41 protein-coding genes, 1 other RNA gene and 1 pseudogene (2 of these 43 cut by a window edge) are annotated in these 57,671 nt (G+C 72.2%); 23 read left to right on the top strand and 20 right to left on the bottom strand.

What is annotated here, in order from left to right:
* Positions 1 to 218, bottom strand: the start of a protein-coding gene (locus tag ACH4D5_RS04460) for a GntR family transcriptional regulator (protein WP_398298548.1). It extends 295 nt beyond the left edge of the window; the window shows 218 of its 513 coding nt (coding positions 1-218); it begins with the start codon at positions 216 to 218; its stop codon lies beyond the left edge, outside the window.
* Between the two features lie 246 nt (positions 219 to 464).
* Between ACH4D5_RS04460 and ACH4D5_RS04455 the strand changes: the two genes are divergently transcribed.
* Positions 465 to 803 carry an ATP-binding protein gene (locus ACH4D5_RS04455; protein ID WP_398298389.1) on the top strand — a complete coding sequence of 113 codons (339 nt, stop codon included), beginning with the start codon at positions 465 to 467 and terminating at the stop codon, positions 801 to 803.
* 272 nt (positions 804 to 1,075) lie between these two features.
* On the opposite strand, the gene ACH4D5_RS04450 is transcribed toward ACH4D5_RS04455, so the two are convergent.
* The 5 genes from ACH4D5_RS04450 to ACH4D5_RS04430 form a co-directional block, all read right to left on the bottom strand.
* Positions 1,076 to 2,779, bottom strand: a complete 1,704-nt coding sequence (locus tag ACH4D5_RS04450; protein ID WP_398298387.1) for a glycosyltransferase family 2 protein — start codon at positions 2,777 to 2,779, stop codon at positions 1,076 to 1,078.
* Positions 2,776 to 5,016, bottom strand: coding sequence for a CDP-glycerol glycerophosphotransferase family protein (locus tag ACH4D5_RS04445; RefSeq protein ID WP_398298385.1), 2,241 nt, complete (start codon positions 5,014 to 5,016; stop codon positions 2,776 to 2,778). The genes ACH4D5_RS04450 and ACH4D5_RS04445 overlap by 4 nt, the downstream gene beginning before the upstream one ends.
* Positions 5,013 to 8,933 carry a CDP-glycerol glycerophosphotransferase family protein gene (locus tag ACH4D5_RS04440; protein ID WP_398298383.1) on the bottom strand — a complete coding sequence of 1,307 codons (3,921 nt, stop codon included), beginning with the start codon at positions 8,931 to 8,933 and terminating at the stop codon, positions 5,013 to 5,015. The genes ACH4D5_RS04445 and ACH4D5_RS04440 overlap by 4 nt, the downstream gene beginning before the upstream one ends.
* A gap of 80 nt (positions 8,934 to 9,013) precedes the next feature.
* Positions 9,014 to 9,802: an ABC transporter ATP-binding protein gene (locus ACH4D5_RS04435; protein ID WP_398298381.1), complete on the bottom strand. Its 789-nt coding sequence runs from the start codon at positions 9,800 to 9,802 to the stop codon at positions 9,014 to 9,016.
* Complete coding sequence (locus ACH4D5_RS04430) at positions 9,795 to 10,706, bottom strand: ABC transporter permease (RefSeq protein WP_398298379.1); 912 nt, start codon at positions 10,704 to 10,706, stop codon at positions 9,795 to 9,797. Before ACH4D5_RS04430 ends, ACH4D5_RS04435 begins: the two co-directional genes overlap by 8 nt.
* A 128-nt stretch (positions 10,707 to 10,834) precedes the next feature.
* Here ACH4D5_RS04430 and ACH4D5_RS04425 point away from each other — a divergent pair, with 128 nt between their 5' ends.
* Positions 10,835 to 11,455 carry a TetR/AcrR family transcriptional regulator gene (locus tag ACH4D5_RS04425; protein ID WP_398298377.1) on the top strand — a complete coding sequence of 207 codons (621 nt, stop codon included), beginning with the start codon at positions 10,835 to 10,837 and terminating at the stop codon, positions 11,453 to 11,455.
* A gap of 49 nt (positions 11,456 to 11,504) precedes the next feature.
* Here the strand turns inward: ACH4D5_RS04425 and galE are convergent, their stop codons facing one another.
* The 4 genes from galE to ACH4D5_RS04405 all read right to left on the bottom strand — a co-directional run bounded on the left by galE (position 11,505) and on the right by ACH4D5_RS04405 (position 19,374).
* Positions 11,505 to 12,488 (bottom strand): UDP-glucose 4-epimerase GalE, encoded by a 984-nt coding sequence (gene galE, locus ACH4D5_RS04420; protein WP_398298375.1) that lies wholly within the window; start codon positions 12,486 to 12,488, stop codon positions 11,505 to 11,507.
* A 74-nt stretch (positions 12,489 to 12,562) separates the two neighbouring features.
* A complete protein-coding gene (locus ACH4D5_RS04415; RefSeq protein WP_398298546.1) occupies positions 12,563 to 14,155 on the bottom strand; it encodes a glycosyltransferase in 1,593 nt (530 codons plus the stop codon).
* Between the two features lie 123 nt (positions 14,156 to 14,278).
* Complete coding sequence (locus ACH4D5_RS04410; protein ID WP_398298373.1) at positions 14,279 to 15,865, bottom strand: hypothetical protein; 1,587 nt, start codon at positions 15,863 to 15,865, stop codon at positions 14,279 to 14,281.
* Positions 15,862 to 19,374 carry a CDP-glycerol glycerophosphotransferase family protein gene (locus tag ACH4D5_RS04405; RefSeq protein ID WP_398298371.1) on the bottom strand — a complete coding sequence of 1,171 codons (3,513 nt, stop codon included), beginning with the start codon at positions 19,372 to 19,374 and terminating at the stop codon, positions 15,862 to 15,864. Before ACH4D5_RS04405 ends, ACH4D5_RS04410 begins: the two co-directional genes overlap by 4 nt.
* A gap of 149 nt (positions 19,375 to 19,523) precedes the next feature.
* Between ACH4D5_RS04405 and ACH4D5_RS04400 the strand changes: the two genes are divergently transcribed.
* A complete protein-coding gene (locus ACH4D5_RS04400; RefSeq protein ID WP_398298369.1) occupies positions 19,524 to 21,623 on the top strand; it encodes a CDP-glycerol glycerophosphotransferase family protein in 2,100 nt (699 codons plus the stop codon).
* Here the strand turns inward: ACH4D5_RS04400 and ACH4D5_RS04395 are convergent.
* From ACH4D5_RS04395 to ACH4D5_RS04370, 6 genes are all read right to left on the bottom strand, one after another.
* Complete coding sequence (locus tag ACH4D5_RS04395; RefSeq protein ID WP_398298367.1) at positions 21,611 to 24,427, bottom strand: stealth conserved region 3 domain-containing protein; 2,817 nt, start codon at positions 24,425 to 24,427, stop codon at positions 21,611 to 21,613. The two genes, ACH4D5_RS04400 and ACH4D5_RS04395, sit on opposite strands and share 13 nt — an antisense overlap.
* Complete coding sequence (locus ACH4D5_RS04390) at positions 24,424 to 25,578, bottom strand: hypothetical protein (RefSeq protein WP_398298365.1); 1,155 nt, start codon at positions 25,576 to 25,578, stop codon at positions 24,424 to 24,426. The genes ACH4D5_RS04395 and ACH4D5_RS04390 overlap by 4 nt, the downstream gene beginning before the upstream one ends.
* Before the next feature lie 103 nt (positions 25,579 to 25,681).
* Positions 25,682 to 26,569, bottom strand: coding sequence for a carbohydrate ABC transporter permease (locus tag ACH4D5_RS04385; RefSeq protein ID WP_398298363.1), 888 nt, complete (start codon positions 26,567 to 26,569; stop codon positions 25,682 to 25,684).
* A complete protein-coding gene (locus ACH4D5_RS04380; RefSeq protein ID WP_398298361.1) occupies positions 26,566 to 27,912 on the bottom strand; it encodes a carbohydrate ABC transporter permease in 1,347 nt (448 codons plus the stop codon). The genes ACH4D5_RS04385 and ACH4D5_RS04380 overlap by 4 nt, the downstream gene beginning before the upstream one ends.
* Before the next feature lie 4 nt (positions 27,913 to 27,916).
* Positions 27,917 to 29,308 (bottom strand): ABC transporter substrate-binding protein, encoded by a 1,392-nt coding sequence (locus ACH4D5_RS04375; protein WP_398298359.1) that lies wholly within the window; start codon positions 29,306 to 29,308, stop codon positions 27,917 to 27,919.
* Positions 29,309 to 29,500: 192 nt separating this feature from the next.
* Positions 29,501 to 32,872, bottom strand: a complete 3,372-nt coding sequence (locus tag ACH4D5_RS04370) for an FHA domain-containing protein (protein ID WP_398298357.1) — start codon at positions 32,870 to 32,872, stop codon at positions 29,501 to 29,503.
* A gap of 464 nt (positions 32,873 to 33,336) precedes the next feature.
* Here ACH4D5_RS04370 and ACH4D5_RS04365 point away from each other — a divergent pair, with 464 nt between their 5' ends.
* The 4 genes from ACH4D5_RS04365 to ACH4D5_RS04350 all read left to right on the top strand — a co-directional run bounded on the left by ACH4D5_RS04365 (position 33,337) and on the right by ACH4D5_RS04350 (position 38,625).
* The gene (locus ACH4D5_RS04365; protein ID WP_398298355.1) at positions 33,337 to 35,037 is read left to right on the top strand and encodes a protein kinase; all 1,701 of its coding nucleotides are present in this window, start codon (positions 33,337 to 33,339) and stop codon (positions 35,035 to 35,037) included.
* Positions 35,038 to 35,157: 120 nt separating this feature from the next.
* Complete coding sequence (locus ACH4D5_RS04360) at positions 35,158 to 36,417, top strand: serine/threonine-protein kinase (protein ID WP_398298353.1); 1,260 nt, start codon at positions 35,158 to 35,160, stop codon at positions 36,415 to 36,417.
* Positions 36,418 to 36,534: 117 nt separating this feature from the next.
* A complete protein-coding gene (gene prfB, locus ACH4D5_RS04355) occupies positions 36,535 to 37,641 on the top strand; it encodes a peptide chain release factor 2 (protein ID WP_398298351.1) in 1,107 nt (368 codons plus the stop codon).
* 300 nt (positions 37,642 to 37,941) lie between these two features.
* Positions 37,942 to 38,625 carry an LPXTG cell wall anchor domain-containing protein gene (locus tag ACH4D5_RS04350; RefSeq protein ID WP_398298349.1) on the top strand — a complete coding sequence of 228 codons (684 nt, stop codon included), beginning with the start codon at positions 37,942 to 37,944 and terminating at the stop codon, positions 38,623 to 38,625.
* 139 nt (positions 38,626 to 38,764) lie between these two features.
* On the opposite strand, the gene ACH4D5_RS04345 is transcribed toward ACH4D5_RS04350, so the two are convergent.
* A complete protein-coding gene (locus tag ACH4D5_RS04345) occupies positions 38,765 to 38,956 on the bottom strand; it encodes a hypothetical protein (protein ID WP_362987089.1) in 192 nt (63 codons plus the stop codon).
* A 228-nt stretch (positions 38,957 to 39,184) separates the two neighbouring features.
* Here ACH4D5_RS04345 and ftsE point away from each other — a divergent pair, with 228 nt between their 5' ends.
* The 6 genes from ftsE (at position 39,185) to dacB (ending at position 44,834) form a co-directional block, all read left to right on the top strand.
* On the top strand, positions 39,185 to 39,874 hold the full coding sequence (ftsE, locus tag ACH4D5_RS04340) for a cell division ATP-binding protein FtsE (RefSeq protein ID WP_055569411.1): 690 nt from the start codon (positions 39,185 to 39,187) through the stop codon (positions 39,872 to 39,874).
* Positions 39,875 to 39,926: 52 nt separating this feature from the next.
* On the top strand, positions 39,927 to 40,844 hold the full coding sequence (gene ftsX / locus ACH4D5_RS04335) for a permease-like cell division protein FtsX (protein ID WP_398298346.1): 918 nt from the start codon (positions 39,927 to 39,929) through the stop codon (positions 40,842 to 40,844).
* A gap of 78 nt (positions 40,845 to 40,922) precedes the next feature.
* Entirely contained in the window at positions 40,923 to 42,119 is a 1,197-nt protein-coding gene (locus ACH4D5_RS04330; RefSeq protein ID WP_398298344.1) for a S41 family peptidase, read from the top strand.
* Positions 42,120 to 42,137: 18 nt separating this feature from the next.
* A complete protein-coding gene (smpB, locus tag ACH4D5_RS04325; protein WP_398298342.1) occupies positions 42,138 to 42,659 on the top strand; it encodes an SsrA-binding protein SmpB in 522 nt (173 codons plus the stop codon).
* A 128-nt stretch (positions 42,660 to 42,787) separates the two neighbouring features.
* Positions 42,788 to 43,157, top strand: a transfer-messenger RNA (tmRNA) gene (ssrA, locus tag ACH4D5_RS04320).
* An 81-nt stretch (positions 43,158 to 43,238) separates the two neighbouring features.
* Positions 43,239 to 44,834 carry a D-alanyl-D-alanine carboxypeptidase/D-alanyl-D-alanine-endopeptidase gene (gene dacB, locus ACH4D5_RS04315; RefSeq protein WP_398298340.1) on the top strand — a complete coding sequence of 532 codons (1,596 nt, stop codon included), beginning with the start codon at positions 43,239 to 43,241 and terminating at the stop codon, positions 44,832 to 44,834.
* Here the strand turns inward: dacB and ACH4D5_RS04310 are convergent.
* The gene (locus ACH4D5_RS04310) at positions 44,755 to 45,999 is read right to left on the bottom strand and encodes an MFS transporter (protein WP_398298338.1); all 1,245 of its coding nucleotides are present in this window, start codon (positions 45,997 to 45,999) and stop codon (positions 44,755 to 44,757) included. The two genes, dacB and ACH4D5_RS04310, sit on opposite strands and share 80 nt — an antisense overlap.
* Positions 46,000 to 46,082: 83 nt before the next feature.
* Between ACH4D5_RS04310 and ACH4D5_RS04305 the strand changes: the two genes are divergently transcribed.
* Both ACH4D5_RS04305 and ACH4D5_RS04300 read left to right on the top strand, forming a co-directional pair.
* Positions 46,083 to 47,093 (top strand): LysR family transcriptional regulator, encoded by a 1,011-nt coding sequence (locus tag ACH4D5_RS04305; RefSeq protein WP_398298336.1) that lies wholly within the window; start codon positions 46,083 to 46,085, stop codon positions 47,091 to 47,093.
* A gap of 376 nt (positions 47,094 to 47,469) precedes the next feature.
* Positions 47,470 to 48,069 (top strand): hypothetical protein, encoded by a 600-nt coding sequence (locus tag ACH4D5_RS04300; protein ID WP_398298334.1) that lies wholly within the window; start codon positions 47,470 to 47,472, stop codon positions 48,067 to 48,069.
* Positions 48,070 to 48,081: 12 nt separating this feature from the next.
* On the opposite strand, the gene ACH4D5_RS04295 is transcribed toward ACH4D5_RS04300, so the two are convergent.
* Both ACH4D5_RS04295 and ACH4D5_RS04290 read right to left on the bottom strand, forming a co-directional pair.
* The gene (locus tag ACH4D5_RS04295; protein WP_398298332.1) at positions 48,082 to 48,729 is read right to left on the bottom strand and encodes an NAD(P)-dependent oxidoreductase; all 648 of its coding nucleotides are present in this window, start codon (positions 48,727 to 48,729) and stop codon (positions 48,082 to 48,084) included.
* 49 nt (positions 48,730 to 48,778) lie between these two features.
* Positions 48,779 to 49,744: an EamA family transporter gene (locus tag ACH4D5_RS04290; RefSeq protein ID WP_398298330.1), complete on the bottom strand. Its 966-nt coding sequence runs from the start codon at positions 49,742 to 49,744 to the stop codon at positions 48,779 to 48,781.
* Positions 49,745 to 49,902: 158 nt separating this feature from the next.
* Here ACH4D5_RS04290 and ACH4D5_RS04285 point away from each other — a divergent pair, with 158 nt between their 5' ends.
* The 8 genes and pseudogenes from ACH4D5_RS04285 to ACH4D5_RS04250 all read left to right on the top strand — a co-directional run.
* On the top strand, positions 49,903 to 50,448 hold the full coding sequence (locus ACH4D5_RS04285) for a MarR family winged helix-turn-helix transcriptional regulator (RefSeq protein WP_398298329.1): 546 nt from the start codon (positions 49,903 to 49,905) through the stop codon (positions 50,446 to 50,448).
* A gap of 46 nt (positions 50,449 to 50,494) precedes the next feature.
* Positions 50,495 to 51,784: a hypothetical protein gene (locus ACH4D5_RS04280; RefSeq protein ID WP_398298327.1), complete on the top strand. Its 1,290-nt coding sequence runs from the start codon at positions 50,495 to 50,497 to the stop codon at positions 51,782 to 51,784.
* Between the two features lie 173 nt (positions 51,785 to 51,957).
* Complete coding sequence (locus tag ACH4D5_RS04275) at positions 51,958 to 53,298, top strand: MFS transporter (protein ID WP_398298325.1); 1,341 nt, start codon at positions 51,958 to 51,960, stop codon at positions 53,296 to 53,298.
* A 374-nt stretch (positions 53,299 to 53,672) separates the two neighbouring features.
* Positions 53,673 to 54,800, top strand: a pseudogene (locus ACH4D5_RS04270) (uroporphyrinogen-III synthase); the annotation flags it as partial.
* Positions 54,801 to 54,956: 156 nt separating this feature from the next.
* Positions 54,957 to 55,559 carry a CGNR zinc finger domain-containing protein gene (locus ACH4D5_RS04265; protein ID WP_398298323.1) on the top strand — a complete coding sequence of 201 codons (603 nt, stop codon included), beginning with the start codon at positions 54,957 to 54,959 and terminating at the stop codon, positions 55,557 to 55,559.
* 159 nt (positions 55,560 to 55,718) lie between these two features.
* Positions 55,719 to 56,294 carry a sigma-70 family RNA polymerase sigma factor gene (locus tag ACH4D5_RS04260; protein ID WP_398298322.1) on the top strand — a complete coding sequence of 192 codons (576 nt, stop codon included), beginning with the start codon at positions 55,719 to 55,721 and terminating at the stop codon, positions 56,292 to 56,294.
* Positions 56,291 to 57,088, top strand: coding sequence for a zf-HC2 domain-containing protein (locus tag ACH4D5_RS04255; protein WP_398298320.1), 798 nt, complete (start codon positions 56,291 to 56,293; stop codon positions 57,086 to 57,088). Before ACH4D5_RS04260 ends, ACH4D5_RS04255 begins: the two co-directional genes overlap by 4 nt.
* Before the next feature lie 99 nt (positions 57,089 to 57,187).
* On the top strand, positions 57,188 to 57,671 hold the 5' portion of the coding sequence (locus ACH4D5_RS04250) for a HelD family protein (protein ID WP_398298318.1). Its footprint extends 1,862 nt past the window's final position; the window shows 484 of its 2,346 coding nt (coding positions 1-484); its start codon is at positions 57,188 to 57,190; its stop codon lies beyond the right edge, outside the window.

Below are 57,671 nucleotides of genomic sequence, written 5' to 3'. Positions count from 1 at the left end.
GTGTCCGTCAGTTCGCAGGGTGCGCCGTCGAGTTCGATGATGCGGCGGCGGACGATGACCGGGTCTCCGGCGGCGATGCGGAGCAGGCCGGCCACGTCGTCCGGCGCCGGGACCTCGCCTGCGTGTGCGATGCGTTGGGTGCCCTTGCCTCCGCGTGCGGCGGCCTCCTCGGCCCAGGCGTCGGACTGCCCCTCCCTGCGGGGCTTCAGATACGGCATCGAGGTGCTGACCCACGTGCTGTCGGAGTCGCTCACGGTGTCCTCCTGCGTGGCCGGTGAGGGGTGGCCCGGGTGGCCTTGCCGCTTTACACGTTAAGCGAACCACACACCGTGGCCGCCATGGCCATACCTTGCTGCTTTTCGCGAATAGCGATACGTTTCGCGCGACTGTACAGCCTAGGAGCAAGGCGGTGGTTCTCCGTGCCCCTGTCACGGCAACGACGATTTCCCCGCGCCCGTGGATCTGTGCGCGCCGCGCGGACCTTCGCCGTCGAGACCCTCACGGAGTGGGGCGTCGCTGATCGACTGGACGACGTGCGGGTCTGTGTTTCCGAACTGGCCACGAATGCTGTGCTGCACGGCGTTCCGTCGGGGCGGGAGTTCTGCCTGCGGCTTGTCGTCGATGGTGCCTTGGTCCGAATCGAGGTGCGTGACAGTGGCGGCGGGTGCCCGGAGGTGACGCACCCTGACGTCGACGACGAGGGCGGTCGAGGGCTTCTCATCGCCAGGGCTTTGGCCGACGACTTCGGTGTCGTTCCACACGTTCCAGGAAAAACCGTGTGGCTGGTCCTCAAGGTGGGTTGAGAGGTGGGCGGGGGGCCTGTGGCTGGAGGGCAGTCCGCCCACGTGGTGGGGGCGAGTGGGTGGGGAGGGGGCCTTTGGGGGTGGGTGGCGTTGCTTTGGGGGTGGGCAGTGCTGGTTGTTGTCGGGGTGGCTGGGATTGGGGTAGAGCCACGGGTAGGTGGGGGCGGGTGGGTGGGGAAGGGGCGGTGGGGGGCGGTGAGGTGGGGGGAGGCGGTTCGTGTGGGGTGGGCCAGCCCGGCCCCCGGGGGCGGGCTGGTGGGCTGGCCCGGGGGTCAGCGGGTCAGGGTGCCGGCCAGGTGTGCCGCCCTGCGGAGCCGTGCGCCGGCCTTCGCGCCTGCCTTGCGGGCCAGCGGGCGTATGACCTTCGACGTGACGCCCACCGGGGTCCAGCGGAGCTGGAGGCGCCCCGAGGCCCGCCCCTCCGGTTCCACCGTGACCTCGTGGGGCAGCGCCCCGCCCCGGTAGTCCACGCGGGCCCTGAGGGTCGGGAAGGTGAGAGGGGCCAGGAGCAGGGACGTGTTGCGGAGTGTGCCGGCCGTCAGCTGGAGGACCGGGTGGCGCGTGCCCTCGAAGCCGTTGAGGGGAAGCGGGGCCGCCGTCAGGTCCAGGCGTACCGTTCCGTCGAAGACACCCGGGCGGACCGGGTCCAGCCGGAAGGGTGTCTTCATGCGGCGGCGGCCGGGGGCGAGCAGGAGCGTGGCCACCTGGGGGCCGACCGGCAGGCGCAGGCCCGGGTCGTACGTGCGGACGGAGAGGTCGACGGAGGCGCCGGGCCCGCGCTCCACGCGCGTGATCTCGTGGCGGAACTGTGCGCTCGGGAAGGGCCGGGAATCCAGGCCCTGGTCCGTCAGGTCGAGTTCGGCGCGGGACCGCTCCGACTCGGGGACGTACGGGCCCCAGTAGACGCGGCCGCAGGAGTCCGCCGCCGTCTCGCGCGGCGCCACCCCGTGGCCCAGGCCGCGCGCCGCGAGCTGCGCCTCCGGCAGCCGGCCGTCGCGGACCAGTCGGAGGACGACCCGTTCGGCGCGGGGGAGGCGGGCGTAAGCGCCCGGAGACAGTTCCGCGAGGTACGGGTTCACGATGGACGCGAAGCCCGCCAGCCACTCCTCGTCCCGGTAGGGGAGGTCACCCGCGTACATCCGGAAGTCGTGCTTGAGGAACTTGTAGTCCTTGGCCTCCCGCAGGGCCGCCGAGTGGCCGCTCGTCTCCATGAACTCGTCTATCAGGCGCTGGACGTGGACACGGTCGCGGACGTTCGACAGCTTGTGGCGCTGGTTCGAGATCGACGCCGACTCCGCCGCCTCGTACGGGGCGATGTACCAGCGGTAGACGGGGTCGGGGATCACCGTGAAGGACTTCGCGAGGCAGTACGCCTGCGCCGAGAACAGCTGGTCCTCGTAGTGGATGCCCTCCGGGAAGCGCAGCCCGTTCCGGTCCAGGAACTCGCGGCGGTACATCTTGCTCGTCGACAAGTGCTCGAAGAACAGGGCGGGTTCCGCCTCGATGCCCTCGACCGTGCGCCGCTCGGCGACCAGGTGCGCCATCCACGTGGACGTGCGGCCCGTGTCGACACGGACCCGCTCCACCGCTCCCATCACGAAGTCCACGTCCCGTTCGCGGTGCGCGGCGAGCAGCAACTCCACCGCCTGCTCAGGGAGTTCGTCGTCGCTGTCCAGGAACATCAGGAACGGGGCGCGCGCGATCTCCAGCGCGCGGTTGCGCGGCGCGCTGCACCCGCCGCTGTTCTCGGGCAGCCGGAGGTAGGTGATGCGGTCGTCCTCCGCCGCGAGGCGCCGTGCGACGGACGGCGTTTCGTCCGTCGAGTGGTCGTCGCTGATGACGATCTCGATGTTCGCGTGCGTCTGGCGGCGCAGCGAGGCGACCGCGCGCGGGAGGCGTTCCGCGTCGTTGTAGACGATCACCGTGACCGTCACGTCAGGAGTCATGGTCGTCGCTGCGTCAGGAGTCGGAGTCATCGCTGAGTCGCCTCCTCGGGCGTCGGTGCCGGGGTGCGCTCGTCGACGGGGGTGACGGGCGGCAGGGAGTCCTCGCTCTCGCCGAGGAAGACGCGGCGTACGACGCGTTCGGCCGCGCGCCCGTCGTCGTACTCGCAGAAGCGCTCACGGAACGCCTTGCGCGCCTTGCCGGCCTCCTCGTCGCGCCAGGCGTCGGAGGTGAGGAGCCCGGTCAGCTCCTCCTGGGTGCGTGCCACCTTGCCGGGGGCCTCCGCGAGGAGGTCGAAGTAGACGCCGCGCGTCGTCGCGTACGTCTCCCAGTCGTCGGCGTAGATGACGATGGGGCGGTCGAGGTTGGCGTAGTCGAACATGATCGACGAGTAGTCCGTGATCAGTGCGTCCGCCGCGAGTGCCAGCTCCTCCACCGGGTCGTACGCCGAGACGTCGATGACCCGGCCGCTCTTGCGCAGGCCCGCCAGCGGGGAGGCGGCGCCGCCGTAGAAGTAGTGGCCGCGGACCAGGAGCACCGTGTCCTCGCCGAGGCGGTCGGCGAGTGTCGCCAGGTCAAGGCGGGGGGTCCAGGCCGCTTCGTAGTCGCGGTGGGTGGGCGCGTAGAGGATCGCCCGCTTGCCGGGAGCGATGCCGAGCTTCTCGCGGATCGCGCGGATGTCGGCGGCCGTCGCGCTGTAGAAGACGTCGTTGCGCGGATAGCCGTAGTCGAGCGACGTATAGGTGGAGGGGTAGGCGCGCTCCCACATCTCGGTGGAGTGGCCGTTCGCGGAGACGCTGTAGTCCCACTTGTCGACGCGGGCGAGCAGGCTGTGGAAGTTGAGGCCCTTGGCCGCCGCCGGGTAGTCGAGCTGGTCGAGGCCCATGCGCTTGAGGGGCGTGCCGTGGTGGGTCTGGAGGTGGATCGCGTCGGGGCGCTTCACGATCGCGTTGGGGAAGTTGACGTTGTTCACCAGGTACTTGGCGCGCGCCATCACCTCCCAGTAGCGGGGCGTGCCGGGCACGATGTGGTCGGTGCCGGGCGGCAGCAGCGGCACGTTGGCCGCGGAGACGACCCACACCGGGTGGATGTGCGGGGCGAGTTCGGCGAGCTTCGCGGCGATCGCCGCCGGGTTGCAGGCCACGCCGCGGTCCCAGTAGGCCGTGAAGACCGCGAGGTGGGGGTCGACGGGGCGGTCGAGGGCCCTGCGGTAGCGCAGGTCGCGGACCTTGAGGCCCACCTTGTGCTTGCGCGAGACGACCGCCGAGCGGAGCTTGCGCCGCTGCTGGTTGGCGGTCTGGAACGTGCGGTATTTGGTGTACGCGTCCTCTTCGAGGAGGCGGCGCCGCACCCCTTCGAGGCCGCCCGGGTGCTGATGGCCCGCGGGCCGCCCGGCGACCGCCGCCTTCGACGCGCGGTGGAAGAACTCCCTGCGCACCGGGTCCGGCAGGTTCTCGCGGGCGATGATCCGCAGGCAGTCGCCGACCATCACGTCGTAGAGCGCGGCGCGGGGCGCGGCCGGGAGGCCGAGGCGGGTGGCGAGCCGCAGCAGCGACTCGTAGCGGTCGATGACGCCGTAGCGCTCCTCGGGCCGCCCCGTGGGCAGGCTCTCCGTGCGCAGTTCCCGTACGTTCAGGGCGACTTGGTCGAGTGCCGCCGCGCGGCCGGCGAGGAGCAGCGCGGCGTACGCGGCGAACGTCTCGTCGTCGACGTCCAGTTGGTCGCGGTGCGCCCGCCAGAAGTCCGCGCGCAGGACGCGGGTGCCGAGCAGGGGCGTGACCTTCAGGAGGTTGGGGCAGTCCGCGAGGGGCAGGTCGCGGCGGCCCTGCTTGGCGAGGTGCTTCCCGTCGGGGCTCGGCATGCCCTGGTGCCGCCACGTCGAGCGGACGTGGTCGACGACGAGTACGTCCACGCCGTCCGGCAGGTCGGCCGTGCGGTCGGCGACGGCGCGCGGGGCGCCCGTCGGCACGCTGTCCTTGCTGTGCACGAAGTGCAGCCACCGGCCCGCCGCCCGCTCGGCGCCCGCGGCGCGGGCCGCGCCGTCGCCCGTGCCCTCGGGCAGCGGGACGACGGTGACGCCGGTCCGGCCCGCCGCGGCGGCCTGCGCGGAGGCGCCCACCGCGGCGACGATCACCTCGACGCCGGGCGACACCTGCGCGGTCAGGCCGTCGAGGCAGGCGCCGAGATGGCCCTGGACGTTGCGGCCGTGGACGATGACGCTCAGCTGCGGCTGGTCCGGCATCGCGGGGTCCCCCTCGTATGTGCTCATGCGGTGGCCGCCCCTCGGTGGGCGAGCATCCGGTCGACGACGCGGCGCGCGGCCCCGCCGTCGTCCAGGTCGCAGAATTCGGCGCGGAACTCGTCGTACGCCCGCGCGTACGGCTCACTCACCGTGCCGAGGTCGCGCAGCGCGGCGATCAGCTCGTCGGAGGTGGGCAGCAGCGGTCCGGGCGCGCGCTTCTCGAAGTCGAAGTAGAAGCCGCGCAGGCGGTCGCGGTAGTGCTCCAGGTCGTACGTGAAGAACAGCATCGGACGGCCCGTCACGGCGAAGTCGAACATCACCGAGGAGTAGTCGGTGACGAGGACGTCGGCGATCAGGAGCAGGTCCATGATGTCCGGGTAGCTCGCGACGTCCCACACGAAGCCGTCGCCCGCGCCCGGCACCGGCTCCACGATGTGCGCGTGCGGCCGGACGAGCAGGACGTGGTCGTCGCCCAGCTCACGCCGCGCCTTCGCCAGGTCGATGCGCAGGTCGAGGAGGAAGCCGCCGCGGTGGCGCTGCTTGTCCTCGCGCCACGTCGGCGCGTACAGGACGACCTTCTTGCCCTCGGGCAGGCCGAGGGCGCGGCGTACGTGGGCGGCGCGCTCGGCGCGGTCGGGGGCGAGCAGCACGTCGTTGCGCGGGTAGCCGGCCTCCAGGAGCTCGCCGTCGACGTCCCCGCCGAAGCGGAAGGCGCTGCGCATGATCGGGGTGCTGAACCGGTTGGGGGAGAGCAGCATCGTCCACTGGTGGCGCTCGCGGTCCAGGTCCGTGAGGTACTGGGTGCTCGCGAAGTGGTCGTTGTCGAAGTCGAAGCCGATCCGCTTCAGCGGGGTGCCGTGCCAGGTCTGGACGATCTGCTGGCCCTCGCGGCGCTCCAGCCAGCGCGGGAAGTGCGTGTTGCCGACGATGTAGCGGGAGCGGGCCATCGCCTCGTAGTACTCGGGGCTGTGCACGCGGACCGGCTTCGCGGTGGCCGGGACCTCGCACTGGCCGTCCTTGACGACCCACAGGTGCTCGACGGGCAGGCCGCGGCGGACCATCTCCTCGTGGATGGCGCGCGGCGAGTCGCCGTACATGCGGCCGCCGAACACGTCGTACAGGACGGCCTCGCGCAGCGGCTCGTGGCGGGCCGCCGGGTAGGCCTCGGTGCGCAGCCGGGTCTGGCGGTGGCGGCTGCGCTCGTCGGGGCGCAGCTCGGAGTGGGCCATCAGGGCGAGCTGGTCGTACTGGCGGGCCTGCAGCTCGACACGCTTGCCGTGCGCCTCCACCTCCAGGGGGAGGGACGCGTGGACGGGCGGGGCGAGCTGGACGGCGGTGCGGGAGCCGTCCGGCTTCTGCACGGACGGCCACCAGAAGCCGGCGCGCAGGGGGGTGGCGCCGGCGTAGCGGTGGGTGGGGGCGGGGACGAAGCGGGCCTCGAACCGGCCGTCGGCCGCCTTCGCCGGGAACGTGTACTCGTGGCCCGACCAGGTCTGGCGGAGCACCAGTTCCAGGTCGTGGGTGCCCTTCGCCGGGTAGCTGCCGGTGAGGGTGACGGTGCCGTCGGGCTGTACGGAGACGTGGTCCACCAGGGGCTGGACGGGCTGGTCGCAGAACTGGAGGTAGCCTCCTGGGCTGCGCCGGGCGTAGACGGTGCGGGAGCTGTCCCCCTGCGCGAACTGGGCGCCCGAGAAGCCCTCCCGGTCGTCCAGGATCAGCGCAAGACGGGTCGTCTTGACTGGAGCCTCGGTCTCCGCACCCGGCACCGTGGGCTGTGCCCACCCGTTCCGCCGTGCGGAACGCCTGCCCACAGCGGGAGCGGCCTGGCCGTCCGCAGCGGGAGCGGGCTGGCCGTCGGCGGCGGGAGCGGGCTGGCCGTCCGCGGCGGAAGCGGCCTCGGCGGCCGCAGCGGGAGCGGCCTGGCCGTCCGCAGCGGGAGCGGGCTGGCCGTCGGCGGCGGGAGCGGGCTGGCCGTCCGTGGCGGGAGCGACCTCGGCGGCCGCAGCGGAAGCGGGCTGGTCGGCCGCAGCGGGAGCGGCCTGGGCGTCTGCGGTGGGAGTGGGCAGGTTGCTCGTCGTAGGTGTGGTGATCTCGATCGACATGTCCCAGCGGGCTATCGAGCGTTCCGCCTGGGTGGGGCGGAGGCGTTCGTGGTTTTCTCGGACGTCCGTCAGGGACGCCGTGTCGACGCGGGCCGTGAACGGGATGCGGCCGTCCTTCGGGGCGTCGAGGGACAGCGGCGCCGTCAGGATCGTGCCGGACTCGCGGTGGCGCATGCGCAGCCGGGGCTCGCCGGCGGGGGCGGTGCGCAGGATGCCGCGTACGAGGAGGTCGGCGCCCTCGGCGCGGACTTCGAGGGCGCGTGCGTGCGCCGTCTCCACGCGGAGGGCGAGCTCGCCGTCCTGGATCTGCGGGGCGACGCGGACGTCCTCGGTGACCCAGTGCGCGGGCGGCGTCTGGCCGGACCCCGTGCCCGCGCCGTGGAGCGGGCCGCGCCGCGGGGTCGAACCCGTGCCGGCCACGGCGATCCGCACGTACCACAGCCCGTCGACCCACTTGCCGCGGTGCCGCAGCCGCGCGGGGTTCACGAGCGCGCCGAAGCCCGCCCAGTCGGCGTGCCGGAACTCGGCGCCGGACGCCACCGTCGCCTCCGGGTCGAGGTGGCTGCGTGCGGGCACGAGCACCGTGCGGCGGCTGCCCTTCTCCTTCAAGATCAGCGACTTGAGCGCCTTGCTCCGCGACTCGGCGCCGAGCTGGCGCGGGAACGCCCAGCCGGACAGCCACAGCTTGCCGTCGTGCCAGGCGGCCTTGTCGAGGCGGCTGCGCAGCCGCAGCTCCGGGTCGAGGCGGAGGACGGCGTCCGGTACGGGGGAGGTCGGGTCGAGGAAGGGGTAGTCGGCCTTCGGGTGCAGCGTCCCGGTGACGGGGATCGAACCGGGGTGCTCCTTCTCGAACTCCAGCTGCGCGATCAGCTCGTCCAGGCGCCGGTGCACGGTCAGGTACAGCTTCAGCTTGTGCGGTACGTGCAGCGCGCGCACCGCGTCCTGGCCGATCTCGCGGACCAGCCGGCCGACGTGCTCCAGGAACGCCTCCTGGTAGGCGGCGTCGGAGCCGGGGAGCACCTTCCAGAAGAGGGGGATCTCCTCAGCGAGCGCGTTGTTGTCGTAGACCCGCAGATGCTCCGCGTACATCGGGTCCTCGCCGACGCGCGCGAGCATGAACTCGCGGACCATGCGGATCGACTTCACGCGGTCGATGAGCCCCTGCGGGTTGGTGCGGTTCTGCGTGATGGAGCGCTCGCCGATCTCGCGCTCGCGCCAGTTGTAGATCGGCTCGCTGAGCACGTCCACGGATTCGGCGAGGTAGTGCGCGGGGACGCTGACGGGCGCGTCCTCGTAGAGCATGGCCTCCGGGTACGCGAGCTGGTGCCGCTCCCAGAAGGAGCGGCGGTAGACCTTGTTCCACGCGGTGCGGTCGGTGAGCAGCGGGCGGAACTTCGACACGTGCGTCCGCAGCCGGGTCGCCGCGAAGGGCACGCGGTGCACGGGCGACTGGACGTGTCCCGCGGAGCGGAAGCGGGTCACGTTGCCCGCCGCGAAGTCCGATCCTGTCTCGTCGAGCGTCTCGATCAGCAGCGCGTACGCCGTGGGCGGCAGGGTGTCGTCACTGTCCACGAACGCGAGGTACTCGCTGTCGGGCGACATCTCCCGCACACCCGTGTTGCGCGCCGCGCCCAGGCCCTTGTTCTCCTGGGATATGAGCCGGAAGCGGGGATCGGCCGCCGCGAAGGCCTTCGCGATCAGCGCGCTGCCGTCCGTCGACCCGTCGTCGACCATGATCACTTCGAAGTCCGTGAACGTCTGTGCCGCCAGGGACTCCAGGCACTCGTCGAGGTAGAGCTCGACGTTGTAGACGGGGACGACAACACTCAGCCGTGGCTGCACGCGCACTCCTTCTGTTGCTAAACGCTCCCTAAGTGTAAGGATGGGCGTATTGATGCGACAAAAGGGATACGGGCCAGGGGTCAGCCCTTGCCGCCCGCGAACCGCTCGTACTCCTTCAGTACGTCCTCCGTGGGCCCGTCCATGCGCAGCTCACCGCGCTCCAGCCACAGCACGCGGTCGCAGGTGTCGCGGATCGACTTGTTGTTGTGGCTGACCAGGAAGACCGTGCCCGCGCGCTTGCGCAGCTCGCGGATGCGGGCCTCGGAGCGCTTCTGGAAGGAGCGGTCGCCGGTGGCCAGGGCCTCGTCGACGAGGAGCACGTCGTGGTCCTTGGCGGAGCCGATGGAGAACCGCAGGCGGGCCGCCATGCCCGACGAATACGTCCGCATGGGCAGGGTGATGAAGTCGCCCTTCTCCTGGATCCCGGAGAAGTCGACGATCTCCTGGTAGCGCTCCTTGACCTGCTCGCGGGACATGCCCATCGCGAGGCCGCCGAGGTGGACGTTGCGCTCGCCGGTCAGGTCGTTCATCAGGGCGGCGTTGACGCCGAGCAGCGAGGGCTGGCCGTCGGTGAAGATGCGCCCGCGCTCGACGGGAAGCAGCCCCGCGACGGCCTTGAGCAGCGTGGACTTGCCCGAGCCGTTGGTGCCGATGAGGCCGATGGCCTCGCCCTTGTACGCCGTGAAGGACACGTTCCTGACGGCGTGCACCTTGCGCACGCCGCCGGAGTCGCCCCGCTTCAGGATCCGGCCGAGCGCGGCCGTCGCGGCGCCGCGTCCCGCCGTGGCGCCCGCGCCGTGCACGCGGTAGACGATGTCGACGGCGTCCACGATCACGGTGGGGGCGTTCTCGTTCCCGGTCTCAGCCACGGCCGTACGTCTCCTCTGCCTTCCAGAAGTAGATGAACCCGCCGACCCCGGCGAGCAGCGCCCACCCCAGGGCCCACGCCCAGACGTGGTGCGGGAGCTGGTCCGCGCGGAAGGTGTCGATGAGCGCGAACCGCATCAGGTCGATGTAGACGGCGGCCGGATTGGCCTCCAGGACGGCCTGCACGACGCGCGGCAGGTGCTGGTCCTTCAGGACGGCGTCGATGCTCCACATCACCCCGGACGCGTACATCCAGGTGCGCAGGACGAACGGCATCAGCTGCGCGATGTCCGGCGTCTTGCTGCCGAGCCGCGCCATGACGAGAGCCAGGCCGGTGTTGAACGTGAACTGCAGCGCGAGAACCGGCACCACGAGCAGCCAGGACGCGGTGGGCGGGACGCCGAAGCAGAGCAGGATCACGAGCAGCGCGGCCATGGAGAACAGCAGCTGCTGGAGCTGTTGCAGGCAGTACGAGATGGGCAGCGAGGCCCGCGGGAAGTGCAGGGCGCGGACCAGCCCGAGGCTGCCGGAGATCGCCCGGGTGCCCGCCATCACCGAGGCCTGCGTGAAGGTGAAGACGAACACCCCGGTGACGAGGAACGGGACGTAGTCCTTGACGTCGTGCTTGGTGTTCATCAGCACGCCGAAGATGAAGTAGTAGACCGCCGCGTTCAGGAGCGGGGTCATCACCTGCCAGAGCTGGCCGAGCTTGGCCTGGCTGTACTGGGCGGTCAGCTTGGCGGTCGCGAAGGCGGTGATGAAGTGCCGGCGCTGCCACAGCTGCCGCACATAGGCGGGCAGCGAGGGCCGGGCGCCGCTGACGCTCAGGCCGTGCAGGGCGGCCAGTTCGGCGGGGGAGAGGGGGGGCGTGACGGGGGGCGGGGCTGCGTCGAGGACCTGACTCACGTCCGTCGCTTTCGCTCGGGGGAGGCTGGGGCGTACGTCGGGACGGGCCCGTATCGTCGCAACGCCGAGAGTAGGACGATGCGACGTCGGAACGCAACCGTATCGTCGTGACGCTTTATGCTTGCCGCATGACCACGAGCAGGCCACAGGGTGAACAGCCGCGCCGCAGGGCGCCCGCCGGGGCGGCCGTGCTCCGCGAGGACGTGACCGAGGCGATCAGGGCGGCCGTCTTCGAGGAACTGGCCTCCGTCGGCTACGCGCGCATGTCGATCGAGGGCATCGCCCGCCGCGCGGGCGTCGGCAAGACGGCGGTCTACCGCCGCTGGCGGTCCAAGCTGCACCTGGTGCTCGACCTGGTGTCGGCGATAGCGGTGCAGGGCCTGCCGGCCCCCGACACGGGCTCCCTGGAGGGCGACCTGCGCCTGCTCTACGAGGTGACCTCACGCGCCCTGCGCCACCCGGTCGCCTCGCAGATCATCCCGGACCTCCAGGCGGAGGCGGCCCGCAACCCCGAGATCGCGGAAGCGCTGCAGAAGGCACTGCGCGAGGGCCAGCACGGCGTGGCGAGCGGCATCGTGCGGGCGGCCGTGGAACGGGGCGAGATGAAGAAGACCGCCGACGAGGGCCTGGCCCTGGACCTGATCTCCGGCCCGCTCTACTGGCGATCGGTGGTGGTCAGGGCAGACCTCCCCAAGGGCTACCTGAGCCGACTGGCGTCGGCTACGGCGGCGGGGCTGCGGGCGCTCTGAGGGGTTCCCTCAGGGGTGGGCTCCGAGGGTCCCTCAGGAGGTGGTCAGATCAGTTCCGTCCGGCCCCGGGGTGCAGCCGCACCCACCCCTCCCACGCCGACGCGACCATCTCGCGGACGTCACGCTTCGCGGACCAGCCGAGTTCCGTGGCGATGCGGTGTGCGGAGGCCACCACGCGGGCCGGGTCGCCGGGACGGCGCGAGGTGACCTCGGCGCGGGTGTCGTAGCCCGTCACCTCGTTGATCAGATCCGCCATCTCGCGGACCGAAACCCCCTCCCCGCGCCCGACGTTGAAGACGAAATCCGTGCCGGGCGCGGACGCCGCGAGCTTGCGGGCCGTCGCCACATGGGCCTCGGCGACGTCGACGACGTGGATGTAGTCGCGGACACACGTGCCGTCGGGCGTCGGATAGTCCGCGCCGAAGACGCGCGGCGCCTCCCCGTCGGTGAGCTTCTCGAAGACCATCGGGACGAGGTTGAAGACACCGGTGTCGGCGAGGTCGGGAGCCGCCGCGCCCGCCACGTTGAAGTAGCGCAGGGACGCCGTCGTCAGCCCGTGCGCGCGGCCCACGGCGCGGACCAGCCACTCGCCGGCCAGCTTCGTCTCGCCGTACGGGCTCATCGGCAGGCACGGCGTCTCCTCGGTGACGAGGTCGACCTCGGGCATGCCGTACACCGAGGCGGAGGAGGAGAAGACGAAGTGGGCGACGCCCGAGGAGACCGCCGCGTCCAGGAGGACGCGCAGGCCCTCCACGTTCTCCCGGTAGTAGTGCAGCGGGCGCTCGACCGACTCGCCGACCTGCTTCTTGCCCGCCAGGTGCACGATGCCGGTGACCCCGTGCTCCTCGAAGGTGCGGGTGAGCAGCTCGCCGTCGAGGACCGAGCCGACCACCAGCGGCACCCCGTCGGGGAGGCGCTCGGCGACGCCGGTGGACAGGTCGTCGTAGACCACGGCCCGCTCGCCCGCCTCCGTCATGGCGCGGACGACGTGCGCCCCGATGTATCCGGCGCCGCCGGTGATCAGCCAGGTCATGGTCGTCTTGTCCCGTCTTGTCGCGAGTGTGATGCGTGGACGTGCAGTGTCGCAGAGGCGGTGTCGGGTAAGTGTCAGTGCCCCACGGCGCTGCGGACCGACCGCAGCACCCGGCCAAGACGCCGCTTCGCGACGCCCGCCACGCCCCGCACCCCGGGCGCGAGCCGCACCGAGAGGTTCCCCGCCTGCGTGGCGTACGGCTGGACGAGCAGCACCCCGCGCCGCCGGCTCGGCACCACCGTGCGGCGCAGCAGCCCGGGCCCGGCGACGGCGTGCGCGGTCGTGTCGCGCGTCGTCCCGTCGTCGAAGTGGAGCCGCAGGCGCAGGTCCCACACGCCGTCGGCCAGCGAGCCGAGGTCGAGCAGGACGGTGGCGGCCCACGTCCCGTCGGCCCGCTCGGGGCCGAACGCCGCCGTCCGGCGCAGCCCGGGCCGCCCGTCGTGCCGGTGGGCCAGCTCGACGTCGACCGTGGCCGGGCCCGCGCCGGCCACGCGCCCGTACAGCTCGTGCAGCCGCAGCGTCAGCCGCGAACCGCCCGCGCCGGGCCGCAGCTCACCGTCGACCGCGACGGGCAGCAGCCGCATGGGGCGTACGAGCAGGTGCTCCAGGGTGACCTGGGGCAGGTCCGCCGCCCAGACCGGCGTGCCGTCGGCCGCCGTCGGGTACGGCGGCGCGAGCCGGGCCGGGCGCGCCGCCACCTGCTTCAGGCGGGTCAGGTCGCGCGGCCGCTCGGAGGCGAGGATCACGCGGGCGATGACCCGGCCCGGCGCGGGCGCCGCGTCGAGGTCGGCGGCGTCGAACGTCGCCAGGTAGGCGCGCGTGAGGGTCCACCACTCGCGCTGGTACTCCGGGCCGCGCGCGGTGAGTTCACGCGTGTACATGCGCAGGCCGTGGTCGACGAACTTGGCGCGGGCCGCCCGCGCGAGCCGCTTGCCGCCGGTGCCGCGCGCGTCCCGCAGGATCTCCACGGACTGGCGGTGCGCCTCCATGCGGGCCTGCCAGTTGGTGATCCCGGAGCGGTCCAGGGAGATCGACAGCTTGGCGGCGGCGCGCCGCACGTGCCAGACGTAGACCGTGTCGGGGACGAGCGCGATGCGGGGCGCGGCGGCGAGGACCCGGGCGGTGAAGACGAAGTCCTCGTAGATGAAGCGGCCTTCGGGGAAGCGGATGCCGTGCTCGCGCAGGAACGCCGTGCGGTAGAGCTTGTTGACGCAGAGCGTGTCGTGGACCAGGCGGGTGCGCAGCTCGGGACGGGCGACGAGCCGGGCCCGCGGATAGAGCTCGGGCTGCCAGGGCACTTCGCGCCCGGACGGCAGCTCGCGGCGCACGCACAGCCCCGACGCGACCTCCGCGTCGTGCTTCAGCGAGGCGGCGAGCAGGGCGTCGGCCGCGCCGGGCGGCAGCACGTCGTCGCTGTCGAGGAACATCACGTAGGGCGCGGCGGCGGCGTCGATGCCGTCGTTGCGGGGGGTGCCGCAGCCGCCGCTGTTGGTCTCGCGGCGGACGACCCGCACGCGTCCGTCGGCGGCGGCGAGCGCGGCCAGGATCTCGCGGCTGCCGTCCGTCGAGCAGTCGTCGACGGCGATCACCTCGTGGACGACGGGCCCCTGGGCCAGCGCGGAGCGCACCGCGTCCGCGACGTGGGCCGCGTCGTTGTAGCCGATCACGACGACGGAGACGAGGGAGGCGGAGGGGGCGGAGGAGGCGGACGGGTTAGTGGCAGGAGTGTTCTGGGCAGTCGGGTGAGGCAGGTTGCGGTCCACAGGGGAAATGGTAGGCGTTTCTCGTAATTATCCGATTAGGTGGGCATTCGCCGGTGAGGCCGCCCGGTCGGCACCGGGCCGCCGTGGCTGGTCCGCACCGCCGACCCGCGCGAGCACCTCACCCGTGCGCCGGCTCCAGCCGACCACCACCGCCTCGGGCGGGACGCGTTGGCCGGGCGAGAGCAGCAGCCACCGCACCTGGTAGCGGCGGACGATCGCCGCGCGCTCGGCGCGCGTGGACTCCGGGGACAGATAGGCGCGCACGGCCGCCAGGCGGCGGTGGCGCACGTCCTCGTCGAGGGAGGCGTCCGGCCAGGCGGGGGCGACGAGATTCGCTCCGTAGCCGGGCACGGAGCGGGTGGGGCGGTAGCCGTCGGTCAGGACGACGTCGCCCTTGCGCAGGTGGCCGACCGCCCACCCGTAGCCGGGCCAGCGCGGCGGCTGGTCGAAGCCGATCGGGTCCAGGGCGCGCGGCACGACGGCGCCCGCCTGGATCTGGAAGAAGCCGACGCAGGCGCCGAGGGCCGCGGCCCCGACGAGCGCGCCGCGCCGCCACCCCCAGGGGCGGGGCGCCACGAGCTCGATGGCCAGGGCGAACTGGAGGGGCACCAGGGTCAGACCGAGGATGCGGCCGTACGTGTAGTGGCCACTGACCCAGCCGTACGCGACGACCGCGCAGTCCAGGGCGAACATGAGGACCAGGGGGTCCCTGCGGTCCCTGCGAAAGCGGAGCCACAGCGCGGGCAGGCCGAGCAGCGCCAGCCAGAAGCGCTGGGGCATCTCCGTGTAGAGCTGGCGGTGGATCCAGTCGACGGACTCGTCACCGACGAGGGAGAAGACGCTGTAGTACGGCCAGACCGCCGCAACGGCCGCCGCGACCACGGCGGTTGCCGCCCAGCGCCACGCCCGGTGCCACACCGTGCGCCCCGACGCGGCGAACGCGACGACGCCGATCACCGCCGCCACCGAAGAGATGGGGTGGATGAGCAGGATCAGCCCGCACAGGACGCCGAGCCCGGCGTACGGCCACCAGGAGCGCCCCGCGCGATGGACGAGCGTCCCGGCCCAGGCCCACGCCCAGAACGTCAGGCCGATCGCGAACGTCGACGGGTAGCCGAGGTTCCCCGTCATCGACATCAGGCCCAGATAGCCGCTCCACCACGCCATCCGCGTGCCCCACAGCAGCACCATCGCGAACAGCGCGAGGACCGGCGCCCACGGGCGGGGCGTCAGGACGCGGACGAAGCGGCCGATGCCGGTGAGCAGGACGAGGAGGTTCAGCGGGCCCGCGAGCTTCACGACCTCCCAGCCCGCGAGCCCCGTGGCCCTGGCGAACGCGCCCTGCGCGACGGCGTACGGCGAGTAGTACGCGCTGCCGTGGCCCGGCAGGTCCGCCATCGGGTGCGCCGGGTGGAGGAGGTTGTCCTTCAGGCGTTCGACGACGGCCGCGTGCTGGCCGAAGTCGCAGCACATCGGGACCCGCCAGAACGCCAGCGACATCACCACCCAGAACAGCCCGCCGACGACGGCGTAGGGGCTCGGGCGCCGGCGCCGGCCGCCGCCCAGCGCCGTCGCGCCGTGGCACGCCCTGCGGGTCAGCAGCGCCCCGCTCACCGCATGAGCCTCTCCGCGACACGGGCCGCGGCCCGCCCGTCGTCCAGGTCGCAGTAGGCCTCGCGGAACGCCGCGTACGCCTCCGCGTGCCGGGCCGAGATCGCGTCCAGGTCGCGCAGCGCCTCGACGACCTCGCCGGTGGAGGCGAGCAGCGGGCCCGGGGCGCGGGTCTCGAAGTCGAGGTAGAAACCGCGCACCGTGTCGCGGTAGTGCTCCAGGTCGTACGCGTGGAACAGCATCGGGCGCCCGGTGTGCGCGAAGTCGAACATCAGCGAGGAGTAGTCCGTCACCAGCACGTCGGCGAGCAGCAGGAGTTCGGCGGCCCGCGGGTGCGCGGACACGTCGCGTACGAAGGGGGCGCGGGCGCCCGGCAGCCGGCCCGCCGTCAGCGGGTGCTTGCGGACGAGCAGCACGTGGTCGTCGCCGAGCACGGACTCGGCCGCGCGGAAGTCCAGTGCCGGTTCGTAGCGGAACCGGCCGGGGGAGTACGCGAGATGGTCCCGGTACGTCGGCGCGTACAGCACGACGCGCTTGTCCGGGGCGATGCCGAGCTCGCGGCGGACCCGCTCGGCGACCTTCTGCCGGTCGTCGCCGAACAGCACGTCGTTGCGGGGCGAGCCCGCCTCCAGGATCTCGCCGTCGTAGGCGAGGGCGCGGCCCAGGTGCGGGGTGGAGAACCGGTTCGGCGAGACGAGCACGTCCCACTGGCGGGACAGCTTCGGCAGCGCGTCGAGGTGGGCGTGGTCGGCGTAGAGGGTGTCGGTCAGGTCGGTGCCGATGCGCTTGAGCGGGGCGCCGTGCCAGGTCTGGACGACGGTCTGGCCCTGGCGGCGCTCGAAGAAGTCCGGCAGGTGGCCCGCGGTGACGATGCGGCGGCAGCGGGCCAGCGCCTCGTACCAGTCGGCGCTGTGCTCCTCGACGCCCTTGGCACCGGCCGGGACGCGGGTCTGCTGGTCGTGCGTGACCCACAGGTGTTCGACGTCGGCGCCGCGCCGCACCAGTTCCTCGTGGACGGCGCGCGGCGAGTCCCCGTCGAAGTACAGGACGGCGTCGGTGAGGGGCAGCCTGCGGCGGCTCGGGTAGTGGACGGTGCGGAGCCGGTGCCGCCGGTACGCGCCGCGTTCGGACCGCGAGAGGACCGAGCCCGCCTCGACGAGCAGCCGGTCGCCGAACCGCCGGTCGACGGTGAACTCCCGCCCCTGGGCGGTGTGGTGGAGGGGCAGCGTGACGGACGCGGAGGCCAGCAGCCGCACGGGCATCCCGTCCTCGGCCGCCCCCTCGGGGACCTCTTCGGAGGAGCCGCCCGCCCCCGTGCCGTCGCGCAGGAACGCGTACCACCGGCCCTCGCGCAGCACCCCGCCGCCCGGCGCGACCACCGCGCGGAAGCGGTCGCCGTCGTGCTCGGCCGGTACCGTCAGCTCCTCGTCGCGGCCGCTGTGCCGCAGGACGAGCTCGGGCTCGTGCCAGCCGGTCGCGGCCAGTGAGCCCTCCACGGTCAGGGTGTCGTCCGGGCCCCACGCGACGCGGTCGGCGATCGGCCTGCGGGTCAGTTCGACGACGAGGCGGCCCTGGTCGTTGGCGGTGGCGCACAGCTCGCGGCCCGCGCCGGACGCGTACCGGCCCGGGGGCAGGTCGAGGGTGGCGGCCAGTGGCTTCAGGGTGCCGTCGGGCAGGACGAGGTTGGCCTGCCAGCGCTCGCCGTGCGGCGGCTCGACCTCCTTGGGCGCCAGGTGCGGGGTGGGCGGCACGCTCTCCAGGTCGGCGAGCCGGACGCGCACGTCGAAGCGGTCGCCGGTGACGCGCACCGGGCAGTCGAGGTCCGTCCGCGTGGGCGCGTGGGTGAGGCGGAGCGCGGCGGGCCGCGGACCTCCCGCCAGGGTGCCCGTCAGCACCACGTCGTCCCCGTCGCGCCGGTGGGCGTCCACGCGCGCCGCGTACTCCTGGATCCGCAGCACGAGCCGGCCCTTGCTGAAGCCGAGGACGAGCCGGAGCCCGTCGCCGAGCTCCCGCGCCAGGGACTGCGCGGACGCCCCGTCCGAGGACCGCACGGCCGCCCGCCGTACCGTGCCGTGGCCCGCGACGACCACGCCGAACAGCCAGTTCCCCGGCCGCCAGCGCCCGCCGGTCCTGAGCTGTTCGGGGTCGACGGTCATCTCGAAGCCGGACAGGTCGTAGCAGTGCAGCCGCTGCCGGGACTTCTCGGTGGCCTCCGGCGCGGTGACCGTCCGCGTCGGCACGCGGCGGATCTGGCGCCTGCTGTGCGCGGACTTGAGCAGGCCCGCCTTCACGGAGTGCCCGGGGCGGGTCGCCTCCAGGTTGCGGACGTACGCGTATCCGCTGATCCGCAGCTTTCCCTCGGCGTCCCACCGCGCCTCGCTCACGCGTGCCACGACGGGGAGTTCGCCACGGCCGAGGCGCGCCACCTTGTCGGGCAGGGGACCCACCCCGGGGTAGACGGCGCTGCGCCGCACCTTCCCGCGCACGTGGAAGGCCGTGCCGTTGGCCCGCTCGAAGGCGAGCAGCTCGATCAGTTCGGCGGTGCGCGACTCGCGGACGAGCTGCCACTTGACGCGCAGGTCGACGGGGAGCCCGGCGAGCACGTCCGGGTCGGCGCGGCGCAGGAACGCGGCCGTGTCCGTGAGGAACGCCGAACGGTACTCGGGGCCGCCCATCGGCAGCCCCTCCAGGAAGTACACGAAGTCGTCGCGCAGACAGGACGCGTCGTACGTCTTCTTCATCTCCGGCGCGTGCCGGGCGAGGAACCCGCTGACGTGCGCGCACGCCGCGATCCGGTCGCGGACGCCCTTGACGTCGGTGCGGCGCCGGGTGATGGAGCCCTCGCGGACCCGCCAGTAGTAGACGTGGTCGCTGAGCACGTCCACGGATCCGGCGAGGAAGTGCGCCGGGATCATCACGGGGGTGTCCTCGTAGAGCTTGCCCTCGGGGAAGGTGAAGCGGTGCCGGTCCCAGAAGGCGCGGCGGAACACCTTGTTCCAGGCCACGCGGTCGGAGAGCAGGTCCAGGTCCTCGGAGATGTGGGTGCTCGTGCGCGCCTCGGTCAGCCACTTGTACTGCCAGGCCTGCGAGCGCCCGCGCTCGGTGAGCCGCCAGACGTTGCCGCTCGCGAAGTCGGACCCGGTGGCGTCCAGGCTCGCGATCATCCGTCCGTAAGCGTCGTGCGGCACGACGTCGTCACTGTCGACGAAGGTGAGGAACTCGGCAGTCGGGGACGCCTTGCGCACCCCGGTGTTGCGGGCGGCGCTCAGTCCGGCGTTGCGCTGGCGGACGTAGACGAAGCGGGGGTCCCTGGCGGCGAACTCGCGGGCGATGCGGGGGCTGCCGTCCGTCGAGCCGTCGTCGACGAGGATGCACTCCAGGCCGCCGCGCGCCTCGGGGCCGCCCAGCAGGCCTGGTCCGTCCATGGTCTGCCCGGCGATCGACTCCAGGCACTCCTCCAGAAACTCCTCGACGTTGTAGATGGGTACGACGACGCTGAGACGGGGCTGCACGCGAACCGGCCTTTCGGTGGGGATAACGGCATATTCGTCCCCTTTGCCCGCTCGCGTCTCACGACGGTCAAGGTCTCTGCACTCGACCACCCCAACGAGTGACGCGCGGTCTTCGACAGGCGGTGCCCGGCTGACTACGGTCGGTGCCCATGACGCGCTTCTCGGTAGTCGTCCCCGTCCACCGCGTCCAGGGCTACCTGCGCGCGTGCCTGGAGTCGGTGCTCACCCAGTCCTACGGCGACCTCGAACTGATCGTCGTCGACGACGCGTCCCCCGACGCCTCGGCCGCGATCGCCGCGGAGTACGCGGAGCGCGACCCGCGCACGCAACTCGTCCGCGTCCCCGACAGGACGGGCACGGGCCCCGCCCGCAACACCGGCGCCGACCGCGCCACCGGCGACCACCTCCTCTTCCTCGACGGCGACGACCTGCTGCTCCCCGGCGCCCTCGCGGCCGTCGACGCCGCACTCACCGCGGCCGACGACCCCCATGTCCTGCTCTGCGCCCACGACCGCGTCGACTGGTGGGAGCACGTCCGCCCCGGCGGCGACGACCTCACGGGCGACCCCCTCGCCGTCACCCCCGCCGCCTGGAACCGCGTCTTCCGGCGCGACTTCTGGCGTGCGGAGCGGCTCGCGTTCTCTGCGGGCGCCTACGAGGACGTGGTGCCGGTGCACACCGCGACCCTCCGCGCGGGCGACCGCGTCGCCGTACTCGACCGGCCCTGCGTGCGCTGGCGCGAGCGGCGCGCGGGCAGCTTCACCAAGACGCCGGGCCGCGCCCACTTCGCCGTCGTCGGACGGTACGAGCAGCTGCTCGCGGCCGCAGGACCCGAGGAGCGCGCCCGGCTCCTGCCGCACGCCGCCGCCCACCTGCTCGCCGTCCTCGACGACCCCGGACGGATCCGGCAGGCCGACCGGCGCGACTTCTTCCGCGAGGCGTCCCGCGTCCACCGGGCCTACGCGCCCGCGGGCACCGCGCCCCGCACCCCCGAGGGCAAGGCCCTCGCCGCCGCCTCCTTCACCGCCTACGAAGGCCTGCGCAAGGCCGAGACGCGGCGGCTGCGCGTCACCCGCAGGCTGACGCGGCAGAAGAAGAAGCTGCGGGCCCGCGCCATGCGCGCCGCCTACCGCGCTGACCTGCGCCGCCCCCTCGACCCGCACCTCGCGGTCTACGGCGCCTACTGGAACCGCGGCGTCTCCTGCAACCCGGCCGCCATCCACGCCAAGGCACGCGAACTCGCCCCGCACGTCCGGGGCGTGTGGGTGGTCTCAAGCCGCAACAAGCACCGGGTGCCACCCGGTGTCGAGTACGTCATCGAAGGCTCCCGGCGCTACTGGCAGACGATGGCCACGGCGACGTACCTCGTGAACAACTCCAGCTTTCCCGGCGGCTTCACCAAACGCCCCGGCCAGGTCTACCTCCAGACCCACCACGGCACCCCGCTGAAGACGATGGGCCTCGACCAGCGCCGCTACCCTGCGGGCACGCACGGCATCAGCTTCCAGAAGGTTCTCGACCACACCGACCAGTGGGACTACAGCCTCTCCTCGAACCCGCACTCCACGGAGATCTGGGAGCGCGTCTACCCCTCCGTCGCCTACCAGCCCCTGGAGGCGGGCTATCCGCGCAACGACGTCTACTTCACCGCGGGGGAGGATGAAGTGGGGCGGATTCGGGCGCAGTTGGGTGTCGACGACGGGCGGACCGTGCTGCTGTACGCGCCCACCCACCGCGACTACCAGAAGGGCTTCCTGCCCCGCCTCGACCTGCGCCGCTTCGCCGAGACGCTCGGCCCGTCGTACGTCGTGCTCGTGCGCGCCCACTACTTCTACGGCGCCGACGCCGGCCTGGAGAACCACCCACAGCTCATCGACGCCACCGGGCACCCGCACGTCGAGGAGCTGTGCCTGGCCGCCGACGCCCTCGTCACCGACTACTCGTCCTTGATGTTCGACTACGCCTGCCTGAACCGCCCCATCGTCACGTACGCCCCCGACTGGCAGGCCTACCGCCTCGCCCGCGGCACCTACTTCGACCTGCTCTCCGGACGCCCCGGCGAGACACCGGGCGCCGTGGCCACCACCGAGGACGAGCTGGCAGGGCTCTTCCGGTACGGGGGCTGGGACACGGCGGAGACGACGGCGCTGCGGACGGCGTTCCGGGAACGCTTCTGCCCCTACGACGACGGCAGGGCCGCCGAACGCGTGGTCCGGCGGCTCTTCCTCGCCGGGGCTCAGAGCTCGTAGGGCGAGCGCACCGGGAAGTACGCCGTCAGGAACGACCGGATGGCGAGCGCCATCTCCTCGTCCGTGACCCCGCCGTCCGGGGACTCCCCGATGCAGAACGCCGTCCTGTCGCGGTTCTGCAGCAGCCGCCCGAGCCGCGCGTGGTCGGCGCGGTCGCCGATGTCCACGAAGTCGTACGAGATGCCGGCGGGCACCGCGCGCCCGGTCAGGTAGGCGTAGTGGTGGTGCAGCGACGAGACGAGCGAGAAGTCGTCGCGGCAGCGGAACCGGCTGCGGGCCGTGGCCGCCAGCTGCTCGGGGAAGCGCTCGGTGATCTCCGCGAGGACGCTGCGGCGCAGCGCGTACGGCACGTGGAAGAAGGTGTGCGTCGTCGTCCTGCCGAACTCGCGGCGCAGCAGCTCCCGGTTGTTCTTCGCCGCCGCCAGATAGCCCTCGTCGCCGGGTGCGACCGGCAGCGCGGGCACGGACGCCGACGACCAGAAGAAGCGGGCGAGGCCGTTGCTGAGGAAGAAGGTGTCCGGGTTGGTGGGGCGACCCAGGAACATGTCGTCGTTGAAGTAGAGGAAGTGCTCCGACAGGCCTTCGATGCGGTGCAGTTGGGACTCGATGGAGTGCGAGTTGAAGGTCGGCAGGCACGCCTCGGGGTCGGCGAAAAGATCGCGGTGGTCGACGACCGTCAGGCCCGGCTGGTCCCGGTCGAGCCAGGGCGGGACCTGTCCGGCCGTGACGAGGTACACGTGCCGGATCCACGGCGCGTACATCGCGAGGGAGCGCAGGCTGAAGCGGAGCTCGTCGCGGTTGCGGAAGCGCACCGCGCCGTTGTCGGCCGACGTGTCGCCGCCGCCGAGCGTCGCGTCGCGCAGGGCGCGCCACTCGGGGTCCGAGTCGTCGACCCAGGTGTAGACCGCGTCGATGGGGAAGTCGACGTCCTTGACGAGGAGTTCGGTGAACACGTCCAGGGTCGGATACGCGCGGCCGGCCACGCGCAGCGTCGCCGTGGGCGTGAGCGAGGGCAGCTCGGCGCCCGCCAGCGTCGCACCGAACGGGGCCCGGAAGGAGCCGTCGGGGGTCCGCGTCCAGAACCCCACCGTGCAGGCGAGCCCCGCGCCGTGCCGCAGCGACAGCGTGGTCGTGGTGACCGGCTTGAACAGCTTGACGCCCGCCAGCTCGCCGATGGTGTCGAGGCGCTCGGCGAGCACGGTGCCGGGCGCCGCGTCGCGCGGGTTGACCAGCTCGGCGTAGACGGGCTGCCCGCGCAGCGCACCGGCGAGCGCCTTCAGCGCGCGGCCCCGGTCGTCCTCCGCCACGGCCAGGGTGTGGGCGGCGCCGTTGGTGGTGCGGACGAGGACGTACGGGACGTTCTGCGCCTCCAGGGCGTCCGCGGCGAGCTCCAGGTTCCAGTCGGCCATGTGGGGCGCGAGCACGTCGTCGCGCCGCTCGGCGAGGCGGCCCACCGAGCGGATGACGCGGCCCGTGGTGTCGGCGGCGCGGATCTCCTCCTCGCGGGCGTGCTCGTCGGCGGCGGCCGCGGCGTCGAAGGTGTGCGGGGCGGTGGGCCGGAAGCCGCTGCCGCCGGACGCCACACCGAGCGCCACCCGGTCCGCGCGCCCGCGCAGCCGCTCCGGCCGGTCGCGCCCCGCGACGAGCCGCGTGTACAGCTCCTCCCAGCGCGCGGTGACGTCCGCGGAGGAGAACCGCGCGTAGACACCCTCGCGGGCCGCCTGGGCGTAGGCGTGCCGCTTCTCGTCGTCCGCCATCAACTCGCCCATGGCGACAGCGAGTTCGTCGACCTCACCGGGCGGCACGAGCAGCCCGTCGACGCGGTGCCGCACGATCTCGGCGGGCCCCGTCAGCACGTCGTACGCGACCACAGGCACCCCGGCGGCGAGCGCTTCGAGGAGCACGAGCGGGAACGCCTCGTTGTGCCCCGCCGTCATCAGGCTCAGCCCGGCCTTGGCCCACTCGGCCGCCATGTCCTGGCAGGGCCCGAGGAGCTCCACCCGGTCGTGCAGCCCGAACCCGTCGACCAGGCGGCGCAGCTGCCGCTCGCGGTGGCCGCCGCCGAAGATCCGCAGCGTCCACTCCGGGTGCGCGTCGGCGACCTGCGCGAACGCCCGGACGGCGTGGTCGACCCGCTTCTCGCCGGTCAGCCGCGCCGCCATCACGATGACCTTGCCCTCGCCGTCCGCGCGCGGCCGGAAGCCGTCGGGCACGGCGTTCGGGATGACGGCCAGCTCGGGGGCGGTGGCGCCCAGGGACTCCGCGATCCAGTCGCGGGTGCGCTCGGTGAGCGTGACCAGCGCGTCCAGGCGCGGCGCGTGCAGCAGCAGCGGTTCGCCGGACGGGCCGCGGCGCTGGGTGGGGCGGTGCTCCTGGTGCACGGTGACGACCCGCGCGGGCACGAGCGCCACGGCGGCGGCGAGGAGCGCGGGCGTCGTGGTGACCAGCACGTCGGTATCGATCGCGCCGAGCGCGGCGGTCATCTCGACGTCCGAGAGGCGGTCGAAGGCGTCCTCCCAGGCGGGCCGGATCAGCTCGCTGGGCAGCGCGGCGAGCGTCCGGCACGCGGCATCGTCCAACCCCGTCTCCCGCACCGGGCGTTCGGGCGTCACGGTGCGGTCCACGAGGTGACGCACGGGCAGGTCGCGCGCCTCGGCGAAGAACGGTTCGGCGCGGGTCCGGAAGACGGAGACGACCTCGACCTCGATGCCGGGGCGCTCCGCGAGGTGCCGGGCCTGGGTGTACGTGGCGAGCTCGGTGCCGCCCATCTCGTCGCCCCAGCCGAGCAGGTACGTGATCTTCATGTGGTCTCCTCCGCGAACTCGCGTGTGCCGTCGGGCTCGGGTGCGGCGGACTCCGTCGCGGCTGCCGGCTCCGTCACGGCGGTGGGCTCCGGTGGTCCGGCGGGCTTCCGGGTGGCCTCGGTGGTGATGTCCCGGCACGTCACCGCGAAGGCGCCGGTCCTGGTGAAGTGGGCGTGCGCCCGGACGAGCGCGCCGTCCGGCAGCGCGAAGACGCGGAAGGGGGTGGGGTAGGCGGTGGACGGGTCGCGCACGTCGGTCAGCCACCGGCCGAGGGGCAGCGGCCCCACCCGGAAGTCCCACACCCACTGCCCGGCACCCGCCCCGGCCATCGCGCCGAGCGGCACGCGCAGCGTGAAGGCGGTCTCCTCGGTGTTCTCCTGCCAGGACACCTCCGCCGGTACGACGACGCCGTCCCGCCGCCGCACGGCCTCGGCCCGGAGCTTCTGGGGCAGGCCCCGGTTCCCCGCCACGAGCCTCCCGTGCACCGTGATCCCGTCCCCGGCCGGCACGAACCGCACCAGCTCCGCCCGCACCCGCGACCGCGTCGCCTGCAACACCGCCCGCCCGCTACGGGCCCTGACGATCCGGACGAGGGTGCCGGTCAGGGGGTCGGGGGCGTGAGGCACGGTGGGCGTGGCGGGCGGCGCTTCCGGCCGTGTGGCGGGCGTCGCGGGTGGGGGATTCGGCGGTGTGGTGGGGGTGCCCGTCTCGGCGGGTGCGAGACCGTACCGCCGTACGCGGCCGTCGGCGCCCCGCGCCTCGACGGTGAGCCGCCACACGCCGTCCCCCAAGCCGCGCAGGGTCGCCGTGGCCGTCAGCAGGGGCATCCCGCCGGTACGCGTCTCCCGGACGAGCGGCACGACGAGCCTGCGCGGCCCCCGCGAGATCACCAGCCGCGCGCTGCCCGCCCCGTCGAGGGGGCCGAGGACGGTTTCCGCACCGAGCGCGAGATTGAGGGTCCGGCTGTCGCGCAGCGAAAGGTGCACGGGCGCCAGCAGCGGGGTCCCGGGCCCGGGCCCGGGCCCACGTCCCCGCCCCGCCGCCGCCCGCTCCAGGCGGAAGCGGGTGGTCCGCGCGGTGGCGAGCAGGCGTCGTACGAGAGCAGCGGGTGGTCCGGGACGTCGGCGCGGCCTCAAGCTCAAGTGGTACATCTGTCCACTCTGACCGCATATGTTCGGAACCTCGCGCGCAGCTACGCCATTCTCGCGGGGGCCGGACGGGTCATGCCCTGCCCCCGACCCGGCCCTCGCCCCCTTACTTCACCGCCCCCGCCATCACGCCGGAAACGAACTGCCGCTGGAACGCGAAGAAGACGGCCAGCGGAATCACCATCGAGATGAACGCGCCCGGCGCCAGGATCTGCACGTTGTCGCCGAAGAACCGCACCTGCTGCTGGAGCGCCACCGTGATCGGCGGGTTCTGCGAGTCCGCGAAGATCAGCGCGATCAGCATGTCGTTCCAGACCCAGAGGAACTGGAAGATGCCGAGCGAGGCGATCGCGGGCGCCCCGAGCGGCATCACGACCCGCAGGAACAGCCGCATCTCGCCCGCGCCGTCGAGCCGGGCCGCCTCCAGGAGTTCGCGCGGGATCTCCGCGAAGAAGTTCCGCAGCAGGAAGATCGCGAACGGCAGGCCGAACGCGACATGGAAGAGGATCACGCCGATCGTCGTCTCGAAGATGCCGATCTCGCCGAACAGCTTGGAGACCGGCAGGAGCGCCACCTGCACCGGGACGACGAGCAGCCCCACCACGCCGATGAACCACCAGTCGCGCCCCGGGAAGTCCATCCACGCGAAGGCGTATCCGGCGAGCGCCCCGATCACCACGACGAGCAGCGTCGCCGGCACGGTGATCATGACGCTGGCCAGGATCGAGTCGGTGATCGTGTCGTCTTCCAGGAGGTTGGAATAGTTGTCCAGCGTCAGCTGCGAGGGCGCGCCGAAGACCTTCCACCAGCCGCTCTCGCTCATGTCGGCGGGCGTCCGCAGCGAGCCGATCAGCAGCCCGACCGCCGGCACCAGCCAGAACAGGCCGACCAGCACGAGGAACACGCGCAGCGCGGTGCCGCCGAGCGCCGAGGCGACGCGGGCGCCCACGGACTGCTTGGCCTTGACGGTCACGGTCTCGGTCTGCGTCGTCACCGCTGCGCCTCCCGCCTCATGCGCCGGATATTGAACAGCATCACGGGAATCACGAGCAGGAAGAGCAGGACGGCGATCGCGCTCGCCACGCCCGCGTCCCGGTCGCCGAAGGCCGAGTTGTACAGCTGGACCGCGAGCACGTTCGCCTCGTCCTTCGACGAGCCCGGCGGGATCACGAAGACCAGGTCGAAGATCTTCAGTACGTTGATCATCAGCGTGACGAGGACCACCGCGAGGACCGGGGCGAGCAGCGGCACCGTCACCCGGCGGAAGACCTGCCACTCGTTGGCGCCGTCCACGCGCGCCGCCTCCAGGAGTTCACGCGGCACGCTCGCGAGGCCCGCGGCGATCAGGACCATCGCGAAGCCCGCCCACATCCACAGGTAGGAGCCGATGATCGCGGGCGTGATCAGGCTCGGGCCGAGCCAGTCCACGCCGTTGTACGCCTCGCGGAAGTTCGACGCGGGGTAGCGGAGTTGGGCGCCGTCGGCCTCCTTGGGGAGGGCGAAGGTGCCGTCCGCGGCCGCCTCCGTGGACGCCACGACCTCACCGTCCTTGACGGCCTCGATCTTGATGCCCGCGTAGCCGAACTCCGAGGAGTCGGGGGCGTTCGGCTCGCCCCGGCCCTTGCCGCGCGTGAAGTCCTGCCAGGCCGTACCGGTGACCCGGTCCGGGTCGGCCCGCGCCGGCTCCGCGGCCTTCGCGTCGTCCGGCATCTCGTTCGGCGGCACACCCGTCAGCGGCAGCACCACCGGCTTGCCCGCCTCGACCGGCTCCTTCGTGATGAAGGCGCCGCCGCCCGCCGACTTGAGGGGCGAGTTCATGCTCGGATGCGCCTGCGGGAACGCCGACGCCTCGGTAAACGTGTCGTGCACGCTCACCGCCACCGCGTTGGCCACGCCCCGGTCGGGATCGGACTCGTACACGAGCCGGAAGATGATGCCCGCGGCCAGCATGGAGATCGCCATCGGCATGAAGATGACGAGCTTGAACGCCGTGCCCCAGCGGACCCGTTCGGTCAGCACGGCGAAGATCAGGCCGAGCGCCGTCGCCACGGTCGGCGCCACCACCAGCCAGATCGCGTTGTTCTTGATGGCGGTCACGATGCTGTCGTCGGTGAACAGCGTCTCGTAGTTGCCGAACGCCGTGAAGTCGCCCGACTTGTCGAAGAAGCTGCGGAACAGCGAGTACCCGATGGGGTAGAGGACGAGCGCGCCGAGCAGCACCAGGGCGGGCAGCAGGAACAGCACCGCCACGGTCTTCCGGGTGCCGGTCACGCTCTTGCGCGAGGTCGGGGCCGGGGGCACCACCTGCGGGGTGCCCTCGGCGTTCGCGGACGCCACCGCGTCAGTCCTTGTAGGCCTTGGCTGCGGCCGTCTCCAGGACCTTCTGCGTGCCGGCGACGTCCTCCGGGTTCTTCAGGAAGTCCTGCAGCGCCTTCCACTCGCCCTTGCCCGGCGTACCGCCGAAGGACTGCGGGGCCTGGTCGGACATGTCGAAGCGGATGTCGTCACCGGCCTCGATCAGCGCCTTGGCGATGTTCCGCTGCACGTCGTTCGGGTACGCGGACATGTCCAGGTTCTTGTTCGGCGAGATGAAGCCGCCGGCCTCCGCCCAGATCTTCGCCGCGTCCGGCGAGCCCAGGAACGTCAGGAGCGCCTGCGCGCCCTTGCTGTCCTTCAGCGCGACCGCGGCGTCACCGCCGACCACGGCGGGGGACTCGTCACCGACCGCCGGGAAGGGGAACACCTTGGCGTCCTTCCCCACCTCGGCCTTGGTCTCCGAGATGGCGAGGGACACCATGTCGCCCTCGAAGACCATGCCCGCCTTCGGCTGGTCGCCGCCCCGGAAGGTCTGCTTCACGGACGCGGGGAACTCGGTCTGCAGCGCGCCGTCCGCGCCGCCCGCCACGAAGCCCTTCTTCCCGAACAGCTCACCGAGGGTGGTCAGCGCGTCCTTGACGGACGGGTCCGTCCACTTGATCTCGTGCCGGGCGAGCTGGTCGTACTTCTCCGGGCCCGCCTGCGAGAGGTAGATGTTCTCGAACCAGTCGGTGAGCGTCCACGCCTCGGCGCCCGCCACCGACACCGGCGGCACACCGGAGTCGTACACGGTCTGGGAGGTCTCCATGAACTCGTCCCAGGTCTTGGGCGGCTTGACGCCCGCGTTCTCGAAGACGAGCGTGTTGTACCAGATCAGGGACTTGTTGGCCGCCTTGAAGTACACGCCGTACTGCTTGCCGTCGACGGCTCCCAGGTCCTGCCATCCCTTGGCGTAGTTCTTGTCGAGCTGCTTCTGGGCCTCGGGCCCGACCGGCTTGGCCCACTTGTTCGCCACGGCCTGCTCGATCGCGCCGACCTGCGGCAGCATCGCGACGTCCGGCGGCGCCCCGCCCGCCACCTTCGACTCCAGGAAGCTGATGATGGGGTCCTGCGCGGGCACGAAGGAGACCTTGGCGCCCGTCCGCTTCTCGAACTCGTCAAGGACCTTCAGGAACACCTTGCGCTCCGCGCCGCCCCATACGGCGGCCACGGAGACGTTCTCCCCGTCCAGTTTCGGCAGTCGGAGCGCGCTCCCCGTTTGCTTGTCGCCGCCGGAGCCCTTGTCACCGTCATCGCTGTCGTCACCGCCGCACGCGGTGACGGTGAGAGCGAGCGCGCTCGCGACGACGGCGGAGGCGATCCTGGCGGTGGTACGCCGATGTAGCGGTGCCCTGCGTGTACGAAGAGTGCTGCGCATCACTGCCCCGTTCTCTTCCCTGGCGAGTCCCGTGCGGTCTGGTCTACGCCCGCGCGGGGAGGGGCGGCAAGATGGCCTGCGCTGTCAACTCGCTGATCGTAATGGCGTTGTGACGTGGCGTCATGAGGTTTAGGAGCGGTGTTCCCTCACCACCAGGGACTTGCTCCCCTTACCCCCAGGGACTTGCTTCCCTCACAGCAGGGACGGCACCTGGTCCGCCGAGACGGACCGTGCGGCCCGCTCCAGCGCACTGGCCAGCAGGGCCAGATCCGTCGGTCCGTTCCCCAGCTCGCGCACGGGCCGCCGGGCCGGCGGGTCACCCATCCGCTCCCACTCCAGAGGGACCACCGTGGGCCGCAGCGTCGCCGTACGGGGAATCCGGCCCGTCACCCGGCCCGCCTGGAAGGCCGTGGCCCGCCCGTCCGGGGAGCGGAGCTCGCCCCGCCCCGGCGCGGGCTCCTCCGGCCCCGAAGCGACCGCGTCGAGGACCACCCGCAGGGACGCCCGCTGCCCGAGCTCCGTCTCCGGCATCCGCTCACTGCGGCCCGTGGTCGCCACGAGATGCACCCCGAGCCGCTCACCGTCCCGCGCCACGGCCTCCAGCGCGCGGACCACCGAACCGGCGGCGGGCCGCCCGGGGGAGCCGAGGGCGGGGGAGAGCAGCGCGTCGAAGTCGTCGACGAGGACGACGAGCCGGGGGAGCGGCGGCCCCGGCTCCACCCGCTGCCGCGCCGCGGCGGGCCGCAGCCGCATCGTGGCGCTGGGCGGCGGATCGAGGTCGCCGTCGAGCCCCTGCGCCACTCCGGAAGCCGCCGCCGAGGCCGAGGCGGCGGAGGCGGAGGGGGCACCGGCGGAGGCCGTGGCCGCGGAGGACTGCGAGCGCTGCGTGACCATCCGCCCCGACACCTCCCGCTGCGTGTGCCACTCCGTGAAGCCGAGCCTGCCGAGCAGCTCGGCCCTGCGCTTCAGCTCGGCGGCCAGGGACTGGGCGAACTCCCGCATGCGGACCGGGTCGTTGGCCACGAGGTGCGTGGTGACGTGCGGCAGGTCCGTACAGACACCGAGCCCCGTCCCCTGCCGTCCCGTGGCGCCGCCCGCGCCGACGCCGTCCCGCCCGTCGACGAGCACGATGCCGAGCCGGTCGGGGCGCTCCGCGGCGGCCAGCGAGGCGGCGACGGAGCGCAGCAGCTCCGTACGACCGCTGCCCGCGGGGCCCTCCACGAGCAGATGCGGCCCGTCGGCGGCGAGGTCCGCGACGACGGGCCCGCGCGGCCCCGCGCCGAGCACCGCCACGGCGCGCCCGCCGAGCGCCTCGGGGTCGTCGGCCGCCGCCGCCCACCGCGCCATCAGGGAAGCGGGGGTGGCCCTGGCGAGCCCCAGCTCGTCGAGCAGCCGGGCCGCCTGGGGCAGCGGCGCGGACACGCGCGCGTGGCCCTCACCGGCCGTGCCGTCCGAGCGCAGCGGCGCGAGCGCCCGCGCGAACCGCTCGGCCCAGGCCGCCGACACGGCGTCCACCGCGGCGACGGTGCCGTGCCCCGCGGGGCGGCCGCCCGCCGTCCGCATCAGCCGCAGCGCGGTCGCCACGTCACCGCTGAGCAGCGCGGCGGCACCGCAGGCGCGGAAGGCCGGCGTCACCGCGCAGGCGGCTTCGTACGTGTCGAGGACCGGGGACGCGGGGGAGGCCGCCACCGTCTCGGCGAGGCACACGACGTGGATCCCGGCGCGCGCTCCCTCGTCGGCGAGCCGGACGGTGGCCTCGCGCAGCGCGGCGGACCCGGGGTCGCCGTCGACGACGACGACCGTGCGGGCACCGGCCGCCACGCCGTCCGTGCCGTACGCGCCGCCGTCGGCGATGCGGTCGTCGAGGCGCCGGACCAGCTCGTCCGTGCGGGCGGCCGCCTGGTCGCGGTCGTAGGCGAGGAGGAGGCGGCAGTCCTGGCCGTGGGTGGGCCGCAGGTGGGGCAGCCAGCCGAGCCAGGCCCACTCGGCGGTGCGCTCGGCCGTGGGGCGCGCCCGGTCCGTGCTGATCAGCACGATCTCCAGGGAGTCGGGCGAGTGCAGCGCGGCGAGCTGGGCGACGACCGCCCTGGCCAGGCCGGCCAGCCGGTCCCTCGGCCCGGCGAGGCCCAGCGAGCCCGCCTCCCGCAGGCCGACCGTGACGGGCACGGCGGGCAGCAGCTCGTCGCGCCCGTCGGCGCCGGGCAGGATCCGGTCGACCGTGCCGAGCCGCACCGCGAGCGCCTCGGGGTGGTCAGGGCCGCGCTCCCAGAGGCGGGGGCCGGGGCCGAGCGCGGTGAGCAGCAGGGTGGCGGGATCGGGCCACGATTCGGGCGTACGGGCGGCGGCCGTTATGGCGAGGTCCTCCGGGGAGAGCTCCAGGGGTCCGCCGGTGCCGCCCCGGCCGCCGTCGGCGTACGGCTCGTGGCGGCCGTCGTGGTCCTCGTACTCCTCGGGGCCGTGCGGGCCGTCGTACACGTCGTACCCCTCCGGGGTGCGGCCGCCGTCCCGGCCTCCGGTGAGCCGGCGGGCCCAGGCGGAGAGGCCGCCGCGCCTGCGCACGGCGCGCGGCAGGGTCGTCCCGCGCGCGGGGGTGCCGGTGGTGCTGCCGGGGGCCCCGGTGGTCCCGGTGCCGGTCCGCTCGGCGTCGGGCATGCCGCCCTGCTGCGGCACGACGGGGGTGTCGGCGCCGGTGGGGCCTGCGTGGGTCCCGTGCGAGCCGTACGCGGCCGTCGGCCGGTTCTCGTACGTTCCCCGTGTGCCGTACGCCCCTTCAGGGCCGACACCGGTGCCGGCCGCGGCGCCCCAGCCCGCCGAGCCGTACGCGTGGTGGGTGGCGGCGGGGGTGGGGGACGGCTCTCCGAGGGTGGGCGGCGGGGCCGCGGCGGGGCGCACGCGCACGTGGCCCTCGCCGTCCGGGGCCGTGGCGAGCACGCCGCTCACGCCGGGCACCGGGCCGCCCCTGCCGTCCGTCAGGCGGAGCGCGGACTCGCCGATGCGGAGCAGGGAGCCGGGGGAGAGCCGGACCGGGCGGTCGGTGATCTCCCTGCCGTCCACCGCCGTGCCGTTCGTGGAGTGCAGGTCCGCGACCGTGACGCGGCCGTCCGGGTCGAGCGTGACCGCGCAGTGCAGCCGGGAGACGTCCGGGTCGTCCAGCGGCACGTCGGCCTCCGCGGAGCGGCCCACGCGGATCTGGCCGCCGTGCAGCAGGTGGACGCCGCCCGCGTCCGGTCCCGCCACGACGTGCAACTGGGCGGCCGCGCCGGACAGTTCGGGACCCGGCTCGGCGGGGGCGCCCAGCGAGAGCACCGCGCCGTCGATCAAGGGGGGCTCGCCGAGCGTGCAGCGCTGGGCGTCGAGGCGGTCCGGGCCCGCGAACAGCACGAGGGGCGCCTCGCTGCCCGCCACGGCCGTGGCGAGACCGGAGACCACCGCGGCGAGCGCGGTCCCCGCGGGGGCGGTGACCAGGACGTCACAGGCACCTTGGGCCCCGGTCGCCGTCGCGGGGCGGCCTTGCTGCTCGGTCTGGCCGCTGCGCGGCCCGAGGACGGTCAGCCGGATCTGCATCGCCGTCAGCGGTCCCTTCTGCGCTGGGCGCCCGGCACGGGGACACGCGCTGTGATTCCCCCCACCGCACACGGGCACGTCGGCCAGTACTGGAGGCATCCTCGCACCTGCCACTGACAACACGCCCGGCGGCCACCTGTAAGTGATCTTGATTGGTCGGCTCTGCTCGGAAAAGTGCCTGCTTGGACCGTTGCGCATAAGCGCGGAGGTTCCTCGAAGAAGGTCAATCCGGGACCACTCGGCAACCAATGGCCACGGGCGAGCGTCTTTCCACCGAACAACGATCCGGAAAGCCCCGGAAAGAAATGGCCGAGAGGAATCCGACCGGCCGGTGCCCTGTTCGGCGGCACTACAGTGGGTCGGAACACCTTCGTCGGAACATCTTGTCGGAACACCTTCGGACAGCCCCCCGGACAGGACCAGCGTCCGGGCGGGACCAGCCAGACCAGCAGGGAGCGCATGACGTGCGGCCGGTAGGCAGCAAGTACCTGCTCGAGGAGCCGCTCGGGCGCGGCGCCACGGGCACCGTCTGGCGAGCCCGCCAGCGGGAGACCGCGGGCGCCGAGGCGGCCGTTCCCGGCCAGCCCGGCGAGACCGTCGCGATCAAGGTCCTCAAGGAAGAGCTCGCCAACGACGCGGACGTCGTGATGCGCTTCCTCAGGGAGCGGTCCGTCCTGCTCAGGCTCACGCACGAGAACATCGTCCGCACGCGTGACCTGGTCGTCGAGGGCGACCTCCTCGCCCTGGTCATGGACCTCGTGGACGGCCCCGACCTGCACCGCTACCTCCGCGAGAACGGCCCGTTCACGCCGGTCGCGGCGGCCCTGCTGACCGCCCAGATCGCCGACGCGCTCGCCGCGAGCCACGCCGACGGCGTGGTGCACCGCGACCTCAAGCCCGCGAACGTCCTCCTCAAGCAGGACGACGCAGGGATGCACCCGATGCTCACCGACTTCGGCATCGCCCGCCTCGCGGACTCCCCCGGCCTGACCCGCACCCACGAATTCGTCGGCACGCCCGCGTACGTGGCGCCGGAGTCCGCCGAGGGCCGTCCGCAGACCAGCGCCGTGGACATCTACGGCGCGGGCATCCTGCTGTACGAGCTCGTCACCGGCCGCCCGCCGTTCTCCGGCGGCTCCGCCCTCGAAGTCCTGCACCAGCACCTCAGCGCCGAGCCGCGCCGCCCCTCGACCGTCCCCGACCCGCTGTGGACGGTCATCGAGCGCTGCCTCGACAAGAACCCGGACCGCCGCCCCAGCGCCGAGAACCTCGCCCGCGGCCTGCGTGCCGTCGCCGAGGGCGTCGGCGTGCACTCCACCCCGGCGCAGATCGCCGCCGCGGGGGGCGTGGGCGCGCTCCTCATGCCGGACCCGGCGCCGGCCCCCGTTCCGGGGACCCCGGGCGCGGCCGACCCCACCCAGGTCCTGCCGAGCAACGCGGGCTCGTACGACCCGAACGCCGCGACCAGCGTCATGCAGAGCACCGGCGGCCACACCCCCGGCTCCTCGGACGCCGACCCGACGTCCGTGCTGCCGCGCGGCGGCAACGCCGACCCGACCGCGGTCATGCCGCCCGTCCCGCCGAACGGCCCGGGTGCGGACCCGAACGACCCGCACCCCTGGCAGAGCCAGATGGCCGCGGCCCGCGACCGCAACGAACAGACCCAGTACCAGGCCTACCTGGACCCCGAGCAGGACCCGCTGCGCCGTCGCCCCCAGCGCCAGGTCGCCCGGCCCCAGCAGCAGCCGCCGCAGCAGCACCCCCAGCAGTACGCGCCGCAGCAGCCGCGCGGCCAGCGCCAGCAACGACAGCAGCGCCAGCAGCAGTACGCGCCCGCGCCACAGCAGCACCAGCCCCAGCACCAGCCGCAGCAGTACGCGCCCCCGCAGGCGCCGCCGCCCCAGCAGCCCGCCCCGCGTCCCGCGCGGGAGCCGCGCGAACCGCGTCAGCCGAGGCAGCGCAGCGCCAACCCGATGAAGATCCCGGGCCTCGGCTGCCTCAAGGGCTGCCTGTTCACGATCGTCATCCTCTTCGTGGCGAGCTGGCTGGTCTGGGAGTTCAGCCCCCTCCAGGACTGGATCGGCACGACGAAGGGCTACTGGGAACAGCTGACGGATTGGTACAACACGGTCAGCGGCTGGCTCGGCAAGGTCGGCGGCAACTAGGCCGCGTCCAGGCGGTTCTGTGGATTTGTCGACATCTGCAGGGTGAAATCCGCTCCCGGAGTGAAGGTTGGCGGCAAGGCCGCGTAGTTTTGTCGCCAACACGCATCCGTAGGAGCAGTCTTGACGCGCAAGATCGGCAGCCGGTACACCGCCCACCAGATCCTGGGCCGTGGCAGCGCCGGCACGGTGTGGCTCGGCGAGGGACCCGAGGGCCCCGTCGCCATCAAGCTGCTGCGCGAGGACCTGGCGTCCGACCAGGAGCTCGTCGGCCGCTTCGTCCAGGAGCGCACGGCGCTGCTCAGCCTCGACCACGCGCGCGTGGTGGGCGTCCACGACCTCGTCGTCGACGGCAACGACCTCGCCCTGGTCATGGACCTCGTCCGCGGCACGGATCTGCGCACCCGCCTGGAGCGTGAGCGGCGCATGGCCCCCGAGGCCGCCGTCGCCATCGTCGCGGACGTCGCCGACGGCCTCGCCGCCGCGCACGCCGCGGGCATCGTCCACCGCGACGTCAAGCCCGAGAACGTCCTCCTGGACATGCAGGGCCCCCTCGGCCCCGGCGGCGCGCACCCCGCCCTCCTCACGGACTTCGGCGTCGCCAAGCTGATCGACTCCCCGCGCCGGACCCGCGCGACGAAGATCATCGGTACGCCGGACTACCTCGCCCCCGAGATCGTCGAGGGCCTGCCCCCACGCGCGGCCGTCGACATCTACGCCCTCGCCACCGTCCTCTACGAACTCCTCGCCGGCTTCACCCCCTTCGGCGGCGGCCACCCCGGCGCGATCCTGCGCCGCCACGTCACCGAGACGGTGGTCCCCCTCCCCGGCATCCCCGAGGAGCTCTGGCAGCTCCTCGTCCAGTGCCTGGCCAAGGCGCCCGCGTCCCGGCTGCGCGCCTCCGAGCTGGCCACGCGCCTGCGGGAGCTCCTGCCGCTGGTCGCGGGGATGCCGCCGCTGGACGTCGACGAACCGGACACGGAGTCCGACCGGGCCGAGGAGGCGTACGAGAACTCCACCTCCGGCTCCTCCGCCGCCCCCGAGCCCCGCGAGGCCGCGCCCCGGCGGGGCGCCGTCCCCCTCGTCCCCGGCTCGGCCTCCGCCGACTCCAACCGCGACACCCACACGTCCATGCGGGTCCCGGGCCCGGACGAGCTCGCCGGCGGCGCCCGCGGCACGGCCCGCGCCCCCCGCGCGGCGGGTGCGGCCCGCCCAGGCTCCGCCAAACACCGCTCCTCGGCCCGCCGCCGCAGGATCACCCTGGGCGTGGCGGGCGCGGTCCTGGTCGCCGCGGCGGGCATCGGCACCTGGGCGGCCACCCACAGCGACGCCGCCGACACACCCCCCACGGACAGCGGAAACTCGGCCCCTCCGGCCCCGTAGAGGCCCCGGCCCGGATGTCTCCCACCCACCCATCCGCTCACCCGCACCGCACGGTGCCGTAGGGCACAGAGCCCCGCCCCGGACCGGGGCACTTGCCGCAGCCGTTACGCTGGAGTCGTGGCAGTCGTCGATGTTTCCGAAGAGCTCAAGTCCCTCTCCTCGACCATGGAGTCGATCGAGGCCGTCCTGGACCTCGACAGCATGAGGGCCGATATCGCCGTGCTCGAGGAGCAGGCGGCCGCGCCGTCCCTGTGGGACGACCCGGATGCGGCGCAGAAGATCACCAGCAAGCTGAGCCACCTCCAGGCGGAGGTGAGGAAGGCCGAGGCGCTCCGTGGGCGCATCGACGACCTCGGCGTGCTGTTCGAGATGGCCGAGGAGGAGGACGACTCGGACACCCGCGCGGAGGCCGAGACCGAGCTCACGGCCGTCAAGAAGGCGCTGGACGAGCTGGAGGTCAGGACCCTCCTCTCCGGTGAGTACGACGCCCGCGAGGCGCTCGTCACCATCCGCGCCGAGGCCGGCGGCGTCGACGCCTCCGACTTCGCCGAGAAGCTCCAGCGCATGTACCTCCGCTGGGCCGAGCGCCACGGCTACAAGACGGAGCTCTACGAGACGTCGTACGCGGAAGAGGCCGGCATCAAGTCGACCACCTTCGCCGTCAACGTCCCGTACGCCTACGGCACGCTCTCCGTGGAGCAGGGCACCCACCGCCTCGTGCGCATCTCGCCCTTCGACAACCAGGGCCGCCGCCAGACCTCCTTCGCCGGCGTCGAGATCCTCCCGGTGGTCGAGCAGACCGACCACATCGAGATCGACGAGAGCGAGCTGCGCATCGACGTGTACCGCTCCTCGGGCCCCGGCGGCCAGGGCGTCAACACCACCGACTCCGCGGTCCGGCTGACCCACCTGCCGACCGGCATCGTCGTCTCCTGCCAGAACGAGCGCTCGCAGATCCAGAACAAGGCGACCGCGATGAACGTCCTCCAGGCGAAGCTCCTCGAGCGCCGCCGCCAGGAGGAGCAGGCGAAGATGAACGCCCTCAAGGGTGACGGCGGCAACTCCTGGGGCAACCAGATGCGTTCGTACGTCCTGCACCCCTACCAGATGGTGAAGGACCTGCGGACGGAGTTCGAGGTCGGCAACCCCGAGTCCGTTTTCAACGGCGAGATCGACGGTTTCCTGGAAGCCGGAATTCGCTGGCGCAAGCAGCAGGAGAAGTAAAAGCCGCCGGAAACGGCTTTATCGACAAGGCAACTGCTGCCCCAGGGGCGGCAGTTGCCTTTTGCGTCACAGTCAGATGTCCGTACGCCGGGCAACTCCCCTAATTTCGGACATCGCGCCCGCAACGACCTTGACGCTGCTGTGAAAAGTGGAAAGGCTAGCGCGCGGCGTGCGTATTTCTGGGGCGCGTGGGATCCGTGGGGGCTGAAGGCTGATCGTGATGGCCGATGGAACGCCCCCGGCGAACGCAGCCCCGGACGCTGCCTCACTGACGATTCAGCTACTGGGGGTAGCAACCAGATGACGAAGAAGACGCGGATCCGTGTCGCGCGAATAGCTGCCGGCGCGGTGATCGCCGCCGGTGCCTCGCTGACCGCCGCGGGTGCCGCCTCGGCCCTCGACGTCGGTGTCGAGCTCGGCGGTGTGGGCGCCGGTGCCCACGCCGACGAGAGCGGCGTCGGCGTGGATGTGGACCTGGACCCCGCCGACCCGGCCCCGGGCGACCCGGACCCGGGTGACCCCGAGCCCTCCGACCCGCCGGAGCCCACCGAGGAGCCCACGGAGCCGACCGAGGAGCCGACGGACCCGGAGATCCCGACCGAGGAGCCCACGGACCCCGAGATCCCGACCGAGGACCCCACCACCGACCCCACCGACCCGGGTGAGGGGAACGGCAACGGCGGCAACAACGGCCACGGCAACGGCGGCGGTGGCGGCGACAACGGCAACGACGCCGGCCCCGACGGCGGCGGCTCCGTCCCCGTCGAGCAGGGCAAGGGCAAGGACAGCCTGACCGACACCGGCTCCCGGCCCGTCGAGCAGGGCGGCAACAACGCCCAGCCGGCGGCCGACAAGGGCGAGCTCGCCGAGACCGGCGCCGCCGAGACCACGTTCCTGCTGATCGGCGCCGCGACGATGATCGCCGGCGGCATCGGCTTCCGCATCCTGCCGCGCCTCGTCGGCAACCGCGGCGCAGCTGCCTGATCCGTACGAATGAAGAAGGGCCTGGAGCTCCACGGAGCTCCAGGCCCTTCTGTGTCGCCGCCGATGTCAGCTTCGGGACGCCTCGTGACTCTTTGTGTTCACTGTGTGCCTCGTGGGCGCCCCCGCAGGGGCCGGCGCGCTACGCGGTCTGCTGCGCCAGCAGCACGACCGCCGCGATCAACACGACGAGCAGCGCTATCAGTGCCGCGGGATTGAGCCCGGCGAAGGGCCCTTCCTGCTGCAGACGCTCGCGATTGGCCCGGCACACGGGGCAGCGGCCTTCATTCACGGGCGCTGCGCAGTTCGCGCATACCAACCGATCCAGGGTCATGCGCTTCTCCTCCCGCACAGTCTCAGCCTGCCCAACGCTACGGGGAACTCAATCGTTCCCCCTACCACTGTGCCAGCTTCCGCGGATTTCGGCGCGGCCCACCCCTTCGCCACGGTTTCCGCCCCGTACTTCCGTGACAATCCGCGCAACTCAGGACGCCGACTGCGCGCGCGTACCTGCTTCGCGTATGGTCACGCTCACCTACCCCCGGCAACCCGTGGTGCATCCGTGATCCGATTCGACAACGTCTCCAAGGCCTATCCGAAGCAGACCCGCCCAGCGCTCAGGGACGTCTCCCTCGAGATCGAGAAGGGCGAGTTCGTCTTCCTGGTGGGATCCTCCGGCTCCGGAAAGTCCACTTTCCTGCGGCTCGTCCTGCGCGAGGAGCGCACCAGCCACGGCCAGGTGCACGTCCTCGGCAAGGACCTCGCGCGCCTGTCCAACTGGAAGGTGCCGCACATGCGGCGCCAGCTGGGCACCGTGTTCCAGGACTTCCGCCTCCTGCCCAACAAGACCGTCGGTGAGAACGTCGCCTTCGCGCAGGAGGTCATCGGCAAGTCCCGCGGCGAGATCCGCAAGTCCGTGCCCCAGGTCCTCGATCTCGTGGGCCTCGGCGGCAAGGAGGACCGGATGCCGGGCGAGCTCTCCGGCGGTGAGCAGCAACGCGTCGCGATCGCGCGCGCGTTCGTCAACCGGCCCAAGCTCCTCATCGCGGACGAGCCGACCGGCAACCTCGACCCGCAGACGTCCGTCGGCATCATGAAGCTGCTCGACCGGATCAACCGGACCGGCACGACCGTCGTGATGGCCACCCACGACCAGCAGATCGTGGACCAGATGCGCAAGCGGGTCATCGAGCTGGAGAAGGGCCGTCTCGTGCGCGACCAGTCGCGCGGCGTCTACGGCTACCAGCACTGACACCGTCTCGCCCGACCGCTGTCTGTTCCACCTGATCCACTGAAAGGCCGCCATGCGCGCCCAGTTCGTCCTGTCGGAGATCGGCGTCGGTCTCCGCCGGAATCTCACGATGACCTTCGCGGTCATCGTCTCCGTAGCGCTTTCGCTCGCCCTCTTCGGCGGTTCGCTGCTCATGCGTGACCAGGTGAGCACGATGAAGGGCTACTGGTACGACAAGGTCAACGTCTCGATCTTCCTCTGCAACAAGGCCGACGCCGAGCAGGACCCCAAGTGCGCCAAGGGCGCCGTCACGAACGAGCAGAAGGACCTGATCCTCCGCGATCTGAAGAAGATGACCGTCGTGGACAAGGTCACGTACGAGTCGGCGGACGAGGCGTACAAGCACTACAAGGAGCAGTTCGGCGACTCGCCGCTGTCCAGCTCCCTGACGCCGGACCAGATGCAGGAGTCGTACCGCATCAAGCTGAAGGACCCGGAGAAGTACCAGGTGGTCGCGACCGCTTTCTCCGGGCGTGACGGCGTGCAGTCCGTGCAGGACCAGAAGGGCTATCTCGACAACCTCTTCGGGCTGTTGAACGGCATGAACTGGGCGGCCGTGGCGGTGATGGCGCTGATGCTCGTCGTCGCGCTGATGCTGATCGTCAACACCGTGCGCGTCTCGGCGTTCAGCCGCAGACGCGAGACCGGCATCATGCGGCTCGTCGGCGCCTCCAGCTTCTACATCCAGATGCCGTTCATCATGGAGGCCGCCGTCGCCGGCCTCATCGGCGGAGCCGTCGCCTGCGGAATGCTGTTGGTCGGGCGGTACTTCATGATCGACCACGGTCTGGAGCTGTCCGAGAAGATCAACCTGATCAACTTCATCGGCTGGGACGCGGTCCTCGCCAAGCTGCCGCTGGTGCTCGCAATCGGCCTTCTGATGCCCGCGCTTGCCGCGTTCTTCGCGTTGCGCAAGTACCTGAAGGTGTGACAAGAGCCGCCGGTGCGGCAGGGCGTCGTACGGTTCAACCAACCGTACGGCGCCCTTCGTTGTCCTAGACTCACCGGCATGTCAGGCCTCGTCCGGTTCGCCGACCGGTTGTCCCGGCCCCGCCGCATCCGCCGCGGGGCGACCCTGACATTGGTCTTCGCGAGCGTCCTCGTCACGGGCGCCGCCACCGGCTCCTGGAGCGACGCCGCGGACGACGGCCGAAATCCCCCTCCTCCTTCGTTACGTTCGGACGTGCTCGGCTCCTCGGAGCGTTCCGACGACACCGCGGAGGAAGCCGCCGACGCCGCCGCGGAGGCCATGGCCGACGGCAAGTCCGGCAAGAAGGCCGCCGAGGAGGCCGTCAGCCGCAGCGGGGACCGCTGGGGGTCGGTGTACTCGCCGGGGGAGTACCAGGAGTTCGAGAAGGCCCTCGGCGGCGGGTACACGGGCGTCGGCCTGTGGGCCCGGCGCGGGGCCGACGGGCGCATCGAGGTCTCCCGGGTCCAGCGGGGCGGGCCCGCGGACCGGGCCGGGCTCCGCGAGGGCGACCGGCTGCGCACCGTCGACGGCAAGCGCGTCACGGGCCGGCCCGTCACGGAGGTCCTCGCCCTGCTGCGCGGCGACCGCGCGGGCACCCCGGTGACCCTCGGTGTGGAGCGCGGCACGCGCGCGTGGCGCGAGACCGTGCGCAGGGCCCACGTCTCCACGGACCCCGTCACGGTCAGCCGGCTGTCCGGCGGCGCCGTCCTGATCAAGGTCGCGGCGTTCACCAAGGACTCCGGAGAGGCCGTGCGGACCGCCGTGCGGGAGGCGCCCGAGGGCGCGGGGATCGTGCTCGACCTGCGGGGGAACTCCGGAGGCCTCGTGTCGGAGGCGGTCACCGCCGCGTCCGCGCTGGTCGACGGCGGCCTCGTCGCGACGTATGACGTACGAGGTGAGGAGAAGGCGCTCCACGCCGAGCGGGGCGGCGACACGGAAAGGCCCGTGGTCGCGCTCGTCGACGGCGGCACGATGAGCGCGGCCGAGCTCCTCACAGGTGCCCTCCAGGACCGCGGCCGCGCGGTCGTGGTGGGGACGAGGACCTTCGGCAAGGGCGCGGTCCAGATGCCGAGCCGGCTGCCCGACGGCTCCGTCGCCGAGCTGACCGTCGGCCACTACCGCACTCCTTCGGGGCGGGCCGTCGACGGCCGGGGCATCACCCCGGACCTGGAGGCCGACGAGCGGGCCGAAGAGCGGGCCGAGACAGTATTGACTGGCCTCGGACCCCCCTCGTAGTGCGAAAATGGCCGGACTATGGCGAAGGAAAAGGTAAAGCGCAAGGCCGCGAAGGCCGCTGAGAAGGCCCCTGCCCGCAAGATGGTCGCGCAGAACAAGAAGGCGCGGCACGACTACCACATCCTGGACACCTACGAGTGCGGCCTGGTGCTGATGGGCACCGAGGTCAAGTCACTGCGCATGGGCCGGGCCTCCCTGGTGGACGGCTTCGTCCACATCGACCACGGCGAGGCGTGGCTGCACAACATCCACGTCCCGGAGTACGTGCAGGGCACCTGGACCAACCACTCCGCCACGCGGAAGCGCAAGCTCCTGCTGCACCGGGCCGAGATCGACAAGCTGGAGTCCAAGGCGAACGAGACGGGCCACACGATCGTGCCCCTGGCCCTGTACTTCAAGGACAGCCGGGTCAAGGTCGAGATCGCCCTGGCCAAGGGCAAGAAGGAGTACGACAAGCGGCAGACGCTCCGCGAGAAGCAGGACACGCGTGAGACCAACCGCGCGATCTCGGCGGTGCGCCGGCGCCAGGGGATCGGCTAGCCCCAGGGGCCCGGATCAGCGGGCCGCCGGGAATACGCTGGCATCGTCGAGCGTTGGTCACGTACGATGGGCCGTGCCCCGCACAGCAGGGGCGCCGGGCCGAAAGGCCCAGATTGAAAAATCAACATGGGGATGATCGGTTTCGACAGCGGATGTCGAAGCAGGGGAAGCGTGTCGAGGAAGCGGCAATGATCTCGTAAACCATATGTCGCAAAAAATAATCGCCGATACCAAGCGCGATTCCTTCGCCCTCGCTGCCTAAGTAGCGACTTGCGAAGTGTCAGCCCGGGGCTGTTCCCGACCCGGATCCTGGCATCAGCTAGGGAACTAAACTTCTAGGCCCGGTCACGGGACCTAGGAGGAAATCAAACAGTGACTGGGCCCGTCGGCGACTTGTTCGCGTGATCGCCGGGGCCGAGAAAATCGCAGCGAACTGCACACGGAGAAGCCCTGATTCTGCACCGTTGGACGCGGGTTCGATTCCCGCCATCTCCACAATTCCCATGTGAGGCTGAAGCCCTCTGGCCCCCCGGCCAGGGGGCTTCTGTCGTGCCCCGGCGGCTGTCATGCTCCGGGGTCATGAGTAGACCCGTGAGACGCGTCACCATCCGTATGCGCCACTGGATCTGGCCCGCCGTGCTCGCCGTCGCGGCGGCCGGGCTCGCCGTCGGCTCACCGGCCGGGGCGGACTCCGACCGATCGGGGCTCCCCGAGGCCATCGACACTATCCTGGCCGACCCGCGCATGGAGGGCGGTGTGGCCAGTGTCGTCGTCGCCGACTCCGCGTCCGGCGATGTCCTGTACCAGCACCGCTCCAGCGGGCGCCTGATGCCCGCCTCCAACACCAAGCTGCTCACCTCGGCCGCGGCCATGGAACTCCTCGGTCCCGCCCACCGGTTCACCACCGACGTCCGCTCCGCCGCACCGCGGCGCGGCTCCGTGCTCCAAGGCGACCTGTACCTGCGCGGCACAGGTGACCCGACGACGCTCGCCGAGGACTACGACCGGCTCGCCGCGAAGATCGCCGACTCGGGGATCCGGCGGGTGTCGGGACGGCTGGTCGCCGACGACACCCGCTTCGACAGCAAGCGCATCGGCGACGGGTGGAGCGGCGACGACGAGTCCGCGTACTACGCCGCGCAGATCAGCGCCCTGAGCGTCGCGCCCGACACGGACTACGACACCGGGACGGTCATCGTCGAGGTGGTGCCCGGGGCACGGGCCGGGGATAAGCCGCGCGTCGGCGTGACGCCGAAGACCGACTACGTAGACATCGATCTGCGCGCGACCACCGTCGCGGAGGGCGGCGCCGACACCGTCGCGGTGGAGCGGCAGCACGGCAAGAACACCATCACCGTCAGCGGCACCGTCCCGGTCGGCGGGGACACCACCAAGGAGTGGGTCACCGTCTGGGAGCCCACCGGGTACGCGGCCGCCGTCTTCCGCGACGCGCTCGCCGCGCACGGCGTGCGGGTGAGCGGACCGACCCGGACCGGGATCGCCACGCCGAGGGGCGCCCGGCAGCTCGCCTCGCACGACTCCATGCCGCTCAAGGACCTCATGGTCCCCTTCATGAAGCTCTCCAACAACATGCACGCGGAGAGCCTCACCAAGGCCATGGGCCACAAGGCGACCGGCCGGCCCGGGAGTTGGGGCGACGGCATCGCGGCGATCAACGGCTATCTGAAGACCGCCGGTGTCGACCCGGGCAAGCTGCGCCAGGTCGACGGCTCCGGTCTCTCGCGCAAGGACAACGCCGCCGCGGAGCAGTACATCAAGCTGCTGCGTTCGGTGAAGGCCGAACCGTGGTTCGCCGACTGGCACGCGTCCCTTCCGGTGGCCTGCGGCCCCGGCAAGTCCGTCGGCGGCACCCTGCGCTCGCGGATGTGCGGCACTCCGGCGGCCCTCAACGTCCACGCCAAGACGGGAACGCTGACGGCAGCGTCCGCCCTCTCCGGCTACGTCAAGGACAAGGACGGACGCGAGCTGGTCTTCAGCGTCATCCTCAACAACCACCTGGCCTCCTCGGTGAAGCCCGTCGAGGACGCGATCATGGTGACGCTCGCCTCCTCGACCGAGGACAGGGCCGTCCTGGTCAAGCCGCGCTCGACGCGTGCGGCCGAGCGGGACGGCGACGAGCTGGAGTGCTCGTGGCGCAAGCCTGTGCGCTGCTGAGGAGCAGGGCGCAGCAGGCGGCGGCGACCGGCACTCCGTAGCCCGCCGCGGCGCCCAGGTGCTCCACCGCCCAGCCGCCGCCCGCGGCGCCACAGGCGATGCCCCCGAGGAGGCCGGTCACGGCGAGGGTCATGCCCTCGTTCAACCGGCCCTCGGGGGTGCGGCGCTGGACGAGCGTCATGGCGGTGACCATCGCGGGCGCCGTCGCCATCCCGGCGACGAGCAGCGCTCCGGAGAGGGCGATCAGCGAGCCGGTGGCCACCACCGCGAGCAGGGGCAGCGTCATCAGGGCCGCCATCGCGGCGGCGCACAGCAGGTGGCGGCGGCCCAGCGAGCCGCGCGGTTTCACGGCTCCGTAGACGAGGCCCGCCGCGCAGGACCCCGCGGCCTGGAGGGCGAGGACCACTCCCGCGGCGGCCTTGTGGCCCTGCGTGTCCGCGTAGGCGATCGTGACGACTTCGAGGGAGCCGAAGACGGCACCGGTGGCGAGGAAGCCGGTCAGCAGAGCGGGCATCCCGCGCGCGCGGAGCAGCGATGTCGTCCTGGCGGATGAGTCCGTACGTCCCTGCGGCGGGGGTTCTGTCGCCCGCTGGGCGGCGAAGACGATGACGCCGGTCAGCAGCAGGACCACGCCGATGAGGGTGCCCGCCTGGGGGAAGAGCGCGCCGCACAGGAAGGCCGCGAGGACCGGGCCGAGCATGAAGCAGAGCTCGTCGGCTGCCTGCTCGAAGGAGTTGGCGGTGTGCACGGCCTGCGCGTCGCCCTTGAGGAGGTGCGCCCAGCGGGCCCGGGACATGCCGCCCGTGTTGGGCGTGGTCGCCGTGGCGGCGTACGACGCGAAGAGGGTCCAGTCGGGCGCTCCGTAGCGTACGCACAGCAGCAGCGAGAGCGAGCCGAGCGCGGCGACGACGGTGGCGGGCACGGCGACGCGCGCCTGGCCGTGGCGGTCGACCAGCCGCGCCGTCCAGGGCGCCACGACGGCGGTCGCTGCGAGGCCGGTCGCGGTGACGGCGCCGGCCAAGGCGTACGAACCGCGGGCTCCGGAGATCATGATGACGGCGCTCACGCTGAACATGCCCATGGGGAGGCGGGCGATGAGGTTGCCGATGGTGAAGGCGGTGGCGCCGGGTATCGCGAAGAGACGGGCGTAGGGGTTGTGGGGCATGCGGTCACCCTCGCCGGGGGTGCCGGGTGGGGTCCAACACCTGTGGGGTGCCGATTCACGCACCTCCGTTGTAGGTTCCTGCGGTGACCGAGGATTCAGTCGTACGCAGGGATGAGGATTCCGTCGTACGCCGAGACGTGGACCCCAGGCTGCTGCGCGCCTTCGTCGCCGTCGCGGAGGAGCTGCACTTCACCCGGGCGGCCAACCGCCTCTATGTCGCGCAGCAGGCGCTGAGCCGTGATGTGCGTCGGCTGGAGCGGGAGTTGGGGGCCGAGCTCTTCGCGCGCACGACGCGGCAGGTCTCGCTGACCGCCGACGGCGAGCGGCTGCTGCCGTACGCGCGACGTGTCCTGGAGGCCCAGGACGACCTGGTTGCCGCTGTCACGGGTGCGGCGCGGCCCCTGCTCGTCGACCTGAACAGTCCCGGTCTGGTCTTCGGACGCATCCTGGAGCGGGCCCGCGAACTCGCCCCCGACTGCGAGCTGATGGCCCGTTTCGAGAGCGGCCTCACCGGCTCGGCCGCAGAGATCGCCGCCGGACGGCTCGACGTCTCCTTCGGGCGGTTCGCCGGACTCGACCCGGCACTGCGGGCCGGGCTCGACCAGCAGCCGGTGCGGTACGAGCCGATGGCGGTGCTGCTGCCGACCGGGCACGCGCTGGCGGAGCTCGACGCGGTGCCGCTGGACGCGCTCGCGGGGGAGACCGTGTACGCGGGGGCAGGCAACCCGAAGACGCTGGAGTGGACCGGCCTCGCGCGGCTGCTCTTCGCGGGGCGCGGCATCGGGATCGCGCCACCGGCGCCGCTCGCCGTCGGCGCCGAGGAGTTCGAGCGGGTGATGGCGAAGAGCCGGCGTCCGGTCCTCGCCGTCGTCGACTTTCCGGCCATGCCGGGCGCCGAGCTGCGGCCGCTCGTCGACCCCGTCCCGCTGTCACCCGTGTCGCTGGTGTGGCGAAAGGGCCTGACGCACCCGGGCGTCACCGCGCTGCGGACGGCAGCCGCAGCGCTCGCGGCCGAGGAGGGCTGGCTGGAGAAACCGGCGGACGGCTGGGTGCCCGCGGCGGACGCACTCGTCATGCGGACGAACTCATCCTGAGGAGACGGAACCGACGCGGCACCGACCGTCGAACGGATCAAGGCGTTGCGCGACTGTTACGTGCAACGAGGCGCCCGCAATGGTTTGAAATGCCGCCGTAAATACGGGCGTTCGGCGTGTGCGGCTCGCCGGCCGCAGGGGTCTCGCGGGCCCCGGGATTCGCACCAGTGAACAACTGCCGCACTAAAAGGCGCTGTCCGCGAAGAGATCCGAGATGCGCGCGCGTACAGCGTTGCAACTGCCAATAGTTGGGCGGTGAGGGACCGTAACGATCTCGACGCACCCTGTAGCCGACTCCTAAGCTGACGGCTCTTCCCGCTGCTCACGCCGGACGACCGCCGTGCGGCGGGCCCCCCACTTCTGCCAGGAGATTGCTTTGCTTTACAGGAAGACGGCGCTGCGCGCCGCCGCGCCCGTCGCCGTGCTCGCCCTCGCGCTGACCGCCTGCGGTGGCGGCGACGACAAGAAGTCGGAGGACAAGCCGAAGGCCGGTGCCTCCACGTCGCAGAACAAGCCCAAGGAGGAGTCGGTGCTGGCGGCCGGCAAGAGCACCTCGGGCAAGGTGAAGGAGGACAAGGCCTTCGTGACGTACGACGTCACCGCCGAGAAGGTCGACGTCGGCACGGAGGCCGAGACCAAGAAGCTGGTCTCGGACCCGAAGCGGGCCAAGGGCCTGGTCACGGCGACCGCCCACATGAAGATCATGCACAAGGGCGGCGCGCCGCTCACGGACACCCCCGACGTCCAGGACACCACAGAGATCTACGCGGACGGCACCCGCGGCGGCCTGCTCATCGGCGCCGCCGAGGACGCGCCGGGCTGCGAGGACGAGCTGGACCTCGAAGGCTGGAAGAAGGGCGAGACCCACGTCCTCTGCGAGACGTACCTGATCCCGAAGGACTCGAAGTCCATCGAGGTCCGCTGGTCCGCGAAGGAGGACGGGGACCAGGTGAGCTGGAAGTTCGCCGGCAAGTGACCGGCGACCGGCTCAGTAGCCGACGGTGAAACGGGTGCGGGGGTGGCTCGGGCGTTCCGCCTCGTTCAGGAGGGCGATCGCGAAGTCCTCCATGGAGATCGACGAGTTGCCCTCCGCGTCCACCAGTAGGTCGTCGTCGGCGAGGCGGAACTCGCCTGTGCGGGTGCCGGGTTCGAAGAGGGCCGAGGGGCTTATGTAGGTCCAGGGGACGTCCGTGTGCGCGGTGCGGAGGGCGTCGTACTGGGCGTTCGACGCCTCGGCGATGTGGCGCCAGGCTGTGGGGACGTACCTCGGATCGTCGATGGCGAGGACCCCCTGCGTACCGGGGACCGTCAGGCTGCCCGCGCCGCCGATGACGATGAGGCGTACGCCGGCGGTGCGGGCGAGGCCTGTCAGGAGGGCCTTGATGATGGCCGGGTGCTCGTGTTCGTGGCCGGGGGCGGGTCTGGTCGCGTTGACCACGAGGTCCTGGCCGGCGCTCAACTCGGCCACGTGGTCCGGGTTCGCCGCGTCGCCGGTGCGGTGGGCGGCGGCCGGGTGCAGTTCGGCGAAGCGGGTGGCGTCCCGGACGACGGCGGTGACGTCGTGACCGCGGGCGAGGGCCTCGGCGACGACGCGGCTGCCCGCGTTTCCGGCTGCTCCGAAGACGGTGATGCGCATGGGGGTCGGCTCCTTGGGCTCGGGACAGGTGTGCGGGCGGGTGGGCGGTTCAGGTGCGGGGTGACGGGCGGCGGCGGGCCTGGCCGAGCAGCACGCTCGCCAGGACGAGGACCAGGCCGCCCAGCTGCCAGGCGGTCAGGGTCTGCCCCAGGAAGACCAGGCCGGCGAGGGTGGCGACGACCGGGTTGGTCAGGCCGAGGAACGAGACCGACGAGGCGGGCAGGCGCTCGATGCCGTGGAACCACAGGGCGTACGCGAGGGCCGTGCCGATGATGCCGAGGTAGGCGTACCCGGCGAGGTTGGCGCCGGTGAAGTGGCCCGGCAGACCCTCGACGCTGAGCGCGATGGGCGCGAGGACCAGACCGCCCGCGGTCAGCTGCCATCCCGTGAGGGCGAGGAGCGAGACGCCTGCCGGGCGGCCCCACCGCTTGCTGAGCACGACGGCCAGCGCCATCAGCGTGGTGGCCGTCAGCATGGCGGCGATGCCCGCGAGGTCGACCGCGGCGGTGCCGCGCAGGACGAGGAGCGCGACGCCCGCGACACCGACGAGCCCGGCGGCCAGCGTACGGCCGGTGGGCCGCACCTTCAGCACACCGATCCCGAACCCGGCGACCAGCAGCGGCATGACGGCGCTGATCGTCGAGGCGACACCGCCGGGCAGCCGGTACGCGCCGAAGAAGAGGAGCGGGAAGAACGCTCCGAAGTTCAGGATGCCGAGCACCGCCGCCTTCCACCACCAGTCACCGCTCGGCAGGCGCCGGGTGAGCGCGAGCAGGATGAGCCCGGCGGGCAGCGCGCGCAGGGCGGCGGCGAGCAAAGGCCGGTCCGGCGGCAGGAGTTCGGTGGTCGTCACGTAGGTGGTGCCCCAGGTGGCCGGGCCGATGGCGGCGAGCGCGGCGATGCCGGCGGCGGCTTTGGCGGAGGGGCGGGGGGTGGTGGCGGACCCGGGGGTCGCCCGCTGTGCCGACCTCTGTGCGGTGCGCTGCGCGGTGCTGCTCCTGCTGCCGATGTCCATGACGCGCTTCCTCTCCCCGTTCCCTCAACGCTTAACGCTATTATTCTCAACGTTGAGATAAATATGGACTCGGGATCTGCGAACGTCAAGTATCTGAACGTTGAGAGATTCCGCCGAGTAGGCCCGGCACCCGGCACGCCGCGAGCGGAGACGACGACATGACCGACCACGACACCCCCGCACAGAACACGCCCGACCACGACGCCATCGACGAGCTACGTGCCCAATGGCGACGCGAGCGCCCCGACCTGGACCTCGCGCACCTGGACGCGATGGCCCTGGTGGGCCGCATCAAGCGGGCCGACCACCTGCTGAGCAAGGGTATGAAGCGGGTCTTCGTCGAGTACGGCCTGGAGTTCGCGGAGTTCGACGTCCTCGCCACCCTGCGCCGGGTCGGCGCCCCGCACGAACTGACCGCGGGCGGCCTCCTCAAGACCGCGATGGTGACCTCCGGAGCCATCACCAACCGCCTGGACAAACTCGAACGCAAGGGCCTCATCGAACGCCACCCGGATCCGAACGACCGCCGCGCCATCCGCGTCCGCCTGACCGAAGCGGGCCGCGACATGGTCGACCGCGCGGTGGTCGACCACGTGGCGAACGAGGAGCGCATGCTGGCCGCCCTGACCCCGGAGGACCGCACCGCCCTCGACGGCGCCCTGCGCCGGCTGCTGGTGTCGCTGGGGGACACGCATCTGGGGTGAGCGTTCCCGGACTCCGAGTAATCAGTAGGACGACAGAGGAACGGGCATGACGAATACCACCAGCGCCAGATCCTCCTCACGAGGTTCGTTGTTTCGCGCGGCGCCACTTCCCGATGAGCCCGGATCGGCTTCGACCTGGCCGGACCGGGCCGGCTTGCTGCGAGCGCAGTCGGAGGCGCTCAACGCACTGGTGCGAGAGGATCTCTCGCGCGGGCGTGGTTTCGCCTTTTTCCTGTGTTCGGCGGCGGTCACCCTCGTAGCTCTGCTGGTCCCGGTTCTCGTGGCTGATGCGGCCACGAGCGAGGACGGCGGTGGCAGCGACGCGGCGGTCGCGGTCGTCGGGGCGGGTCTCCTGTTCGTGGTGGTGGCGCTCCCGGCACTCCTGGTTCTGCGGTCCCTGCGTGTTCGCGGGGTGCGGCGGAAGCGGCTGCTTCAGCAGTGGGGGGCCGTCGACCGGGGGCACGACTCCGAGATCCCTGCCGGCTACGGCTCGCAGGGCTCGCCGCACGCCCGCTTCTTCAATGCGGCGGCGCTTCTGGCACTGGCCTTCGTCCTGGTCGTCGTGGTGCTGGCGAATGCGGCCGAGGCGGATGACCTCGTGATGTTGCCGGGACTGGTGGTGGCGGCAGCCTTCGCCTGGGTGACGGTGAGGAAATACGCCGACCGTTATGGCTGGGCTTCGCGGGAGAAGGTGATCCGCGGGCGGGAGCGTCGACGGTATCGGCACCGCGGGCTGATGGCCGGGACCGTGGAAGCCCATCCGACCGGAATTCGTCCCGCGCTGCTCTACATCGCTCTGTTCGCCCCGGTCACCGTCGTCGCCGTGGTTTTCGCGGTTGCCCGCCCGAAGAACGTCCTCGGCCTGGTGCTGGTGGGGCTTGTCGCCCTTGCCGTGCTGGTGATCGGTTTTCCGATGGTCGCGCTCAAGCGGCGCCGGGAGCGGACCCGGGTCGCCCGGGACGCGAGCGCCCTGACGGGTTCGCTTCCCGCTGGAGCAGTCGTGCGCCCCATCCGTTACGGGTTGGGTGAGGCCACTGGACAGACTGGACAGGGTGCGGCCGTCGGGCCCGCCGCTTGGGACTGTGCGCCCCTGCGTGCAGGGGCCCTGGGGATCGGTGCGGGGGTGCTGCACCTTCGTGGCGCGGACGGGGACACGCTCGACCTCCCCTTCGCGGAGCTGGCAGGTGTGGCGTGCATCGCGAACACGGTGACCTGGCTCGATCCGACGCTCGACCTGCTCCTCCGCTCCGGCGAGTCGATCGAGGTGCGCACGGCTCACGCCGGGGAGATCGCTGAGGAACTCGCATCGGCCAGGGTGCGGACCCTCTCGGCCTAGCAGGGGGTGGGCCCGGCCCCTCACCGCCGCGCGCCCCGCCCCTCACCGCCCCACCCCACCCCCCGTGAGAGCAACGTTCCCCGGTGGTCATCGTGCGGCACAAGGTTGAAATGCGGTCTCTTTACGTTCGGGAGGGTCGGCCGGTGTGCGTGGACTACTCCTGGAGGCGTGTGATGTGGATCGAGCGGTGGGACCCGGAGGACGAGACGTTCTGGAAGGAGGAGGGCGGGGAGAAGGTCGCCCGGCGGAATCTCGCGTTCTCCGTGTTGTCCGAGCACATCGGGTTCTCCGTGTGGAGCCTGTGGTCGGTGATGGTGCTGTTCATGGGGCCCGAGTACGGGATCGACGCGGCCGGGAAGTTCTTCCTCGTGTCGATGGCGACCCTCGTGGGGGCCGTGGTCCGCGTGCCGTACACCTTCGCCGTCGCGCGTTTCGGCGGGCGTAACTGGACCGTCATCGCGGCCTCCCTGCTGCTCCTGCCGACCGTCGCCGCGTTCGTCGTGATGGAGCCGGGGACGTCCTACTCCACCTTCATGCTGTGTGCCCTGCTCACCGGGGTCGGCGGCGGCAACTTCGCCTCCAGCATGACCAACATCAACTCGTTCTTCCCGCTGCGGAAGAAGGGGTGGGCCCTCGGGCTCAACGCCGGCGGCGGCAACATCGGCGTGCCCGTGGTGCAGCTCGTGGGGCTCGCCGTCATCGGGGCGAGCGGTGGGCCGCGTGTGGTGCTGGGCATCTACATTCCGCTTGTTCTCGTGTCCGCTGTCTGTGCCTTTCTCTTCATGGACAGCATCTCGTCCGTCCGCAACGACACCGGTGCCGTGAAGGCGGCCACGCGTGACGCGCACACGTGGATCATGTCGTTCCTGTACGTGGGGACGTTCGGGTCGTTCATCGGGTACGGCTTCGCCTTCGGGCTCGTCCTGCAGACGCAGTTCGGGCGTACGCCGCTCGAAGCCGCCCAGCTCACCTTCATCGGGCCGCTGCTCGGCTCGCTGATCCGGCCCGTCGGCGGGTGGCTCGCCGACCGGTTCGGCGGCGCGCGCATCACCCTGTGGAACTTCCTCGGGATGGGCGCCGCCACCGGCGTGGTCGTCCTCGCCTCCGTGCGTGAGTCGCTGCCGCTGTTCGTCGGCGCGTTCGTCGCGCTCTTCGTGCTCACCGGGCTCGGCAACGGATCGACGTACAAGATGATCCCCGGGATCTTTCAGGCGAAGGCGGAGGCGAGCGGGCTCGTGGGGGAGGCGGCCGCGGCTCAGGGGCGGCGGCTCTCCGGGGCGGCCATGGGGCTGATCGGGGCCGTCGGCGGGCTCGGCGGGCTCGGCATCAACCTCGCGCTGCGGCAGTCCTTCCAGACCGTGGGTTCCGGCACGGGCGCGTACATCGCCTTCCTCGCCTTCTACGGTGTGTGCGCGGCCGTCACCTGGGCCGTATACCTTCGCCGGCCGGTCGCCCGCACGGTCCCGGCGGCCGACACCGAGGAGAAGCCGCAGCTCAGCTACGCCGAGGTGTGACGTAACACGGCGGACATCGTCGTGAACCGGGCCCGTCACGCGCCGTTGACAGGCTCGGTCGTCCGCCGCCCACGAGCCACGAGCGAAACGAGCGGGACAAGGAAAGCGGGACAAGGAACACGAGCGGGACGAGACGAGACGAGCCTATGCACGACAGCCCGAGCCCCAGCGCCAACCCGAGCCCCGGCCCCGGTCCCAGCGCCAACCCGAGCCCCGGCCCCGGTCCCAGCGCCAACCCGAGCCCCGGCCCCGGTCCCAGCGCCAACCCGAGCCCCGGTCCCGGTCCCAGCGCCGGCCCGAGCCCGAGCTCCAGTCCGAGCCCGAGCTCCAGCCCGAGCCCGAGCCCCAGGGCCACCCCCGCCGTCGGCGACCCGGCCGCGCACGGGCCCCTCGCCGGCTTCACCGTCGGCGTGACCGCCGCCCGGCGCGCCGACGAGCTCGGCGCGCTCCTCAAGCGGCGCGGCGCCACCGTGCTGCACGCGCCCGCGCTGCGCATCGTGCCGCTCGCCGACGACAGTGAACTCCTCGCCGCCACGAAGGAGTTGATCGACCACGCGCCGGACGTCGTCATCGCCACCACCGCCATCGGGTTCCGCGGCTGGATCGAGGCCGCGGACGGCTGGGGGTACGGAGAGGCGCTGGTCCGCTGTCTGCGCGGGGTCGAACTGCTCGCCCGCGGGCCGAAGGTGAAGGGGGCCGTGCGCGCCGCGGGGCTCACCGAGGAGTGGTCGCCCTCGTCCGAGTCCATGGCGGAGGTCCTCGACCGGCTCCTCGGCGAGGGCGTCGACGGACGGCGCGTCGCCCTCCAGCTGCACGGGGAGCCGCTGCCCGGCTTCGTCGAGGCGCTGCGGGCCGGGGGCGCGGAGGTCGTCATGGTGCCCGTCTACCGGTGGCTGCCGCCCGAGGACCTCGGCCCCGTGGACCGGCTCCTCGACGCGGCCGTCGGGCGGGGCGTCGACGCGCTGACGTTCACCAGCGCGCCCGCCGCCGCCTCCCTGCTCGCCCGCGCCGAGGAGCGGGGCATGACGGACGAGCTCCTCGCCGCCCTCCACCACGACGTGCTGTCCGCCTGCGTGGGACCCGTCACCGCGCTGCCGCTGCAGTCCCTCGGCGTCGACACGGTGCAGCCGGAACGGTTCCGGCTCGGGCCGCTCGTCCAGCTCCTGTGCCAGGAACTCCCCTCCCGCGCACGGGTGTTGCGCATCGCGGGCCACCGCGTCGAGATCCGCGGGCACGCCGTCCTGGTCGACGACGAGCTGCGCGCCGTACCGCCCGCGGGCATGGCCCTGCTGACCGCCCTCGCCCGCCGCCCCGGCTGGGTCGTGGCCCGCGCCGAACTGCTGCGCGTGCTCCCGGGCGCGGGCCGCGACGAGCACGCGGTGGAGTCCGCGATGGCCCGCCTGCGCACCGCCCTCGGCGCGCCGAAGCTGATCCAGACGGTGGTCAAGCGGGGGTACCGGCTCGCGATCGACCCGGCGTCGGGGTCCAAATACGTGGGCTGACACACGTGGGGTGGGGCGGGTACGGTCCCGGCCGCCGAAGTGGGTTCTCGGGGCAACCTGGTACGCCGGGTTCCGGAGCCGCCCGGGGGAGTGCACTGTAGGGGTACGCAACGGCATTCACTCACCGGTGACCCCCACCAAGGCGGTGACAGGCGCATGGCGTTGGGCGCGGCCCCGGCTCCGTACGAGCTGCGATTCGACTCCGGGCGGAGCTGCCTGGACCTCGTGGCGACGAACCACCCCGTGGAACGGCTCGACTCCGTGGAGCGGCTGCGCGCCTGGCTCGCGGGCACCGGTCTCGTACCGGCCGGCGCGCCCCTGCCCGGCGCCGGCCCGCAATGGCTCACCGCCTTCCATGAACTGCGCGCCGCCATAGGGCAATTGGTGCTCGGTGAGATCGACGGGCGCCCCTTCACCGCGGCCGCCACCGCCGCCCTCGACCGCGTCAACGCCCTGGCCGCCACCGCGCCCCCGGCCCCCTGTGCGGTCCGCGCCGCCGACGGCACCCTGGTCCGCGTCCTGCGCGGCGACCCCGGCTGCGCGTCGCTCGTCGCCGCCGTCGCCCGGGACACCGTCGACCTGCTCACCGATCCCGCGGCCCGCGCCCTCCTGCGCCAGTGCGAGGGCGACAACTGCCTGATCGTGTACCTCGACACGTCCCGCGGCCGCCGCCGCCGCTGGTGCTCCAGCGAGGTGTGCGGCAACCGAGAGCGAGTGGCCAGGCACCGCAGGAGGGTGGCCGCGGTCGGACGGGAGTGAGGGGCAGTCCCGTATGCCCCGCCCCGCCCCCTACGCCCCCGCCCAAGTGCGCCCAGTATCAACCCCCGCCCACCCCCGTTGAACAACCGCCACCCCGCATACGTACCTCCGTCGTGAGACCCGCCCGACCCGCCGAAAGGGCGGACACCGGAGGTACGCGTGCGCAAGGATTCCGCCGTGGCCGATGAGCGCCCGCAGCCGCACCGCCATCGCCTCGGACGGCCCCCGGGCCCGGACGAGGAGCTGATGCGCGCCCTCTACCGCGAGCACGCGGGAGCACTTCTCGCCTATGTGCTCCGGCTGGTGGCGGGCGACCGGCAGCGTGCCGAGGACGTCGTACAGGAAACGCTCATCCGTGCCTGGAAGAACGCCGGTCAGCTCAACAGAGCGACCGGTTCGGTACGCCCCTGGCTGGTGACGGTCGCTCGGCGCATCGTCATCGACGGCCACCGCAGCCGGCAGGCCCGGCCGCAGGAGGTCGACCCGTCGCCGCTGGAGGTCATCCCCGCGGAGGACGAGATCGACAGGGCACTGTGGCTGATGACGCTCTCGGACGCGCTGGAGGACCTGACTCCCGCACACCGGGAGGTACTTGTCGAGACCTACTTCAAAGGGCGTACGGTCAATGAGGCGGCCGAGACGCTGGGCATACCCAGCGGGACGGTCCGTTCACGGGTCTTCTACGCGCTTCGCTCGATGAAGCTGGCGCTCGAGGAGCGGGGGGTGACGGCATGACCGAGTTCCACAGCCACCACGGCGCGCGGCAGGACGACGAGCTCCACGAGACCGTCGGCGCCTACGCCCTCGGGATCCTGGACGACGCGGACGCCACACGGTTCGAGGAGCACCTCGCCGGGTGCGAGTTCTGCCGGCACCGACTGGACGAGCTCTCCGGCATGGAGCCGATGCTGGCCGCGCTCGCGGACCTCCCCGGCCCGCGCGGCATGCCCGCGATCGGCGAGCAGCTCGCCGCCCGGCCGAGCCCCCGGCTCGCCGAGCGCCTCCTCGCCGAGGTGTCCGCCAAGCGGGAGCGCGGGCGCAGGCGCGGCCTGTACCTGGTCGCGGCGGCGGTCGCGCTGATCGTCGGCGGGCCGCTCGTCGTCCTCGCGGTGGCCGGTGACGACGGCGGCTCGAAGGGCGTGGTGGCCGACCCGCACCCCTCCAGCCCCGCCGAGGACGCCTTCTTCCACCACATGGACGAGAAGGCGCGCGCCACCGACCCGACGACCAAGGTCAGCGCCACGGTCGGCACGGAGAAGAAGGCCTGGGGCACACACGCCGTCCTTGAGCTGAAGAACGTCAAGGGCCCGCTCAAGTGCTCCCTGGTCGCGGTCGGCAAGGACGGCGGGAAGGAGACCGTCAGCAGCTGGTCGGTGCCCGAATGGGGATACGGCATCAAGGACAGTCCGAACAAATGGGCGCGCAGCCCGCTGTACGTGCACGGGGGCGCGGCCATGGACCGGAACGACATCGACCACTTCGAGGTGACCACGTTCGACGGGGAGCGGCTGGTCAAGGTCGACGTGTAGCGCGTACCGGCCGCGAGACAAGTGCACAGGACGGGCCCCTTTCGCCTAAGGTGGACGGCTGCTCAATACGGGCAGCAGCACGGTGTGAAAGGGGCCTCGGTGGCCGACGTACGCGACCGCGAGATCAGCGTCGAACAAGAACATCTCGACCAGGTCTACCGACGTCTCGAGGAGAAGATCCACGAGGCCGAGTTCCTGATGAACGACGCTGCCCAGCGCTCCCAGGTCGGTACGCCGGGCGCGCTCGCCGAGCGTGACGCGCAGGTCTTCCGCGCGGGTGTCCACCTCAACCGGCTCAACAACGAGTTCGAGGACTTCCTCTTCGGCCGTATCGACCTGCTCCAGGGCAAGGACGGCAAGAAGGGGCCCGACGGCGCGTACACGGCGGTCGAGCCGGCGGAGGGCGCGGTGCGCGAGGACGCGAACGGCAAGTACGCCGACATCGCGGAGACCCTGCACATCGGCCGCATCGGTGTCCTCGACGCCGACTACTCCCCGCTGGTCATCGACTGGCGCGCGCCCGCCGCCGCGCCCTTCTACCGCTCGACGCCGGTCGATCCGGGCCGGGTGGTGCGCCGCCGCG

Origin of the sequence: Streptomyces sp. NPDC018029 (genome assembly GCF_044327655.1) — a bacterium.
Taxonomy (GTDB): Bacteria; Actinomycetota; Actinomycetes; order Streptomycetales; family Streptomycetaceae; genus Streptomyces.
Note: the sequence above shows the minus strand (reverse complement) of the source record. Positions and strands in the feature narration are given on the sequence as shown.

Coding starts and splice junctions, on each gene's coding strand:
- ACH4D5_RS04450 (WP_398298387.1), bottom strand. CDS start 2,779: ATGACTCCGACTCCTGACGCAGCGACGACCATGACTCCTGACGTGACG.
- ACH4D5_RS04445 (WP_398298385.1), bottom strand. CDS start 5,016: ATGAGCACATACGAGGGGGACCCCGCGATGCCGGACCAGCCGCAGCTG.
- ACH4D5_RS04425 (WP_398298377.1), top strand. CDS start 10,835: ATGACCACGAGCAGGCCACAGGGTGAACAGCCGCGCCGCAGGGCGCCC.
- galE (WP_398298375.1), bottom strand. CDS start 12,488: ATGACCTGGCTGATCACCGGCGGCGCCGGATACATCGGGGCGCACGTC.
- ACH4D5_RS04400 (WP_398298369.1), top strand. CDS start 19,524: ATGACGCGCTTCTCGGTAGTCGTCCCCGTCCACCGCGTCCAGGGCTAC.
- ACH4D5_RS04395 (WP_398298367.1), bottom strand. CDS start 24,427: ATGAAGATCACGTACCTGCTCGGCTGGGGCGACGAGATGGGCGGCACC.
- ACH4D5_RS04390 (WP_398298365.1), bottom strand. CDS start 25,578: ATGTACCACTTGAGCTTGAGGCCGCGCCGACGTCCCGGACCACCCGCT.
- ACH4D5_RS04375 (WP_398298359.1), bottom strand. CDS start 29,308: ATGCGCAGCACTCTTCGTACACGCAGGGCACCGCTACATCGGCGTACC.
- ACH4D5_RS04370 (WP_398298357.1), bottom strand. CDS start 32,872: ATGCAGATCCGGCTGACCGTCCTCGGGCCGCGCAGCGGCCAGACCGAG.
- ACH4D5_RS04350 (WP_398298349.1), top strand. CDS start 37,942: ATGACGAAGAAGACGCGGATCCGTGTCGCGCGAATAGCTGCCGGCGCG.
- ACH4D5_RS04345 (WP_362987089.1), bottom strand. CDS start 38,956: ATGACCCTGGATCGGTTGGTATGCGCGAACTGCGCAGCGCCCGTGAAT.
- ftsX (WP_398298346.1), top strand. CDS start 39,927: ATGCGCGCCCAGTTCGTCCTGTCGGAGATCGGCGTCGGTCTCCGCCGG.
- ACH4D5_RS04330 (WP_398298344.1), top strand. CDS start 40,923: ATGTCAGGCCTCGTCCGGTTCGCCGACCGGTTGTCCCGGCCCCGCCGC.
- smpB (WP_398298342.1), top strand. CDS start 42,138: ATGGCGAAGGAAAAGGTAAAGCGCAAGGCCGCGAAGGCCGCTGAGAAG.
- dacB (WP_398298340.1), top strand. CDS start 43,239: ATGAGTAGACCCGTGAGACGCGTCACCATCCGTATGCGCCACTGGATC.
- ACH4D5_RS04310 (WP_398298338.1), bottom strand. CDS start 45,999: ATGCCCCACAACCCCTACGCCCGTCTCTTCGCGATACCCGGCGCCACC.
- ACH4D5_RS04295 (WP_398298332.1), bottom strand. CDS start 48,729: ATGCGCATCACCGTCTTCGGAGCAGCCGGAAACGCGGGCAGCCGCGTC.
- ACH4D5_RS04290 (WP_398298330.1), bottom strand. CDS start 49,744: ATGGACATCGGCAGCAGGAGCAGCACCGCGCAGCGCACCGCACAGAGG.
- ACH4D5_RS04285 (WP_398298329.1), top strand. CDS start 49,903: ATGACCGACCACGACACCCCCGCACAGAACACGCCCGACCACGACGCC.
- ACH4D5_RS04280 (WP_398298327.1), top strand. CDS start 50,495: ATGACGAATACCACCAGCGCCAGATCCTCCTCACGAGGTTCGTTGTTT.
- ACH4D5_RS04275 (WP_398298325.1), top strand. CDS start 51,958: ATGTGGATCGAGCGGTGGGACCCGGAGGACGAGACGTTCTGGAAGGAG.
- ACH4D5_RS04265 (WP_398298323.1), top strand. CDS start 54,957: ATGGCGTTGGGCGCGGCCCCGGCTCCGTACGAGCTGCGATTCGACTCC.
- ACH4D5_RS04255 (WP_398298320.1), top strand. CDS start 56,291: ATGACCGAGTTCCACAGCCACCACGGCGCGCGGCAGGACGACGAGCTC.